Below are 57,671 nucleotides of genomic sequence, written 5' to 3' on the forward strand. Positions count from 1 at the left end.
GCACCCGCTCGAAGGCCTGATTGAGCACCTTGTGCATGATCGCCAGTGTGAGATGCGAAATACCGACGAAAGACGAGCGACGCCCATACAGGCCGATCAGGCCCAGCGCGATCAGACCACCAACCATCAGGAAAGCATCGTTGCGCAGGCTTAGAAGCTCATCGGTTTTTGGAATGGTCGGCCCGGCAGCGTGTTTGGAAATATCCGAGACGAGGCGACCAGCCAGAATCGGGGTGACGACATCCGCCAGTGTGGCAAGGGCCACACCCGACAATGTCCAGGCAAGAAGAGCGGGATGCGCCAGCCAGCGGCGGCAGACAAAGGACAGGACTTCTGTAAAGGAAACGTCGATTTTCCGGCCTTCCTGTTTCTGGCCGGTAAGGTGCGTAGAAATATCGGACACAAAGAGCTCCGCCGTCTTGTCCCTCAAGGACAACGGCCTGATGGCATGAAATTTTCAGATGTTTGGCGTATCTTGCCGGACAGTCCGGATCAGACGCAACAGCCCGCGCGGAGTTTCAGCCATGACAGACGCCCCCAGACCCATGAGCAAGGCCGCGGCCAAGGCTTTCATTACCGCACTGGCCGAAGCCAACCCGGATGCGGAAAGTGAGCTGATCTTCCGTAATACGTTCGAACTTCTGGTGAGTGTGGTTCTCTCGGCTCAGGCGACGGACAAGTCTGTCAACAAGGCGACCAAGGGGCTGTTTGAACACGCGCCCGATCCGAAAAGCATGGCGGAACTCGGGGAAGCCGGGATCGCGCAATACATCAAGACGATCGGCTTATGGCGCGCGAAGGCTCATAACGTGGCTCTGCTGTGCGAGCAGCTTCTGGAACGACATGCCGGGGAAGTGCCTGCTGATCGCAAGTCTCTTGAGGCGCTGGCGGGTGTCGGGCGGAAGACGGCCAACGTGGTGATGAATGTTGCATTTGGCGCCGATACCATGGCGGTTGATACGCATATTTTTCGTATCGGAAACCGGACTGGCCTGGCACCAGGGAAAACAACCCGGCAGGTTGAGGATGGTCTGGTGGCGCGTATTCCCAAGGATATGCTGCGACCAGCCCATCACTGGCTGATCCTGCATGGTCGTTATGTCTGCAAAGCCCGCGCACCTGAATGCTGGCGCTGTCCGGCAACGCAATGGTGCCTGTATCCGGACAAGCGTCTCACGCCACCTCGAACCAAAGAAGCGGCCTGATCCGCGTTTATTCTGCCTGAGCCAACGGTAAGTTGGGCATTCCATGCGAGCCAATGGCTGGCACCCATGGACGGCTTCCCCGCCAGCCTCGATCAGAAATCAGGACAGGTGCGCCGTGACGGAGAGACACGGCATATGCGCCATTCCTCCAGACGGAGAAACGGTCGATAAACGGAATACCCGGGCAGGCATTTCGGGCGGGCGACGCACTGATGAACAGAATCACACCCTGACAGTCCTGCGCAGAAGGCGGAATTGCTCCGTCTGACGTATCCTTGGCCCGCAGAAGAACCGTCTGGCCTTTGACGGTCAGGCGGCAGAGGCCGTTCAGACAGCCTGATGGCAAGATCCCGGTCGGAAGCGCCAATGCCTGCTGCCAGTCCTGAAGGGTCAGACGTTCCAGACTACTGTGAGGGCCGACTTGCAGGATGCCTTCTGCCCGAACAGCAATAAGGCCCCCATCAGGTGAGACCAGAATATCAGGGCGTGGAACCAGCCAGATCGAAAACAGTCCCACCATGATTGGCATAAGCCCGGCAAGGCGCGCGCGTCCTTTCCACAGGCAGAGCAGGCACAGCCCCAAAAGAACGATGAGTAGCGCCCATTCTGGCATGTGAGGCACGGGCTTATGAGCCAGCGGAAACGCTGCGACGGTTCTGGCGATGACCTGAACGATCCGGATGCCCCACCCCATGAAGGGTGCCACTCGCGTGAGAGTGCGCCGCTTTTACCCTGCACGGGGTCTGTCATCGGGAATGTCAGGGATTGGATACGCGCAAACTGCTCCGGTGTGGGCGCGGCGCGCAGGATGTCAAAGTCCTGCTCCGGGGGATACGCACCGATCACGGTGAAATCAGCATCGGAGCCTAGATTGCAGTGACCTGTTCCGGCCGGAAGAAGTGCGATGTCCCCTCCCCGCACCTCCACCGTCCTGCCCGAGGGGCCGCCTAGCATGAGTCGGGCTGACCCATTGGAAAAGCCGAGCACTTCGTGGCCAAGGCTATGATAATGATGAAAGGTATAAACGCCGTTCCGCCAACGGGATGGCCAGCCATTCCGGTTGAACAGATCCTCGTACACGCCCTCTCGCCCCGCCCCGGCTTCCAGAGCGTTACGATACACGATGACAGGCAGACGGGAATTGTTGGGCACCCAGTCATTGCGGTGAAGCGTGAAGGCTTCAACACGCGCTGTGCTGGCGGACGCCTTGCGGATGCGGCCATGTCCCATCGTCAGGCCCATGCCGGCCAGCATCACATTGAAATCGCGCCTGTCCATGCTCAGCCCCCGTGAAAATCCTGCCCTCAGGATAGGGACCCGACGAACGGTGCAGGAAATCACACACGCTTGAAAATCAGGGATTTTTTAAATGTAACAGCCTTGTGACCCTCGATTGCACACCCCAGAAAAACAACGACACAAATCATGCCGGGATGATGCGGATAGCCCCTCCCGCACGAGCATGATATGAGAGCCGCATGACGATCCGTACGCGCTTTGCACCCTCGCCCACGGGCCTGCTGCATGTCGGCAACGCCCGCGCTGCCCTGTTCAATTTCCTCTTCGCCCGCCACCATGGCGGTGAGTTCCTCCTGCGGATCGAGGACACCGACAAGGAACGCTCCACGCAACGCGCGGTGGACGTAATCTTTGATGGTCTCGCCTGGATGGGGATCACAGCGGATGAGGAGCCTGTCTTCCAGTCCGCCCGACAGGATCGCCATACGGAAGTGGCACTGGAACTGCTGGCCAAGGGTCAGGCATACAAGTGCTACTGTACACCGGAAGAACTGACCGCCATGCGCGAGAAGGCCATGGCCGAGAAGCGTCCGCCCCGTTACGACGGCACATGGCGTGACCGCGATCCGTCCGAAGCGCCGGAAGGTGCGCCTTACGTTGTGCGCCTGAAGGCGCCGCGTGAGGGCGAGACCGTCATCAAGGATCTGGTACAGGGCGAAGTTCGTGTCGCCAACGTGGAAATGGATGATCTGATCATCCTGCGCTCCGACGGCACGCCAACCTATCTGCACGCTGTGGTCTGTGACGACCATGACATGAACATCACCCACGTCATGCGCGGTGACGACCATCTGACGAACACCTTCCGTCAGGCCATGATCTATCGCGCGATGGGCTGGGATCTGCCGCAGTTCGCTCATCTGCCGCTGATTCATGGCCCGGATGGCGCGAAGCTTTCCAAGCGTCACGGCGCGCAGTCCGTCGTGGACTTCCGCGAGGAAGGGTATCTGCCAGAAGCCCTGTGCAACTACCTGCTGCGTCTGGGCTGGGGTCATGGGGACGCGGAAATCCTGTCTCGCGAAGAGCAGATCAAGCTGTTCGATCTGGATGGCGTCGGTCGCTCCCCGTCCCGTATGGACTATGTGAAGCTGGCACATCTCAATGGTGTCTGGATGCGTCAGGCGGACGATGAACGCCTGACCAACGATGTCATGGAGCGTCTGCAGGGTCGTGAAGGCGTTGTCGCGGATGACCGCACGCGTGCCCGTGTTCTGGCCATGATGTCCGGCCTCAAGGAACGCGCCAAGACGCTGGTGGAGCTGACGGATAATGCCGCTTTCGCAGGCTTTACCCTGCCCCTGACCTTCACGCCCAAGGCCGAGAAACTGCTGGACGAGAACGGCCGCAAGGTTCTTGAAGGTGTTGGGCATGACTTGGCCGCGCTCCCAGACTTCACGGCGGAAGCGATCGACGGCGCTCTTCGCGCCTACGCCGAGAAGAACGAGCTGAAGCTAGGCTCCGTTGCCCAGCCTCTGCGCGCTGCCATGACAGGATCCACCACGTCTCCAGGCATTGACCTGACACTGGCCGCTCTGGGCCGTGACGAGGTTCTGGCCCGTATTGCGAGTGTGCTCAGTGCCTGAGCGGCCATCCGTCCCCCGGCATCTGCTGGGAATCGAGGGGCTGACCCCGGGGCAAATTACCCCGTTCCTCGATCTGGCGGAGAGCTATGCGCTCCTGAGCCGTTCCCGTTCCGCACCGCGTGAAGCGCTGCGGGGCCGGACGGTCATCAATCTGTTTTTCGAAGACAGCACCCGAACCCGCACCAGTTTTGAACTGGCAGGCAAGCGCCTTGGGGCGGACGTCATCAACATGACGGTCGCCACCAGCTCGGTGAACAAGGGCGAGACGCTGCTGGATACGGCATCCACGCTGAATGCCATGCGCTGTGATCTTCTGGTCGTGCGTCATGGCCAGTCCGGTGCTCCGGCCCTGCTGTCCCAGAAAGTCGAAGCCAGCGTTGTGAATGCCGGAGACGGCACGCATGAACACCCTACGCAGGCGTTGCTGGACGCCCTGACTATCCGCCGCCATTTCGGGCGCTTGGAAGGTCTGACAATTACGATCTGCGGCGACGTTGGTCACAGCCGCGTGGCACGTTCCAACATCCACCTTCTGACCGCGTTGGGAAACTCGGTGCGTCTGGTTGGACCGCCGACGCTATTGCCATCCGCAATGGCAGAACTTGGCAATGTCACACTGTATTCAGACATGGATGAGGCCCTGAAAGGCGCGGATGTCGTAATGTCCCTCCGTCTTCAGAAAGAACGTATGGGCGCTGGCCTTGTCCCGAGTTCCCGCGAATACTTCCGGTTCTTCGGGCTGGATCGACGTCGTCTGGCACTGGCAAACCCCGGTGCCCTGGTCATGCATCCTGGCCCCATGAACCGGGGCGTCGAGATTGCGTCTGATGTTGCCGATTCGGATCAGAGCGTAATCGCCGAACAGGTGGAAATGGGCGTGGCTGTGCGTATGGCCGTTCTGGATCGCCTGTCCCGGGCACGGATGCCACTATGACGATAACTGTTTTTGAGAATGTCCGCCTGATTGACCCCGCCTCCGGTCGGGATGGCGTAGGACGCCTGACGGTTGAAGATGGTCGTATTGCCGCTATCGACAGCCCGGAGACGCCTGAAGGGGCATGCGTGATTGATGGTCAGGGTGCAGTTCTATGCCCTGGACTTGTGGATATGCGTGTGGCTCTGGGCGAGCCAGGCTTCGAATACCGTGAAAGTGTGAAGTCAGGCGCGCGGGCTGCCGTAGCGGGTGGAATCACCACCATCGCCGTTTTGCCCAACACCTCTCCAGCAATCGACAATCCCGCTCTGGTGCACCTTCTGAAGGTGCGCGGCGAAGAGACGGGCATGGTCTCCATCCATCCTTACGGCGCGCTGACGCGTGGCTGCGAGGGCGGAGACATGGCGGAGCTGGGTCTATTGCAGGACGCCGGTGCCGTAGCATTCACGGACGGCACGCGCGCTATCGCGGATGCCAAGCAGATGCGCAATCTGCTGTCCTATTCCCGCTTTCTCGACGCGCTGGTTGTGCAACATCCGGAAGAACCTTCGCTTGCCAAGGGCGCCTGCGCGACCGCAAGTGCGCTGGCAGTTCGTCTGGGTCTGCCGCAGGTTCCGGCTGCCGCTGAGGCGATCATGATTGCCCGTGATCTGCGTCTGGCGGAAATGACGGGTGCCCGTCTGCATTTCGCCCATGTCTCTACGGCGGAAGGGCTGGATCTGATCCGGGGCGCCAAGGCACGAGGCATCAAGGTGACGTGTGACACGGCCCCTCCTTATTTTGCCATGACCGAAGAAGACATCGGGGATTTCCGCACCTATGCGAAATTCTCCCCTCCTCTTCGCTCCGAATCGGATCGGTCTGCCGTCTGTGCGGCGCTGGCTGATGGAACGATTGATGCGGTGGCTTCTGATCACGCCCCTGCGGATGCGGACGACAAACGCCTCCCCTTTGCGCAGGCTCGCGCGGGCGGAACAGGGCTGGTTACGCTTCTTGGCGTCACTCTTGGTGCTGGTCTGCCTTTGATTGAGGCTCTGCGCCTTGTGACCTGTGCTCCGGCCTCCCTGCTGCGGATTTCAGCCGGCACGCTGGCCGTTGGTCAGGATGCGGATCTCTGTCTGTTCGATCCGGAAGCAGTCTGGGAAGTTCGTGCTGGCGAGCTGCCGGGGCGTGCCCAGAATACGCCTTTTGATGGCCAAAAACTGAAAGGCCGCGTGCTGCGCACGTTCCGTCGCGGCACGGAGGTTTTCACGGCTGAGGGGCTGGCATGACGCTGTCTCATCCAAGCCTGCTCCTGATCGCTGCAATTGCCTATGGCCTTGGCAGCATCCCCTTCGGGCTGATCCTCACGGCGGCCACGGGCGGCGGAGACATTCGCCAGATCGGCTCCGGCAATATTGGCGCGACGAACGTGCTGCGCACCGGGCGCAAGGGGTTGGCTGCTGCAACGCTGCTGCTGGATGCGCTCAAAGGTGCACTAGCCGTGTTCCTGGCTCTGCGACTCGGTGGTGACCAGCCCTCGCTGGCGATGGCCGTGGCAGCAGTCGCTGTCGTGGTTGGGCACTGCTTCCCGGTCTGGCTTGGGTTCCGGGGCGGCAAAGGCGTGGCGACTGGTCTTGGGACGATCTGGGTTCTGAGCTGGCCTGTCGGGGTCGCGTGCTGCGTGGTCTGGCTGGCTGTGGCGCGTCTGAGCCGGATTTCCTCAGCCGGAGCGTTGTCCGCCTTTCTTGTGGCTCCCATCCTGATGGTGGTCACGAAGGGTCAGGGCATAAATGCCCCGATCCCGGTTGCAACAGCTCTCATCGCTTTGCTGATCTGGGTTCGGCATTACAGCAATATCGTTCGTTTGCTGTCGGGCAATGAACCGCGCGTAAACGCAAAAACGAAATCTTCCTGACCTTAAGCGGTCGTTAAGGATTATTGGGTAGGAGCGAAAACATGACGACGTTTTCCGCTCCTCCATTCCGGATGTCTGATCAAGGCCGACTCGACGCGATGCGGCTTGCCCGGACGCCCGGCGTTGGTCCGATCAATTTTTCCCGGCTGCTTTGCCAGTATGGAAGTCCGGCAGCAGCGGTCGAGGCCCTTCCAGAGCGGATGCGTCAGGCTGGACGGCTCGATCTTCCTGCTATTCCTTCTGCTGCCCAGATGGCGTCTGAAGTCGAAGCCCTGCATCGCATCGGCGGAGACGTTCTGATTCGGGGCGATGCGGACTACCCATTGATGTTGTCCTTCATCAAGGATGCGCCGCCTGTCCTGTTTGTTCAGGGCGACCCTGCAAAGCTTTCCCTACGTTCAGTTGGGGTTGTGGGCGCAAGGAATGCGTCTGCAGCAGGGATTCGTATGGCGGAAAGCCTTTCTGCCGAACTGGCGGACTCGGGAATCTGTGTTGTGTCAGGTCTGGCACGCGGCATCGATTCGGCGGCTCATGAGGCGGCGCTTTATCCGGGCCTGACGACGGCTGCCGTCGCCGGAGGGTTGGATCACGTCTATCCCCCGGAAAATGCGAAGCTTCAGGCCAGCATTGCGGAACGCGGATGTCTCGTAACGGAAGCGCCGCTGGGAACGATTCCCCAAGCCAGACATTTCCCGCGCCGCAACCGGCTGATTGCTGGGATTTCGCTGGGGTGTGTGGTGGTGGAAGCCGCCCTGCACTCCGGCACGCTGATTACGGCCAGCCTGGCCCTCTCCTATGATCGGGAAGTTTATGCTGTTCCCGGATCACCATTGGATCCACGGTCTCGTGGCGGAAATGACCTTTTACGACACGGAGCGACGCTCACGGAAAATGTGCAGGATATTCTTTCATGTCTGCCTTCACAGCTTCCAGTCCCCCTCCTTCCACCGTGGATAAAAAGCCTTCAGAATACAGGTCTTTTCCAAGGTTTTTCAGAATCTTACACGCCATGGGGCGGAGAGGATCCCAAGGCTTGGGAAGACCCTGATCTGGTCCTTGAAAAAGTGCTCCCGCTGCTTTCCGTGATACCGGTAACAGTTGACGAGGTGGTGCGCCGCTGCCAGTTCTCCGTTTCGGCAGTACTGTCGGTGCTTACCGAGCTTGAGCTTGGAGGCGTCGTTGAGTTCGTGCCCGGCGGGCGCGTGGCGTTACAGCCGAACAGGAAGTGACGCGGAAAACCGGAGTGGCAATGACAGACGTTGTGGTAGTCGAGAGCCCGGCAAAGGCCAAGACGATCAACAAGTATCTGGGAAGCGGGTTTACCGTTCTGGCTTCCTTCGGTCACGTGCGGGATCTGCCGCCCAAGGATGGCAGCGTCCGCCCGGACGAGAACTTTGCCATGAGCTGGCAGACGGACGACCGTGGCTCCAAACAGATCGCGGCGATCGCCAAGGCGCTCAAAGGGGCCAAGAACCTCTATCTGGCCACTGACCCGGATCGCGAAGGTGAAGCCATTTCCTGGCATGTTCGCAGCGTTCTGGAAGAAAAGAAGCTTTTGAAGGGAATCGACGTCCATCGCGTCACCTTCAACGAAATCACGAAAGCCGCTGTCACAGCCGCCATGGCTGGCCCCCGTGAGCTGGACCAGCCGCTGATTGACGCCTACCTGGCTCGTCGTGCGCTGGACTATCTGGTGGGCTTCACGCTGTCGCCGGTTCTTTGGCGCAAGCTGCCGGGCAGCAAGAGCGCTGGCCGTGTGCAGTCCGTGGCGTTGCGGCTGATCTGTGAGCGTGAAGCGGAGATCGAGGTCTTCCGTCCCAAGGAATACTGGACCGTCACAGGTGGCTTCAATACGCCCGCCAAAGCGGCCTTTCAGGCACGCCTGACGCATCTCAAAGGTAACAAGCTTGACCAGTTCGATCTCAATAATGAGACACTGGCGTTTGAAGCCCGCGACATCGTACAGGCCGGTCAGTTCACGGTCCGGTCCGTTGAGCGCAAGCGCACGAAGCGAAACCCACCGCCGCCGTTCACGACGTCCACACTTCAGCAGGAAGCCTCCCGCAAGCTGGGCATGAGTGCCCAGACAACGATGCGCACGGCCCAGCAACTTTACGAAGGTGTGGATCTGGGCGGTGAGACGATCGGTCTCATCACCTATATGCGAACCGATGGTGTCACGATGGCCAAGGAAGCCATCGGGGCAATCCGTGGGCATATCGGTAAGGCTTTCGGGGACGAGTACGTTCCTGACTATCCTCGCGCCTACTCCACCAAGGCCAAGAACGCTCAGGAAGCGCATGAAGCCGTGCGTCCGACAGATGTCTTCCGGACGCCTGCCCAGGTTGCTCATGCTCTCTCTCCTGAGCAGAAGCGGCTTTATGAACTCGTCTGGAAGCGCGCCGTTGCTTCCCAGATGCAGTCTGCGGAACTGGATCAGGTCGCTGTGACGCTGGCAGACGCAAGCGGACAGACGCTGCTGCGCGCGACCGGCTCGACGATCGCATTTGATGGCTTCCTGAAGCTCTACATCGAAGGCCGGGACGATACGAAGTCCGAAGATGAAGACGGCAAGCTTCTCCCGCAGATGAAGGAAGGCGATCGCGTTTCCACCACAGGGGTGGATGCCGAACAGCACTTTACGCAGCCGCCACCACGCTATTCCGAAGCGTCTCTCGTCAAGAAGATGGAAGAGATCGGGATTGGTCGTCCGTCTACCTATGCCTCTGTGCTCAGCGTTCTGCGGGACCGCAATTACGTTCGGATGGAAGCCAAGCGCTTCATGCCAGAAGATCGCGGGCGGCTGGTTACGGCGTTCCTGACGTCGTTTTTCGAGCGCTATGTCGATACGGGTTTCACGGCGTCTCTCGAAGAGCAGCTGGATGATATTTCCGGCGGTCGGGCAGACTGGCATGATGTCATGGCAGCTTTCTGGCATGACTTCTCCGCGGCGGTTGCCCAGACCAAGGATCTGAAAATTTCAGACGTCATTGACGCTCTGGACGAAGATCTGGGCGCACATTTCTTCCCGCCTAAGGAAGACGGGTCCGATCCGCGTGTTTGCACATCGTGTGGTACGGGTCGTCTGGGGCTGCGTCTTGGCAAGTTTGGAGCCTTCATTGGCTGTTCCAACTACCCGACCTGCCAGTTCACACGCCGTCTGATTGCGGACGATGGAGACGCGGAAGGTCTCAGCGAGGGTCCGAAAATTCTGGGGCAGGATCCGGAAAGCGGCGAAGACATCACTGTCCGCCGGGGCCCATGGGGACTTTATATCCAGAAGGGTGAGCCAAACCCGGAGGACAAGAAGGCCAAGCCGAAGCGGACGACAATTCCCAAGGGGCTGGATGGCAATACCATCACCTTGGAACAGGCTCTGGGACTGCTCTCTCTTCCCCGGTTTGTCGGCCTTCATCCGGAAACCGGCGAGAAGATTGAGGCGGGTCTGGGCCGGTTTGGGCCTTATGTGAAGATGGGTGCGATCTACGGCACGCTGGACAAGGATGATGATGTCCTGACCGTTGGCCTGAACCGCGCTGTCGACAGTCTGGCGAAGAAGCTGGCGTCCATTCGCAATCTGGGTGCACATCCGAAGGATGGCGAGCCTGTCATGATCCGGAAGGGACGGTTTGGCCCCTATGCCCAGCATGGGCAACTGATTGCCAACCTGCCCAAGGATCAGGGTATGGACGATATTACCTTGGATGAAGCCGTGGCGCTTCTCGCAGAGAAAGGGAAACCGCTGAAGGGTGGTGCCAAGAAAAGCACTGCAAAGAAAGCGGCGACCAAAACGGTTAAAAGCAAAAAAACTGCATCCACCGATGCAACTTCTGGCGAGGACGCTCCCAAGAAGACAACCAAGCGCGGCACAACAAAAACTTCCAAGACGAGCAAATCAACCGCTTCTGCAACAAAGAAGCGGAAAACGGCAGCAGACCCGTCCTCAGAGGCCTGAGGCAGGGTCAAAAGGGGGGTGTGACCCGGCTGCACTCCCCTCAACAATGTCTTCTGTATGTCTTTACCGGGGCTGAAGTTTGTGGCGTGGTCACAATATGGAAGGGCTGAAAAGCGCTTTTTGCTGACCCGCCTTCGAGGACCCCGTTCTTGCGCCACGCCGCACGCCCTATGTCTCTGTTTCTGTCGCAGTTCTGCACAACGGCGTGCCGTCCAGTCTTTGTCCTAGGTCTGGCAGTACTGGCGGTGGGAATTCCACTTCATGATGTCTTGGCGCAGGACAACGCGGGCCAGCCACAGACCGTAGCGCCTGCTGCTCCAACGTTCTCCGCGGGCATGACCCGGGATGTTCTTTTTGCCGCATTGGGCTTTCTCGGTCCCCGGACTCTTGAAGCTCATTCTCCGCGTGAGTTCTGTATCTGGGGTCTGGATGGTTTAACTGCCATCGACCCGACCATTGCCGTGACAGACAATCCGGCGGAAGATCATGACAAGCAGCACATCCCCGAAACACTGAGCATTACCCAAGGCCAGACGCTGCTTTTCAAGCGCGTTTTCCCCGCTGATGGAAACCGCTCGGCCTGGGCGGATCTTGTAACCGCTGCCATGCAGTCGGCCTGGGAACATTCATCGACAATTCGGGAAGCAGGCGCCGATGCGCTCCTTCAGGGATTTTTCGATGAGCTGTTCAATCACATGGATCCGTATTCTCGGTATCTTGGCCCCACACCGGCCATTGCTGACCGAACCAAACGGACCGGCCAAAGCGGGACCGTTGGCCTGACACTCGGCGCAAAAGGTCATGCGATCATCGTGACTGCTGTCAATGCGAACGGACCCGCATGGGAAGCCGGTGTGGATACAGGGCAGCGGCTGATTGCCGTCAATGGACGCTCCACCCGGGGTCAGGCTCCGGAGATTGTTCAAAGCTGGCTTGACGGCGAGGACCGGACTTCGATTTCGCTGGCACTGGCCTCACGTGGGCAGCGTCCATCCACTCTGAAACTACGCCGTGCACAGGTTCCGCCTGAAACGGTTTTTGCTTCGGCGGACGGTCCTTATACTCTCCTGAGAATCACATCCTTTTCGACCCAGACCGCCGAGGAAATCAGCCAGTATCTCGATCAGGTCGTTGAAGACGAGACTCCTGATGGCCAGCCTGCTTCCGGGGCGAAAGCTTCACCAAAGCGACCTGCTGGAATTATCATTGATCTTCGTGGAGACCGGGGCGGGGTGCTTCAGCAGGCTGTGACTGCGGCAGCCCTCTTCCTTGATCATGGGGTGGCCGTAACCACTCATGGACGAGACCCTCAGGCCAATCATATCTGGGCGGTTCAGGGCGGCGACATGACGAGCGGTGCCCCGATTGTCATCCTGGTCGATGGACGGACCGCCAGCGCAGCTGAAATCCTTGCCGCAGCGCTTTCGGATCACCGGCGGGCCGTTGTGATCGGGAGCGAGACGTTAGGCAAAGGACTGGTCCAGGTGATTGGCCAGATGCCGAACGGTGGCGAGTTGTTCGTCACCTGGAGCCGCAATCAGGCTCCGCTCGGCTGGCCTATCCAGGGACTCGGTATCATGCCTCAGGTCTGCACCTCGCGGGGGGCGGACGATCTGCACGGACAGCTTTCCGAACTTAAGGGTGGAACGGCGCCACAGGCCGCTGCCGTACAACTGGCAAGAGCAGCGCGTTACCCGGTTCCGGTTTCCCGGATTCTAGACATAAGACGTCATTGTCCAGCCGCGATCGGGACGGATGCAGACATGGACACGGCAAGATTCCTGCTGTCTTCTGTAACGGCATACAAAGCAGCCCTTGAGGCTGTTCCTGACGAGAACACCGCACCTCTGCACTAAATTTTTCAGGAATGGACGAGATATTTTCATGGGTGCACGTTTGAAAACAGGGCTTTGGGTCCGTGCCGTCATCCGTCGTATTTCTTCGGATGGGACGTCTGCCATGGTCCTGAAAAAAGGCGACGAAGATGCTGGAGCCGTTCTGATTGTTTTGCGGGACCGGGAAGACAACATTACTGTCCTGCGGGAAAATGGCTCTGACTGGGTTCGAGCCGATGTTCAGAAGTCTGGACTGGATGAATATCTGGAGCGTCAACGCCGGTATGATCCGGATCTCTGGCTGATCGAGCTTGAAGTCAGAAACGTAGAGACTCCGCTGGAGCGTACTCTGGGATCACGTCGTGCAGATCTGGACGTCATGCACTGAACTGTGGGACGGAAGACACAGTGAGCAATGAACCTGCCCACTGTGAAACTTCCGTGTCAGCCATTAAGGAATGGTGCGCGTTGCCATTGCCGGCACTTTCAGCAAGAAGACTTTCAATTGGGTTGGTTGGAGAGAAATGACATGATGCAGCGATCCGTTGTCAGAACCTGGCTTGCCCGGGCCGGGCTCACTGCTGGCGTATCGATGCTGGTCATGGGGGCCGCACAGGCCCAGCCGGTCAAAGGTCTGTATGTTTCAGGCGAAGGTGGCGCGAGCTTCAACCAGGATCAGACCGTGCGTCTTTCTCCTGTCTTTCCGAGCGGCCGTGACCACTATCAGGCTGGCGTTACGGGAATCGGCAGCGTTGGCTGGGGACTGGGTAATGGCTTCCGCGTCGAAGTTGAAGGCAACTACCGCAACAATCGCCTCCAGCAGTTCAGAAGCAGCCTGTTTCCGTCTTCAGTCGGTGGACGTCAGCAGCAGTATGGCGTGATGGCCAACGCCCTGTTCGACATGGATATCGGGCAGTCCTGGGTGTTCCCATATTTCGGCGCTGGCATTGGTTATGGCTGGCAGGCCATGAACACCTACGTCCGGGCACCGAACGGCGCTTTCGATCAGCATACGGGCGGCACGGCGGGCAATTTTGCCTACCAGGGCATTTTTGGTCTGTCTTTCCCGGTTCCGTGGGTTGTTGGCTTGTCCGCCACGACGGAATACCGTTTCTATTCCCTTCTGGGACCGAACGGACACCACGCAACGGCAACGGGCGTATATGGCGGCTGGGATCAGAAACAGGCCTATGGCTATTCTGAGGGCAACCGGAATACCCGCACTGACTTCAACCATTCCCTGATGCTGGGACTGCGTTACGAATTCAATCCCGCTCCGCCGCCAGCCCCTCCGGCCCCTGCCCCGATCGCTGCTCCTGCACCGGCTCCAACGCGCACTTATCTTGTGTTCTTTGACTGGGATTCTGCGGCTCTGAGCGGCCGCGCAAAATCTGTTGTTGCAGAGGCTGCAAAGAACTCCACCTCAACACAGATCACGCATATCGAGGTCAACGGTTATACGGACAGCTCTGCTGCACAGCCGGGCCCACGCGGACAGGCTTACAATCTGGGCCTCTCCAAGCGTCGTGCTGAGAGCGTAAAGGCGGAACTGATCCGTGATGGCGTGGCCGCTGGCCTGATCGTCACACAAGGATATGGCGAAGCGCATCCGCTGGTGGCGACAGGCCCGAATGCTCGTGAGCCACAGAATCGTCGCGTGGAAATCGACTTCAAGTAAGTTTCCCGACCCATTACAGGCATGAAAAAACCGGCTCCTTCATAAGAAGGGCCGGTTTTTTCATGACATGACGGAGAACTCGGCAAAAAAAGCCGGGGACAGAACCCCGGCTTCTATTCCAAGAAGTCTTACTTCTTGCGGCGCGTCGTGGTGTGACGGGCTACAGTCTTCTTCTTCGTTGTCGTCGTAGAAGCCTTTGGCGTCGGGGCTGTGACAGCAGGCTTGGCAACAACCACACCCGTTGCATCGACTGTCGCATGCACCACAAGATGCTCGCGCTTCTTACCACCACCCGGGATCAGTTCCGCTGTAAACGTATCTGTACCAGCGTAAGCCGTGGCCGGGGTATAGTTCACATAGGTGCGGCCATCATAGTTGTAGAGGAAGGCCTTGCCGTGTTCCGGGGCGGGGCTCACGCCGAAGGAGGCATAGCTGCCGGTGCCGGGCTTCTGTACGGAAATGGCGCACAGGCCGTCATCGCTACGGACGGTCATGTTCACGTTCAGCGTGCCGTCTGCGGCGGTGGTCACTGGCGAGACGTGGCAGACTGCGGAGACTTTCTGGTACCCGAAAGGATTCGGAGCCACAGAGCGCTGGACGATCGGCTGCTGGGCGCAGCCGGAAAGAAGCATGGAAATGGCAAAAGCCGATCCCAGGGTAACGACGGAACCTCGCAGGCGCACGGTCAACTCCAACGCTCGTGACAGATTATGCCGCGCTTCCCGCGGCAAGACAGACGTTCGGATGTAGAACAGGACGGAGCGGGGTGAAAGCCTGTCAATCGTCAGGAAAAGCACTTTGACGGGTTTTTCTGTCTTCAGAGCAATAAATTACAGTTGAGTACGGTCACGCCCATTTTCCGCCACGAAATTATGTTGCAGGTAAATGGTTTGCTGCATGTTTCTCACATTGAGTTTCATCTTCCGCGGGCCGCAAGCCCGGATTATGCTGTCTGTCTGTTTCCGGCCAAATGTCCCGGCCTTGTGGAGTCTGTCGATGTCTTCGTTCTTCCGTCGTTCTTTCGTCCGTCTGGCTGGTGCCGGTCTGGCCTGCACCACACTTCTCGCTGCTCATCCGTCTTCAGCTTTCGCTGCGGAATGCGGCAACTCTCCCGCTCATGAGGCTTTCGATGTGGCCGGCCTGAAGTCCGAGCTGATGGTGACGGCCCTCTCCTGCAAGGCTCAGGACCGTTACAATGCGTTCGTCGCCAAGTTCCGCCCGGCCCTGATGGATGCGGAAACCCGTCTGGATGGTTATTTCCGCACGACCTATGGCCGCCGCGCGCAAGCTGAACATGATGACTACATCACACAGCTGGCTGATGTTCAGTCTCTTGGCGGCCTGAAGTCCGGCACCGTCTTCTGCGAACAGCGTGAAGCCATGTTTGATGAGATCGATGCGCTTGAGACAGGCACTGACCTTGCTCATTACGCAGAAGCCAAGGATGTGGCACAGCCCGCTTCCTATGAGAGCTGTGCTGCTCCTGCCACGGTTGATCGCCGGTCACGCCATGGTGCAACAAAGAGCACCACGACGCGTCGTACGCATCGCGCCTGATCTGCAAAATCTTCGTCGTTCTGTCCCATCCGGAAGCGTTCGCTTGACGTTCCGGAGCGGGGCGGCGACAACGCAGACATGAGCGATCTGTTCGAGTCAGGCAAAGCAGGAAACACCAAGGCGTCCAGAAACCGTAAGGACGCTGGTGGCACAGAGTATGGCGCACAGGACATTGAAGTCCTGGAAGGGCTTGAGCCCGTACGCCGTCGTCCTGGAATGTATATCGGTGGTACGGATGATAACGCGTACCATCATCTGGCCTCCGAAATTCTTGACAATGCCATGGATGAAGCCGTGGCAGGTCACGCCAGCAGCATTGAGATGCGACTGGAAGGGCCGCGTACCCTTATGGTGCGTGATAATGGTCGAGGCATCCCCACGGACCCTCACCCCAAATTTCCAAAGAAGTCTGCCCTTGAAGTGATCTTCACGACGCTTCATGCGGGCGGCAAGTTCTCTGGCAAGGCTTATGACACGTCTGGCGGTCTGCACGGCGTTGGCAGCTCAGTCGTTAATGCGCTGTCCGAAAAGCTTGAAGTTGAAGTGGCACGGGACCGCCTGCTGTACAGGCAGGACTTTTCCCGCGGCGTTCCTCTTGGGCCGTTGGCCGAAGTCGGCAATGCGCCGAACCGCCGCGGCACCACGGTCCGCTTTACCCCGGACCCGGAAATTTTCGGCAATATCCACTTTTCTGCAGCACGCTTGTATCGGCTTTGCTGCTCCAAGGCCGCGCTGTTCCGAGGCGTGGCCATTCAGTGGAAATGTGAGCCAGACCTGATCAAGGCCGGGGACGAGACCCCAACGGAAGCCCTGATCCAGTTCCCGAACGGCCTGGAAGATGCGCTGACAGCCGAGCTTGGTTCCGATCCTGCTCTTCTGACCCCGCTCTGGGCTGGTGAGGCCGAACTACCACTCGCTGCGGATGGCCGGACGGGTGGCAAGGTTGAGTGGGCGGTCGCCTTTCTGGAGAGCGGAAATGCTTCGCTCGTATCCTACTGTAATACCATTCCCACCCCTCAGGGTGGCACGCATGAAGCGGGCTTCCGTGCGGCGCTCGTGAAGGGTTTCCGGGCCTGGGGTGACCAGCGCAAGGTCAAGCGGGCGGCTGCCATTACCGCTGAGGACGTTCTTGGAACCGTCGCGGCCAAGCTGTCCGTATTCATTCGCGATCCGCAGTTCCAGGGACAGACCAAGGACAAGCTGACCAATCAGGAAGCTTCCCGTCTGGTTGAAGGGGCTTTGCGTGACCGAATCGACCACTGGCTGGGCGGAAACCCGCAGCAGGCTGACAATCTTTTGGCGTTCATGGTGGAACGGGCGGAAGAGCGTCTGCGTCGCCGTGAGGTCAAGGAAACCGCCCGCAAGAGTGCGACTCGCAAGCTTCGTCTTCCGGGCAAGCTGACGGACTGCACGCGAGAGAATGCCTCCGAGACGGAGCTATTTCTTGTTGAGGGCGAATCCGCAGGTGGTTCGGCACGACAGGCGCGTGACCGTGAGACGCAGGCGGTTCTTCCACTCCGTGGCAAGATTCTTAACGTGGCGTCCGCTACGGCCGATAAGCTGCGGGCGAATCAGGAACTACGCGATCTGACGGAAGCTCTGGGCTGTGGCCTGGGATCTTCGTTTGACATCAGCCGTCTGCGCTACGGCCGGGTCATCATCATGACTGATGCTGATGTGGACGGTGCGCACATTGCCTCCCTGCTCATGACGTTCTTCTATCGCGAAATGCCGGAACTGATCCGTCATGGGCACCTGCATCTGGCACAGCCACCGCTCTATCGCCTGACGCACGGTGCGAAGACGATTTATGCCATGAATGATCTGGACCGGGACCGCCGGATCAAGGCTGATTTCAAAGCCAACGCCAAGGTTGAAGTCTCCCGATTCAAGGGCCTGGGGGAGATGCCTGTGAAGGATCTCAAGCAGACGACCATGGATCCTGCACGCCGTACACTTCTGCGCGTTGTGGCACCCCCGGAAGACCGGGCGCTGACAAGCGAGCGTGTAGAGAGTCTCATGGGTCGCAAGCCAGAGCTTCGCTTCCGCTTTATTCAGGAGCATGCCCGTTCTGTTGAAGACCTTGACGTCTGAACGTGAACACGGGTGTGCAATCTGTTGAAAAATACGGACAACTGAAGGCCGTAGGGCTGCTGATCGGCGGAATTTCATCCTTCCAGATCGGCGCCACACTGGCGAAGGGGCTTTTCCCGCTTTTTGGCCCGACGGGTATGGTCGGTTTGCGCGTCTGTATGGCGGCGCTGATCCTTCTGGCGATCTGGCGACCCACCCGCATGACCCTGACACCAGCAGCCTGGAAGCTGTTGCTGCCCTATGGCGCTTCCGTCGCGGTCATGAATTTCTGCTTTTACGTCGCGCTGGTTCGACTTCCGTTAGGAATCGTAGTCGCACTGGAATTCACGGGCCCGCTGACCCTGGCACTGACGGGTTCACGGCGCTGGCTGGATCTCTGCTGGGCACTCTTCGTGATTGCTGGTCTATATCTGCTCCTAAGGCCAGAAACAGCAGCGGTGGCGGGCACGCTGCATCATCTGGACCTTTTCGGGATCTGTGCAGCGTTGCTGAGTGGATGTGGTTGGATCGTTTACATCCTGACGGGCACCCGGATGGGGAAGATTCTGGATGCGGGGCAGGCCACGACGCTTGGCATGACAACAGCCGGAATCCTGTTGCTTCCCTGCCTCATCCCGACGATTCCGACCGTTATCACACATCCTTGGCAGGGAGGCGCTGCGCTGAGCGTGGCTGTGCTGTCTTCGGCTGTTCCCTATATTCTGGACATGATGGCGATGCGCCGTCTGAAGCCGAGAGATCTGGGTATTCTACTGAGTATGGAGCCTATGCTCGGAGCCATCTCAGGATGGATTTTTCTTGGGGAAGGTCTATCCGTGGCACGCTGGATGGGCGTTCTGTGTATTGTCGTAGCATCCTTGGGGAATGTTCTGACAGCCAAAAAGGTCACTGCCCACTAACGTCCGCGGGCAGTGACACGGTTCCATTCAGGCGTCGAAGTTATGTGGCAGAACGACCAGATCCCGCACCATGACACCCTTTGAACGTGTCAGGATGAAGATCAGGGCTTCGGCGACTTCCTTGGCTTCCATCAGGGCACCCGCTTTGATGTTGGCTTCAAGACGGGCCTGATCCCAGTCTTTCAGCAAAGGCGTGACTACAGGACCAGGCTGGATTGCACCCACACGAATTCCATACTTCGCGACCTGTCGGCGCACCGTATGTACGAATGCCTGCACGGCATGTTTCGAGGCCGTGTAGATCGGCTCGGCCATGATGGGGATCATGCCCGCGATCGAGCTGGTCATGACGATATCGCCACTTTCCTGCTTCATCATCTGCGGCAGCACGGCACGGACCGAGCGGAAAGCTGCATTGATGTTCAGGTGCAGCATCGCATCCCAGCTATCGGGATCCCCTTCCCAGACATTGCCGCCCACATACGCGCCGGCGTTGGCGTGGAAAACATCGATCCGGCCCTGCTCCTCAACGATCTGCGCGACCGCAGCATCTACGGTTTTGTAGTCGAAGAGATCGACGATGATCGCATGGGCCTGGCTGCCGAGTTCTGCCGTTTTGTCTTCGAGAGTTTTGGCGTCACGGTCCAGAAGATAGACCACCGCGCCAGCTTCGATGAGATAGCGGGCGCATTCGAGGCCAATGCCCGAAGCCGCGCCAGTAATGGCGACGATCTTGCCCTGAAGAGACTGTGTCATATGCACTATCCTGTGATGCTGTCTCAGCGTGCGGACGCTGTGCCGCGCTGACGACTGATGAAAATTGCGAGGAGGATGATTGCGCCCTTGATGACGTTCTGAACGTAAGGGGAGACCTCAAGCAGGTTCAGCCCGTTGTTCAGGACGCCCAGCAGCATGGCGCCGATCAGGGTGCCGATGATGGAACCCCGGCCGCCGGAAATTGAGGTGCCACCCAGCACCACGGCTGCGATGGCATCGAGTTCGAAGCCGACGCCCGCGTTCGGCTGACCGCTCATGAGGCGGGAGGACAGGACAACGCCCGCTAGGGCGGCGGTGAACCCACCGATCAGATAAACGATGATCTTGTATTTACGGGAATCGATGCCGGAGAGGCGGACGGCCTCTTCATTGCCACCGATTGCGTAGATGTAGCGGCCAATCGGCATGCGCTGGAGCAGCAGATAGGCCAGCGCATAAACCACCAGCATGATGAGAATTGGCGTCTGGATTCCCAGAACCTTTCCGCGGCCGATAAACGCGAACCAGTCTGGGAGGCCCGAGATGGGATAGCCGTTCGTGTAGATCAGCCCCAATCCACGGGCGATGCTCATGGATGCCAGCGTCACAATGATCGGCGGCATTCCGAGACGGGCGATGCACAACCCGTTTCCGGCTCCGAAGAGCGCCCCGACACCCAGCCCAGCCAGAATGGCCAGCCCGGCATTCAGGCCGGAGACCAGCAGGCCCGCCGTAATGGTTCCGGCCAGCGCCATGACCGCGCCTACGGAGAGATCAATACCGCCCGTGAGAATGGCAAAGGTCATGCCTACAGAGATGATGGCGTTGATCGAGACCTGTCTGGCGACATTTTCGAGGTTGCCAAAGGACAGGAAGCGACTGTTGAGCGCGATCATGCAGGCCACGACCACGAACAGTCCGACCGCCGGGAGAAAGGCCGTTGACCGCGCGAATTTCGATGCTCTGTAACGCTCAAGCAGAGAGCGCATCGACTGCGGACTTTTTAACGCTTGCTGTTGCATGACGCATTACCTCTTCCGAACTGATGGCATCCCCCTCCAGAACCGCCGTGATGACGCCATGGCTGAACACGGCCACGCGGTCACACATTCCGACGACCTCCGGAAGCTCGGATGAGATCATGATGATGGCGTATCCCTCTGCAGTGAGGTTCCGCATGAGTGTGTAGATTTCGGCCTTTGCCCCGACGTCGATGCCACGCGTGGGTTCATCGAAGATCAGGATTTTGCTTCGGCGGTTCAGCCAACGTGCGATCACAACCTTCTGCTGATTTCCGCCACTCAGGCTCACCACAGTCGTTTCGTCCGAAGGGGCTTTGATACGGACGGCGGACATCAGTTCCTGGGTCTTCCGCTTCTCTCGCGCGGTGTCGATCGTGCCGATCGGGCGGGTATATTGCGGCAGGTTGTTGATGGAGATGTTGTCCCGGATGCTGAAGCCGAGAATCAATCCTTCGGTTTTTCGGCTTTCCGGCAGAATCCCGATGCCATGACGCAAAGCCTGTGCCGGATTCCCCATGGACACTTCCCTGCCCTCAATCCGCACCGTTTTTCCGGGGCATGGCAGTGCACCAATCAACGCCAGAGCCGTTTCCGTTCGGCCTGAGCCGACGAGCCCGGCGAAACCGAGGATTTCACCTTTTCGCAGGTAGAAACTGTTGGGGTGCCCGTTACTGGCAAAACGAATGTTTTCGGCTTCCAGAATGCGCTCTGCGGTATGAAGGGCGGGCTTGGGCGGGAACGTATTTTCAATTTTCCGGCCAACCATCCTCTCAACCAGATGATCCATCGTGCACTCGGCGGTTTTCAGGACGCCCACATGAGCGCCATCGCGCAGCACCGTAATGCGGTCGCAAATTTCGAAAATCTCTTCGAGGTGATGCGACACGAAGAAAATGCCGATCCCTTGATCGCGAAGCTGTCGCATGACGTTGAAGAGCAGTTCAGCTTCCGTCGGGGTCAGGGTCGCGGTTGGTTCGTCGAGGATGAGAACCTGCACATCCAGTGACAGAGCTTTCCCGATTTCCACAAACTGCTGTTCCGCGACACTGAGACGCGCGACAGGAACGTCAAACCGCGTTTTTACCCCCAGACGCTCGAAAATCCCCTGCGCGATGCTTGTCATTTCGCTTTTGCGGGAAAAGCCGAGAGCGTTCCGCATCTCGCGCCCGAGGAAAATGTTATCCACGGCGTCGAGTTCAGGAATCAGGCTAAATTCCTGAAAAACAATTCCGATCCCCGCGCTAATGGCGTCCCTATAGCTGGAGAAGTGGCATTCTTTTCCGTTGAGAAAGATCTGCCCTTCATCCTGAGACTGGATACCACCCATGATCTTGATAATCGTGGATTTTCCAGCACCGTTCTCTCCCAGAAGAGCATGGATTTCTCCACGCTCCAGGCTGAGGCTGACATTCCGCAACGCCCGGACTCCCGGAAAGCTCTTGGAGATTCCCTCAAGCGCCAGAAGAGGTTCTGGGGATGTCTGACTGGTTTCTGTCATGATGTTCCCTCCGGAATCCGGGGCCGCATTCGGAATTTACCAGCTGAACGTTTTGGCTTTCGTCGCGTCGATCAGTTCGACATCAACCGGCAGAACCTTCGGCACTTCTGCGCCCCATTTCCTAGCGAGCGCGAGCGCCAATGCCAGACGGATTTCCTGCCGGGGGAACTGCGCAGCCGTGGCGATGAAATGAGAGCCCGGCTTGCTGATGGCCTTCACGGCTTCCGGGTTGCCATCAACGCTGACCAGCTTCACGTCCAAGCCATTGGATTCGATGGCTGACAGCACACCGAGCGATCCATTGTCATTGACGCTGAAGATGCCCTTCAGATCCGGGTTGGCCTGAAGCATGTTCTCCGCCACCGTCAGAGCCTGATCACGCTCCTGCTTGCCGTTCTGAACGCTGACAATCTTGATATCTGAATGCTTGGCGATAGCGTCTTTGCAGCCTTTGACACGCTCAAGAATGGGAACGACCGGGATACCGTCGATGATCCCGATATTGCCGCTCTTGATCGTCGTGGCGAGATACTCGCAGGCCTTGAAGCCGGCATCGTAGTTCTTCGAGCCGACAAACGCGTCCAGCGGGCCGCCAGCCTGAGCATCCACCGAGACGATCGGGATGTTCTTGTCATGAACGGTCTTTACGACGGACGTGACGCCTACGGTATCGGTCGGGTTGATGATGATGATCTGCGCGCCCTGCTGGATCATGTCCTCAATGTCGCTCACCTGCTTGGAAACGTCATGGTGCGCATCACTGATGATGACATTGGCGCCGATCGTGCCAGCGGCCTCCTGCAATGCGTCCTTCATGGTGACGAAATACGGATTGTTCATTTCCTGAAAGGAAACGCCAATTTTCAGCGGTGTTCCGGCTACGACAGCCGGCTGTGACAGGGCCGTCCCGCCAAGAGCGAGAGACAGAAGGGCCAGCGGAAGCGTCTTGATCTTCATGTTACACCTGTTGATCTGCATGCACTGTGCAGGTCATTTCCTGCACATGGCCTTGTCAAAACCGTAAAATTACCTGTCTCTATTTGAAGATGCGGCGGCCTAAAGGGCCGTGTATCCGCCGTCGACAAATATTTCCTGCCCGTTGACCATGCTCGACGCATCGGAGGCGAGATACAGAACTGTATCCGCGACATCTTCCGGTGTTGCGACACGACCAGCGGGGATCTTTTCCAGCAACTTTTCCAGCTTATTGCCGACGCTCCAGACGCGTTCGCCCATGGGCGTCCAGACGACTGTGGGACAAATGGCATTGGCCTGAATGTTGTGAGGCGCCCACTCCGCCGTCATGACCTTGGTGAGACCATTCAGACCGGCTTTGGAAGCGACGTAAGCACCATGGTCAATCAGCGCGACAGAGCTGGCCTGGGAACTGATATTGATGATCTTGCCGCGTTTGCGGTCGATCATGCCCGGCGCAAAGGCACGGGCGAGAAGCCATGGCGCACGCAGGTTGATGGCCTGCACGGTGTCCCACTCCTTGACGGTCTGCTCCACTAGAGGCCGAGGGAAACTGACGCCAGCATTGTTGACGACAATATCCACGCCACCCCACGCAGCCGTCACGGTCTGGGCTACGGCGTCAGGGACAGTCGGATCACTGAGGTCAGCAACAACCGTGAGGCATTGACGCCCATGGCCTTCCACAATCCGGCGTGTTTCAGCCATATCGACTTCAGATCGCGCAACGGCGACAATATCGGCCCCGGCAGCACTCAGAACATCGCAGATCGTGACGCCAAGCCCGCGGGACGCACCCGTGACAAGCGCTTTGCGACCATCGAGGGAAAAGCGTTGTGGAAGTGTTGGCATGGTCTGTTTTTCCCTGTCGATCAGTTCAAAAAATCTGCGGTATCTGCAGGCGAAAGGGCTGTCATTTCGCGGGCATGACGGCGGTAGTCCCGTGGTGTGCATCCACGCAGACGCAGGAAAATGCGATTGAAATTGGAAAGGTTATTAAAGCCGGAAGCCGCCCCGATTTCCGTGATTGAAAGGGGGGAACTGGCCAGCAGATGGCACGCGTGACACACCCGCAGACGATGCAGGAAAGACATGAACGTGTCGCCCGTCGCAGCCCGGAACTGGCGAGAGAACGTTGAGGCGCAAAGCCCCAGATCCTGTGCCAGATGATCATGCCGGATTTCGGACGGGTCCATGGCCATCAGGGATGTGATGACACCGCTCATCCGCTGCATTTCCGGACTGTTGAGCGCTTTGGTCTCACCTTTGAGAGACAGTGTCCTGAACGGGGCAGACGTCAGTGTGGCAAGAAGATCCAGACAGGCGGCCAGCTTCCCTGCGCCCTGAAAAGTCCCGATCGCTTCGAGTTTTTCCCCGAGGCCAAGTGCTTCAGGGGCAGTGAATTCGACACCCAGAGTAGAGGCCTGAAGCAGGTTTCGCAGCCCACCCAATTCAGGGCACAGCGCCATCAGGCCTTCGATCCATTTAGCGCTAAACTGAAGGACAACATCCCGCCCTGTCAGAACTTCACCCGGCTTGAGGGGGCTGAACCAGCCATGCGGCAGATCAGGTCCGACCAGAACAAGCTGGCGTGGCCCAAAACTCCCGATATGGTCCCCAATGATTGCACGACCTTCGCTCTGTGTGATCAGATGCAGTTCGTATTCCGGATGGTGGTTCCAGCGTGCCAGCGGACCGGGATAGTCATGCTGATGCCAGCGGAAACTGGTGTTCGGTTCCGCATGGATCGTCTCGTAAACAGGACGTGTGTTTCCCTCACCGACAGGCGTTTTTGCTTTCAGGGAACTGACCATTCCAAGCGCGGACGCACGACTGGCAATCGGAGAAAACGGCCCCTGTTTAGGCAATTTCTGCGTTACGGACATGATGGCACCGCTTTTCAGAGAACGATCTGGAGTTTGACGTCGCTCGGTCGAGCCTCAGCAGCCCGCTCAAAGGCCGCGATACCCTGATCGAAAGGGAATGTTTCCGACACCAGCGGCTTGAGATCGATCTTTCCCGCACTGATGAGGCGGATGGCACGGTCATAGACGTTGGCGTAGCGGAAGACCGTTTCCATACGAATTTCCTTGGCCTGAGCCGCTACGATGTCGAACGGGACCTTCTGGATAGGCATACCGACGAAAACGATGGTTCCGCCAGGCCGTACACAGGCCAGAGCATCGTCATAAGCGCCGGCAAAACCGCTCGCCTCGAAGACGACATCCACGCCCCAGTCACTCCCGCAGGTCGCATCCACAACGTCACGCGGTTTTTCGTCACGCACGTTGATGGGCCGAATACCATCATACTGCCCGGCAATGGCAAGCTTGGCAGGAGCCAGATCCGTGATGAAAACCTGCCCCGCCCCGGAGGCAAGTGCGGCCAGCGCCGTCATAATTCCGATAGGGCCACAGCCTGTCACAAGACAGATATCACCAGGCTTGATGGCAGCCTTCACAGAGGCATGCACGCCAACAGCCAGTGGCTCGATCATCGCACCTTCTGCAAAGCTCACATTGTCCGGCAGTTTGAACGTGAAGGCGGCAGGATGAACGACGGAGGGCGTCAGACAGCCGTGAATTGGCGGTGTCGCCCAGAAGCGAACAGCCGGATCAACGTTGTACTGACCCATCAACGTTGCACGGGATTGTGGGTCTGGGATACCCGGCTCCATGCACACCCGGTCTCCAACTTTCAGAGACCGGACATTGCTGCCGATTTCCGTAATCGTTCCAGAGGCTTCATGCCCCAGCACCATGGGTTCACGAACAACGAAGGGTCCGATGGCACCATGCGTGTAGTAATGCACATCGCTGCCGCAAATGCCGACCGTGTGGATGGCGATACGGACATCATTCGGCCCAAGCTCCGACGGCAGGGCGATCTCTCTCAGAGAGAGTTCACCTTTCTTTTCAAGCACCAGTGCCTGAGCCATATCCAACCGTCTCCTGTCGCACGTTTTATCATCAAATGTGATCAGAAGTACGGATTATATGTTATATATAACACGTGATAGCTTATTTTTTTCTCAAAAGTGATACTATTTTGCGTTTGATAATTCCGGATCAAGAATTTTTCTCGTTTGTATTTTGATATAAGTATTTGTTTTATATGATATTTTAATCTGACATGACCATTAAAGTAGAAAACACTTTCCTTGCAGGATTTGAAATTTTCTATCCTAAAGATCACATAAATATGAGAAAAATCAGGAAACGACGTATCATTCTGCCGTTATGACGTGTGTGGAATCGTGAGATTACAGGCGCACGCGTCCCGGAAAGGCCTTGAGTCTTTATCGGGTGTCAGAAGATCCACGCCAAAGTTCTGGTGTGGGGCCCCACACCAGAAAACAACTCATCAGACGCTTTCGGCGACCCAATTCCGCTTTTTGGTCGCCTTGCCGATGCCCGGATTGAAGCAGTTGCAGGGATCGAGACTGCGATAGTGCTCCAGCATCTCTTCCGGCGCATCATACAGATGGCCCACATTATGCTCAGCCGGATACCGGGCGCCGCGAGCTTCCAGACCGGGCAGCATGGAATGCTCCACGGCCATGGCGTTGTAGCCCTTCTTCACCACGTAATCCTGATGCATCACATGGCAGAAGAAGTGCCCGTAATAGAGTTTGACGATCAGCTTGTCTTCGATGTCCTTGGGCAGCACTTCGAACCACTCGCGATCATTCCGACGCAAGGCAACGTCAAGTGCCACAATGTCTTCTGCCGTTTTTGAATGAACGGCCCGGTAGCGGATTGCGGCACCAGCTGCGGCAAAACGGTGCAGGAAGGCGAGTTTTCCCTCCTCTGGAGTGCAGGCGAAGAAATCCCCTCCCGTCTTGGACCGCCAGTCTTCCAGATAGGCTTTCACCGGGCTGGCCAGATCAGCAGAGACCTTAAGCATGAGGTGATGCTCAAAACGGTCCCGGAAATCGCACATGCGCGCGGGAAGCTGCTTGGGAATGATCTTGCTGAATGCCTGAAGGAGCAGATCGCTCAGATGGCTGGAAATGCCAGGAATGCGCTGCACGGCAATGTCGAACCGCGACTTCAGGCCGAAGAACGTAGGCAGGAACCGCGTGCCCATGTAGCGGATAATGGCCGTCGTATCCTTGCCGTACACTTCGGCGATGTTGAACGCATCGCGATGGATGTATTCCCCGGCAATGGGAAGTTCATCGAAGCTGGTCAGGATGTGGCGGCGAAGGTCTTCCAGGTCATGCGTGCTGTTGGTTCCGATGTAGAACACAGCCGGGTTCTTGTTCGCCTTGAAGGTATCGAGACGGACCGCAAATACAACCAGCTTGCCCGCACATCCGGCCGCTTCGTGCCAGCGGTTCGGGTCTGCGTTGAAGCGCGCCGGGGTCTCCGCATCCACGTCCCGGACGTGCTGGGCATAACCCGCGTCGTGGCCTCTGCCTGCGTTCCAGTCGATGGCATTATCCGGAAACCTCCCATTCTGCACGGCCGACAGGATCTGCTCCGCATCACCTTCCAGCCGGATACCCAGATGATTGACGAGATGCAGCGTTCCATCCGTGCCCATCTGGCCGAACAGAGCCATTTCCGTGAAGGCTGGTCCGCGCTGAACGAGCGCACCGCCAGAATTGTTGCTGACCCCGCCCAGAACAGAGGCGCCGATGCAGGACGAACCAATGACGGAATGCGGCTCGCGGCCAATCTTGGCGAGTTTTTCTTCCAGATCATGCAGGGTGGAACCAGGCAAGCAAACGACCTGCTTGCCCTCGCCGATCAGATGAATGCCATCCAGTCGGTTTGTGCTGATGATGACGATCTCACGGTCATAATCATTACCATCTGGCGTTGAGCCGCCCGTCAGGCCTGTATTGGCAGCCTGCATGATGATGATCTTGCCGCTTTCCGCGCAGAGCTTGGACGCCTTCCAGAGTTCGACAAGATTGCCCGGCTGAAGAACAGCCAGCACGTCTCCAAGACCGAAGCGATAGCCTTTACGGAAGCGATAGGTCGCATTGGGCTTGGTCAGAACATGGCGTCGGCCAACAATCGAGCGAAGCGTATCAAGAAAAGCCGCGTTACCGCTGGAGATGGCCGACATGTCTGTAGTCTTCCTTTCCCGCATACGGGTCCGCAGGAATGGCCACGGGTCCGTCAGGGTGTGTGTGAGTTCAGAAATAAACGTCTGTCAAAAGACAGGGTTAAAAGAAAGACCCTGAAACGCGCATCGTCCATGCCTCAGGTCAAAGAAGGATGTCACGATTGGGCGAGGATATGGCCGCTATTTGATCCGCCCAAACAGCCGCTCAATCTCGCTTCGGGTTAATTTCAGCCAGGTTGGACGCCCATGCGAGCAGGTATTGGCGCGGGGTGTGCGCTCCATATCCCGCAGAAGAGCGTCCATTTCTTCGGGTTTCAGTCGGCGCCCTGCCCGGATACTGCCGTGGCAAGCCATGCGGGCCAGAATGGCATCCAGCCGATTGGAGAAACTGTCCGTATTGCTAGCGTCCAGATCCGGATCATTGGCCAGTTCATCGGCGACATCTCGCAGGAGACCCTGAACATCCTTCGTGCCCAGAAGGGCTGGTACGGAGCGCAAAAGAACACTGCCCGGCCCGAAGGACTCAAGATCCATTCCCAATCGGGACAGGTCTTCAGCGCGTACCAGAAGAGCTTCCGCCTCGCGCCGTGGAAGATCGATGACTTCCGGCAGAAGCAGCGCCTGAGAGCGGAGCGCACCACTGGCATATTGTTCACGCAGACGCTCATGCGTCAGGCGCTCGTGGGCGGCGTGCTGGTCAACGAGAACGAGGTCACCATCCGGAGCGACAGCAATGATGTAGGTATCGAAAACCTGTGCGACTGAGGCCCCCAAAGGAAATGAAGGGTCCAGTTGCTCTGGAACTGGCTGCGGAGGACGCGCGGCGGGGGTGAAACCGACGTCCTGTTCCGCAAAGCCAGAACGTTCGACATACTGGGAGGACGGCACAGACAGACGGGATGAAGGCGCCGCAGCAGAAAAAGGCAATGTTGCCGGCGCGCTGGCCTGTACAGGCGCATCGACCGGTATATCAGGGCGCGGGGGGTAGGAAATGGATGGCCGCGAAGGACGGATACCAAAGCTGGCATGAACGCCGCCTCCCCCGCTTGAACCATGCCCGAGCGCACGCCCCAGACCGCCAATCACAAGCGCCTTTACCTCGGCCTCGTCTGCAAAGCGCAGTTCCGTTTTGGCAGGGTGGACGTTCACATCCAGCCGTTCCAGCGGCACCTTGAGATGCAGTGCCATCACAGGGAAGCGTCCGCGCTCGATGACCGGACGATAGGCGACACGAATGGCCGTCCGGAGCATCGGGTCTGTTACCGGGCGGTGATTGACGAGAATGAACTGGCCTGACCCTGTCGCACGGGTTTTGGCTGGGCCGCAGGCAAACCCGGACAGGCGGATGTGCCCACGCTCTTCGTCCAGCGGGATCAGTGTGTCGGGCGTTGTGTCCAGAACTGTTGCAGCGCGGGCTATCGGGCTTTGCTCTGGAAGATCGAACAGGAGTTTATCATCCAGCGTGACCCTTATGGCGCAATGAGGTGCGCTCAGAGCCAGACGTCGCATGACGGATTCGGCATGACTGTTCTCGACCCGGGGACTCTTCAGGAATTTGCGTCGGGCGGGCGTGGCGAAAAAGAGATCCGTCACCACAATCCGCGTCCCTACCGGGCCCGACGACGGCTGCGGGGGCGTGATGACACCTCCATCTACACGGATGCACCACGCGGTGTCTGACTCGGATGTACGGGATGTAATGGACAGGCGAGCACTGGCCCCGATGGAGGGAAGTGCCTCCCCGCGAAACCCGAGCGTGCGGATCTGGACGAGGCGTTCGTCCTGCAACTTGGAGGTACAGTGACGCTGAACGGCCATATCCAGCTCTTCAGGCGTCATGCCGCAACCATTATCGGTCACGTCGATGCGGTCTGTGCCTCCTGCGCGCAAGGCGACGACAAGGCGGGTGGCCCCGGCATCAATCGCGTTTTCGACGAGCTCTTTGAGCGCTGCCGCAGGTCGCTCTATGACTTCACCAGCCGCAATCAGGTCAACAACATGACCTGAGAGGCGGCGGATAACAGGGCGAAGAGGTGACGTTTTTTCAGACAGGACTGTGTCTCACGATCCTGGAGAAGTGGAGCGTGCTGTCTTACAGCACGCCCAGAAAATGCGTGGCCTTTTTCTTGACCGTCGGCGTAGCACCTGTGGCCGGATTGCGACCCAGAGCCGAGTTCTCACGGATGCGACGGTTTTCGGCGTCTCCATCCACAACGGAACCTGCCTGACCTCCCTTCCAGAACATCAGGTTATCGACGAAGCCCGCATCCGCCGTACCAAGTTCGGCATTGTTCGGAGCGTTGGACGCCTTGTCCACTTCACCAACCAGCGTGGACTGGCCGCTGCTGTTCTCTCCCGTGATCGGGTGCAGCGCCGTATCGGGCGACAGAGTTTCAAGCGCCTGCATCCGTGGGCTCTCGTCCGGACGGTGAGCATCGTCGGCACCCGGAAGCTGCATCTTCTCTGAAGGTGGCATCGACAGCGGAGCACGCGTCGTGACGGTGTATTCGTCCGGCATGTAGCGTTCCATGCCGAAGGCACGCTCCACATCGCTGCCTGAGCAGCCGGACAGCATCAGGCCGAATGAAGCGATTGCACCCATCTGTACGCTGAGACGGGCAACTGGAAGACGGTTACGGCGCATTGAGGGACCCTGGGACGCGATCATGATGGGATAGTCCTACAGTCCGCGCCGCGTGGGGGCAAGCTCCGCTTGCTCACTGCGGCTGGCTGTTACGTTCGGCAAGAAGAGAGTCGATCAGCCAGACGGCAACGCCGCAGACGATACCGGCATCAGCCACGTTGAAAACATACCAGGACCAGCCGAACGCATGCGCGTGCAGAAAGTCCACGACCGCGCCATAGCGGAGGCGGTCAATGACGTTACCAATAGCACCGCCAGCGATAGCGCCACAGGCCCCGGCAACCAGCGTGCGGCGGGTCTTCGTCATGGTCCAGACCAGCAGGCCGACGGCCAGCAGCGAGACCGTGCAGAACACCAGCGGGCCTCTGCTGCCCAGACCACCGAACATCCCGAACGTCACGGCATGGTTCCAGACCATCGTGAAGTTCAGGAATGGCAGAATCTGGACGGACCCTTTCGCCGGCAGATCATAGCCGTAGAGAATCCAGTCCTTGCTGGCCTGATCCAGAACGAGGACCAGAACCAGCAGGGCGAACCCCAGAACCAGCCGCCCCATACGGCTCATGCCTTCCTGCCAGAGGGACATCAGGCACTCACCACACTGACGCAGCGGCGGCACAGGGCAGGATACTCGGCATTTTCACCCACATCCGGAAGCACTTTCCAGCAACGGGCGCATTTGTGACCGGGCGCACGCTCGACCTGTGGGCCACCATGAGCCGTTTCGCCGGGCAGAAGCTCGATCTCCGCATGGGACGTAATGAGCAGTTCAGCCCAGTCGATACCCGTGAGAGACGCGGCTTCTTCCTGCGAGATCGGCAGGGTGACACTGGCTTCGAGGGAGGCACCGATCGTACCATCACGACGCGCTGTTTCCAGCTCGGTCGTGACGAGGCGACGATACGCACGGATTTCGTCCCAGTTGGCACCGAGCTCCGGATTGTTCCACTCAGCGTCCGGCTCGAAGAACTGCTCCAGGTGGATGCTGTTTTCTTCGCCGAAACGGGCGTTCCAGGCTTCTTCCGCCGTAAAGACCAATACCGGAGCAAGCCACGTGCAAAGCGCGCGGTGCAGGATGTCCAGAACCGTGCGGGCGGCACGGCGCGTTGGGTCAGACGGCGCGTCGCAGTAAATCGCGTCCTTGCGGATGTCGAAATAGAATGCCGACAGATCTGTTGTGCAGAAACCGTGCAGCGCCGGATAGACGCCGACCCATTGGTGCGTTTCGACAGCCTTGCTGATCAGACCGCGCAGTTCAGACAGGCGATGCAGGATATACTGCTCAAGCGGCGGCATTTCGGCATACGGAACAGCTTCTTCTTGTGTGAAACCATCCAGCGCGCCCAGCAGCCAGCGCAGGGTGTTGCGCAGACGGCGATAGAGTTCGCCCTGCTGTTTGAGGATCTCGTTGCCGATCCGCAGATCTTCGTTGGTGTCAGAGTTCAGAACCCACAGGCGCAGGATGTCAGCGCCCAGCGAGTCCGTCACGTCTGCCGGCGCAATGACGTTACCGAGGGACTTGGACATCTTGCGGCCCTGCTCGTCCAGCACAAAGCCGTTCGTCACAAGGGCCTTGTATGGGGCGACACCGCGTGTGCCGACACTTTCCAGCAGAGACGACTGGAACCAGCCGCGATGCTGGTCAGAGCCTTCCAGATACAGGTCTGCGGGGAAGTTCAGGCCTTCCTGCCCCAGAACGAACTGGTGCGTAGAGCCGGATTCAAACCAGACATCCACAATGTCGAAGACCTGTTCATAGTCCGCCGGGTCACGGTTCGGGCCAAGGAAAACAGCCGGATCTGTATCGTACCAGACGTCAGCGCCCTTTTCATTGAAGGCCGTGACGATCCGGTCCATGACTGCTGCATCGCGCAGGACTTCGCCGCTCCGCTTCTCGACGAAGACGGCGATCGGCACACCCCAGGCGCGCTGCCGGGAGATGCACCAGTCCGGACGCTGCTCGACCATGGACGTCAGGCGGCGACGAGCGGATTCCGGGACGAAAGTGACCGGATCAAGCGCCTTGAGGGCCTTCTCACGCAGCTTGGTTTCCCCATCCATCGCAATGAACCACTGGGGCGTGGCGCGGAAGATGATCGGGGCTTTGGAGCGCCAGGAATGCGGATAGGAATGACGGATCTTGCTGCGGGCCATGAGACCGGTCGCAGGCGCGTCATCATGCTCAGCGGACTGACGGGCTTCGGTCAGCAGGTCGCAAACCGGGTCAGCGGCCTTGAAAACATGGATACCTTCGAGATGCGGAACCCATGAAGCGTAGCGACCGTCATCCTGCACCAGTTCCGGCACTTCGATGCCGAACTGGCGGCAGACGATAAAGTCATCCTGACCATGTGACGGCGCCATGTGCACAAGGCCCGTACCGGCGTCTGTCGTGACGAAATCGCCCGGAAGCATCGGGACGTCATATTCGTAGCCACGGCCACGCAGAGGATGGGCCGCAACCGCGCCTTCCAGCGCACTGCCGGGCATCGTGTAGAGGATATGATGGGCGCTGATACCGGTTTCGGCACAGAACGCCTCGACGCGGTCTTCCGCGATCAGAAGGCGTGCGCCCTGCGGCACAACGCTTGCTTCCGTTGTCTCATCAGCACGCAGAACCACGTAGGTGATGTCCGGGCCATAGGCGAGGGCGCGGTTGGCCGGGATGGTCCAGGGCGTCGTGGTCCAGATGACGGCTGAAACACCGTCAAGCGCATCGCCTGGGGTCGGGTCTTTCAGGATCGGGAACGCGACGAAGATCGTGGTGGAATCGACGTCGTGGTATTCGATCTCGGCTTCGGCAAGGGCGGTCTTCTCAACCGGGCTCCACATGACGGGGCGCAAACCACGATACAGACCGCCATTCAGCAGGAACTTGCCGATTTCCGCCACGATCTTGGCTTCGGAACTGAAGTCCATCGTAACGTAACGGTTAGCCCATTCCGCCTGAATACCGATCCGCTTGAAGTCTTCCGCCTGTTTGCTCACCCATTCGGCAGCATACTGGCGGCATTCCGCACGGAACTGAAGCAGAGGAACCTGATCCTTGTCCTTGCCGGCCTTGCGGTACTGTTCCTCGATCCGCCATTCGATCGGCAGACCATGGCAGTCCCAGCCTGGCTGATAGCGGACTTCGAAGCCCGACATGCGATGCGCACGGTTGATGACGTCTTTCATCACCTTGTTGAGCGCGTGACCAATGTGAATGTGCCCGTTGGCGTAGGGCGGTCCGTCATGCAGCGTGAAGACCGGGCGTCCCTTCCCTTCCTCACGGATCTTGCCGTCCAGGTCCATGGCAGCCCAGCGGGCCAGCGTATCAGGCTCGCGCTTCGGCAGCCCGCCCCGCATGGGGAAGCTGGTGCGAGGCAGGAACACAGTATCGCGGTAGCGATCCTGCTGTTCTTTGAAGGTCGTATCGGACTTGTCGGACATGGGACGGGCCAACTTTGGTCATTCACACAAAATAAGGGGGACCATATGGAGATTGGGCGGGGATGCGGTCAAGTCTTCTCAAGGAAAACCATGCCCAAAACGGTGCCGTGTGGAGAGACAGACATATCAGGGACACGAAACATACGTCTTGTGGATTGTTTCCGCATATCAGCCATGATGTGCTGCAAAATCTTATTTTATCCGGACGCATTCTGATGAAAAAACTTTGGCTGGCCGCTCTTCTAACCATGTCTCCGATACTGGCCATGGCTCAGACGCCCCGTTGCCCTCCTCCTGCTTCCGTTCCGCCGAAATCTGAGCTGCTCCACCTGCTGATGACCGCACAGGACCGCGGATTTCTCTGGAAAATCACAAAGGACGGACATTCGTCCTGGCTGTATGGAACCATCCATGCCTCGCGGCAGGAATGGATGCTACCCGGCCCACAGACCCGTACGGCCATGATGAAAAGTGACGTTGTGGCGCTTGAACTGAACCTTCAGGACCCGGCAACACTCGCCACACTTCGCGCGCCTGAAAATCCGGACCGGATGCAACATCTGATCCAATCGGGGCGGAAGAAGAAGCTGGATGATCTTGCAGCAGAGCTTTGCCTGCCGGTTGCGAATTTTTCCAAAACGGCCGTGGGACTGGAAGCTGCGGGCCTGAGCACAGCGGTTGGACGTGTTGATGGATATTACCCCGATTATGCCGCTGATCTGGTCATTCAGGGCATTGCAAGCGGGATGAAAAAGGAGCTGATTCCGCTTGAAGATGCTCAGACCCAGCGCGATCTAATCATTTCCAAAGCTCCGGGAGACGAAGACACCTTCATTGATGGGGTCATCAAGGACGTTTCTTCCGGCGAAGCCAGAATGGATGAAAAGCGGCTTGTCGAGATGTGGGGACGCAGCGATGTATCCCAGCTTCAGCATTATGACGTGTGGTGCAAATGTCTTCGTACCGCGAAGGAACGCGAGCAGACCAAGCGCCTTCTGGATGACCGGAACGTGGAAATGGCGCAGAAAGTCCTGTCATTTCACGAGGCCGGGAAATCCCTGTTCGTTGCGGTTGGCTCTTTGCATATGGCTGGCCCTAAAGGGCTGCCCGCTCTGCTGAAACAGGATGGTTTCGACATCCAGCAGATCGTCCCCGCCACAACCAGCCCCAGCGCCCTCTGAGCGCACTCTCGACTTTGCCAGAGAAGGCGCAGAAGATACACTGAAAACGCAGTATCTTCTGCCCCTGATGGTATGAATGAGTTTGAGATGAAGCGTGTTTTCAGAAAAGTCTTTTCATCCCGGAAAATACCTGCTGCATCCTCATCCCTACCAGCAAATATCGAAGAAGTTCGGCAAAAAGCCCTGAAAGGGCATCATCTGGAAATCGTTCAGTGGGGACAGGTGCTGCTGGACAGCATTTATGTTCCGAAAGATCCGGCCGGAGCGTTGGAATGGTTCACTATCGCTGCGAAAGCGGGCTTTGGGCCCGGCCATAACATGCGAGGCCGGTGCTTCCAGTTCGGATGGGGCTGCGAGAAGGATCTGACCGAAGCTGCGCGCTGTTACGAAGAGGCCGCCAAAGCCGGGGATGAATGGGGCCGATACAATCTGGGCATCCTGACCATGCGCGGGATCGGTCAGCCTCAGAATTTACCCAAAGCACTCGATCTGTTCCAAACAGCCGCGCAGAACGGTCATGCAAAGTCCATGAATCTGTATGCGCGCTTTCTGGAAGAAGGATGGGTGGTTCCGCAGGATCGTGCTGCGGCTCTGGACTGGTACCAAAAATCTGCCGAAGGAGGCGACTACCGGGGGCAACATAATTTCGCGACGGCACTGGCTGATGCCGGTCACGTCGATGAAGCTCTGGAGTGGTGGCGCAAGGCCGTCGTCGATGCGACGTCTGACATCCTGCTGGCGATGAACCAGAAGCTCGCTTTGTTAGGGAAAAACCGCGATACGGCGCTTGAAGATCGCGTTCAGCTGCGCCTCAGGGAACTGGGTATTCCGTTCCACGAAAACGTAGATGTCAGGCCGGTATGATCCGGCCTGACTGACAACTCAGTAATTTGCTGAGATATTTGCAAGGAACGAGCGACCAACGGCTGGGGTGGCGCGGTCCGAGAACAGATTGCTGTAGTTCAGGCGATTGTCGAGATTGTAGCCATTCATGGCGATACGCCAGTGCTTGCCGAAGTTATGGGAAATAACAGCATCCCACTCCATCGTTGCAGGCACCCAAGCCGTGTTGGCAGCATTCAACCACACGCCGTCACGCCATGTCAGACCGCCACCAAATGTGAGGTTCCAGGGCTTATTAGGAGCAATCGTGTAAGTGGACCAGATGGTTGCCGAGTTCTTCGGGGCATACTGGATGCGCTTACCCACATCGGCAGCCGTCAGGGAACTCACGGTTGTTGCATCGTAGTAGGCGTAGGTGCCGATCATGGTCCAGTTTTTGAGGATTTCGCCTGACACACTGAGTTCAACACCCTGGTTCCGCTGGCGGTCACTGGAAGATGTAACGTCTCCGGTGGAGGCATCCGTCATGAGGGCGTTACCCTTTTCAAGACGGAAAACCGAAGCTGTGAAGCCCATGCGACCATGGAAGGCGTTGTATTTGGCGCCCAGTTCGTAAAGGCTGCTGCGTTCCGGACTGAAGCCCTGTGTAGAGGATTTCAGAGGTTCCGAGCTGTTGGTCACATACAGACCCATGGGTGTCGTGGATTGCGCCCAGTTGAAATAGACCATGATGTTACTGGTCGGTGTGTACATGAGGCTGACGGTTGGATTGAAGGTATCCTGCGTCTGCCCATAGGACACGCCTGCCCCCGTCGTTCCGCCATTCGCAGAATAGTGACTGTCCCAGTGATCCCAGCGAAAGCCGCCACGTACGGAGAACCATGAGGTCAGCCAGATCTGATCGGAGAAGAACGCTCCGACATCCGTTGCATCGCCTGTTTTGTACAGCGCATGTCCGACGCCAGAGATATTGACGAGATTTCCGCTGTATTGACCAACGGATCCCAGCAAAAGGCCCGGCTGTGTGGACGATGGGTGCAACAGGCTTGTGCTGTCTGTCTGCGTGCCGTTCTGACCGTTGAAATTATAAGCATAGTTGGTGCGCCGATCATAAACGTGCTCGATATCGACGCCCGCGATGATCTGATGCCGGATACGGCCGGTGGAGAATTTTGCAACGCCTGAGAAGACGTCCTGCACGGACCAGTCATTCTGTTGGTAAGGCTCAGGCCCACCAAGATGGCCTCGACGATCAATCTGTGCGGCAGACGGGTTTGTGAAGAAATCGGTAGCGCAGGTTGTGTCGCACCCAGGCTGAGAAGCGGAGAAGTACCGGCTGTACATTCCGCCCCGCAGGTCATTGTACAGGGTGATATGTTTGTTGAGGTCGAACTTGAGACGGGCCGTCAGCATGTCGACGTTCGAAGCATCCTGATCGTAGCTTGTGCCGTACCAGTTGTTCCGGTTCAGGCCGTATTCCGTGGCAGGTTTGGCGATAGCCGTTCCAGGTTTCGTTATGACTGGAACGCCATAATCAGGGATACGATTGTCAGTCTGGTGGAAGTACTCGAGGGTGAAGGTGGTACGCTTGCCCAAGCCGAATGCAATGGATGGCGCGATACCCCAGCGATGGGAATAAACGTCATTCCGGCCTACGGTGTTGTTTTCGTTCCCCATGCCGGTAATACGGATCGCCGTGGAATCACCAATCTGTTTGTTAAAGTCGAGCGTTCCACGCGCATAGTCACCAGAGCCGCCTGAGAGGCTGGCACCATAGCTGTCTCCGAGATGGGCAACTTTGGTTGTGATGTTGATGGCGCCGCCAGTGGTGCCATTTCCAAAGACTTCCGAAGAGGGGCCTTTGATGACGGAGACATGGTCGTAATCGAAACTGTCGCGTGTGTAGACACCAAAGTCGCGCAGACCGTTTTCATAGATGTCATTCTGAGCCTGAAAACCGCGGATCAGAAACTGATCTCCGGCCATTCCGCCTTCGCCCTCACCCACAGATGCCGTGATGCCCGGGACGTTCCGCAGCGCTTCGTCCAGGGATTTGACGTTCTGCTGCTCCATCAGGACTTTGGGCACCACATTGATGGTTTGGGGTGTGTGCAGGACATCTTCGGGCATCCGGCTCAGTCCCATGGGAGACTGAAGGATGTTCATGGGGGAGCCGACAACGTGCAGGTGTTCGGCTTCCGCCGCACTCGCCTCGACATCGTTATTCTGCTGAGCAGAAACGTTCTGCGAAATCGGCTGAGGGTTCGTCTTCTGCGGTTTGGCAGGTGCAGTCGTCTGATTGCGACGACCCTGCGGATGGCGGGGTTTGTGATGGTGTACAGCAGTCTGGGCATGAGCAGCCGTACAGACCAGCGTCAGACCAGCAGCAAGAGAAACCACCCCCAAGGGCTTCGAAGAGTGTTTTGGATTCATCGCATCACGATCCTCTGAAAGGATAAAAAGCGACCTCCTTAAAGAGCTAATGCGAATTATTCTCAATATGAATACGGGAAGTTTCTGCACAATAAATTATAATTCAGAAACTCGGTGACATATTGGCCACGAGGTTCAGGGTATTAGCAGGAACGAAAAAAGGCCGCCTCTATGACGAGAGACGGCCTTGTCAAGGAACATCGAAGATTAAGAACGTCTTCAGGCTCCGAGTAAATCCCGCGCCTGCTGAGCATCCTCTGCAATCTGGGATTTAAGTGCATCCAGACCAGAGAAGCGTTTCTCTTCCCTAAGGAGAGCAATCAAAGCGACGCTGAGAGTCTTGCCATACAGATTTTCTGAAAAATCAAACAGATGCGCTTCGAGCCGACTTTCCTGTCCGTCATTGATTGTTGGACGACGGCCCAGATTGGCCACGCCTGGAAACACACGCCCATCAGGAAGCGTCACGCGGACAGCATAAACGCCACGCGCGGGTTCAAGATGCTGCCCGAGCGGAATGTTTGCAGTCGGAAAGCCCAGAAGGCGTCCCCGCTGGTCTCCATGAACCACTGGGCCGACAATGGACCATGGACGACCCAGTTCCTCGGCAGCGCGTTCCGGATACCCTTCTTTCAGCAGACGACGGATTCGACTGGAAGAAATCGGTCCGCCTTCGTCAGACAATTGAGACACGACAGTCAGACCCACCCCATGAGGGGCCAGTAGAGCCTCAAGCCTTGCCGTGTCGCCCGTACGCCGATGACCAAAGGCAAAGTCTGCGCCGCACGCAACATGCGCCACACCGAGGCTCCGGATGAGAACATCCTCAACAAATGCTTCAGCACTCAGATGCGAGAAGTCTTCGTCAAACGGGATCTGGAAGACCTGCGAAACTCCCTGTTCTTCCAGAGCCTGTGCCCGGACAGTCGGGAGCATCAAACGACAGGAAGGATCCTGCGGGCGGAACAGTTCCCTTGGGTGCGGATCAAAGGTCACAACCGATAGCGGATGATCCGGTCGCGCTGCCCGGAGAGCATGCAGCAGATGCACATGCCCACGATGGACACCGTCGAAGTTCCCAAGGGCTGCGACGGTTCCGCGAGCACTGTCGGGGATGGATCGCCAGTCTGTGTGCAGGGTCATGCGGGGAGGCTGAACTTCTGGGTGACGTCGTTCAGGTCGGCTGCCTGTGGTGCCCCTTCATGCGGGACAGTTTTGTCCTGCGGACGCACAAGCTGACAGATCTGTAGACCGGCTTTTTTGGCAGCGTCCAGTTCTGCGCCGATATCAGACAGGAAAAGAATTTCTTCCGGCTTCAGAGCGCAGGCTGTAGCGATTTTCGTATAGGACGCAGCGTCTTTCTTGCCACCTGTGGACAGATCGAAAAAACCATCGAACAGAGGTGTCAGATCACCCTGTTCCGTATAGCCGTACAGAAGCTTCTGTGATGGAACGGAGCCTGAGGAATACACCGCCAGACGCAGGCCCCCTTTGGACCACGCCTTCAGGGCCGGTGGCACATCCTTGTAAAGATCAGCTCGGAGCGTGCCGTCTTCAAAGCCCTGACGCCAAGTTATGCCTTGCAGAGTTTTGAGAGGAGCGGCCTTTTCGTCCTTTGCCATCCAATCCTGACAGACCTTCAGCGGGTCTTCGCCGGGATGGGAGATTGCAATGTCTGCCCGCGCGCCTACGACCTGTGGGTTCGTATGGTCTTCCATCAAGGCCGGAAGCGCCTTGGCCGCATAAGGGAACATGACGTCCCGCACGAAAGAGATCGGCAGGGTTGTGCCTTCGATATCAAGCAGGACGAGACGAATCATGTTGGGCTTTCAGGAGGCAGTAGGAACGTCTGCGGGGAAACGTTCGGCAATATCGTCCCCGCTATATTTTGCAATCCAGCCGGTTGTGTCGGTGAAGACACGCAGAGCGACCACATCGGGCGACGGGCCAGCATCGAACCAGTGCGGGATGCCTTCCGGCACGGAGATCAGATCTCCGGCGGTGCACAGAACAGAATAGATTCTGCCGTGGATATGCAGAACGAACGCGCCCTGACCATGCACGAAAAACCGGACTTCATCTTCACTATGCGTATGTTCGGAAAGGAATTTTTTGCGCAGTTCCGGCAGATTAGGCGTTGAGGCGTTAATCCGCACCACATCTGCACTGCCCGCACCCGTCTCGCCCATCAGGGTATCGAGATAAGGGCGGTAGGCGGCCAGCACTTCATCTGTCGTCGCGTCCTTGGCAGGCGTAACAGGCGCTGACCAGCGTTCGAAACGGACGTTGTGCAGACGCAATGTCTCCGCGATTTCACCCGGGGACGTGACATCGAGAAGGATCGTGTCGGGGCTGTCATCCCGATAAACAGTCAGTCTGCTCATGGTTCAGCGTGCCTTCTGAAGACGGGCGAGATGACAGGCGAGCAGGAATTCCAGGCCTTCAAGACGGGCCAGAGCCGTGAACATGTCCTTACCCCAGACGTAAACACCATGCCCGCGGATCAGGTAGCCCAGACGCATATCCGGCAGCTTCGGAGCAACAACTGTCGCAAGCCGGGCAATATCCTGATCGTTGTGAAACAGGGGGAGATCAAGACTGGTGTCGTGAGTCGTCTGGCCTTCAAAGACCTTCAGAACCTCATATCCTGCCAGTGTGATGGCGTCTGTCGGCTCATCCATGGACAGGATGGTGGCCGCGACGGAATGACCATGCAACACAGCACCGATCGACGGATCATGCGCGTAAAGCTGGGTGTGCAGCAGGGTCTCGGCGCTGGCACGATTGGCAGGGTCGAGCGGCACACCTTCAGAGGTGATCTGGATCACATCCTGTTCCGTCAGGAAGCCCTTGTGGCCACCTGACCGGGTAATGGCGATGCGGCCATCGTCCAGACGGACGGACAGGTTGCCAGCCGTAGCCGGAACCCAGCCGCGCTGATCCATCCGCTGACCCGCCCGTACAATCTGCCGGGCGGCGTCGGTCCATGCCGTATCAGACGTCGTGTTCAACATCAGACCTGCGTACGGTGTGTATCGCTGTTGGTGGTCGTCTGGCTGTAGCCTGGCGACTGGTTGTAGCCGGGCGACTGGTTGGGGGGCGAGATATGACCAGGCGGCTGGCTGTTTTCAGCCGGCGTCATGTTTTCGTCTTCACCCATGTTCTTCTTGAAGGATTTGATTCCCTTCGCGAAGTCTCCCATCAGACCGCTGATCTTTCCACCGCCGCCAAACACGACGAGCAGGACGACCGCCAGGATCAGCCAGTGAACGGGGCTCATGCTGCCCATAATGTATTACTCCGAAAAGCCAAGGCTACACCTTCATGTGGCAAGGCTTGGGCGTTTGTGCAAGCGTTCGCTCAGGACGCATCATCCGGACCGGAGGCCGAAACGAAGCCGTAGGCTGGATAGGCCCTGCGTCCGAGGCCGTGGATGGGTGCCCACCAGACGCGGACGAGAGTCCAGTCATGATCGGGCGAGACATCCGTGATGGGGACATTGCGATCAATGCGTCCCGGCTCCCAGTTAGCATGATCTACAAGAATCGTGCGTGAAGAAATCTGTTTCCGAACAATAGACACGTGCCCGCTTGGCACCCGGGAGGTCGCGCGGAACACCAGAACAGAGCCCGGCGTCGGACTATGACTCCGGGCATAATGCCCGGCGGACTGACGCCACCATGAAGCAGCTGCACCACTCAGCTGAAGGCCTGTCCGGGACCGGGCGTAGGGTGCGCACTGAAGCGGGCCATTGAAGCTGGCACGACTGAACTCACGGCTGCCCCCACAGGCTGTAAGAGAAAGAAGAAGGCACAGAGCCAGTTTCTTCATGCCCGGCTCCGGAAGGCAATGATGCGGTCTTCTGCTTCTTCAGGGTCCATGTCGAGCGCAGTTTCCACAACATCTCGGGAAAACCCGTTGCGGGCAAAGATGCCCATGACGCGGATGGGGTCTTCCTGGGGGCGATCAGGACGGCAGAACGGCCCTACACGCCGTTTTCGGGCCAGCACGAGCGCTGCGGCCAGTTCGGCTTCACGGGCGGTGTCGTCTGATCTCTCGCCAAGCGATTCGTTGAGCGCATCCTGCGTTACACTCTGGTCAACGCCCTTCGTTGCCAGATGGGCAGCGACAGCGCGACGGGAGCGGCCTGTCCGCGTCAGGTTTAGGGCGCGGGAGCGGGCAAACCCGGCATCATCGACCGCACCCAGTTCCGTCATGGCAGAGACGACGTCATCCACGGCAGGACGCAAAGACGCTATCGTTGCTTCCACATCTTCTTCCAGCATTCCCGCGCGCACTGCACGGGTGCCCCAACGGCGCAGGCGGCGGTCCAGCATCTGTCGCAGGCCGTGCTCGGTTGTGGCGAAACGGGCCAGATGAGCCAGAGCCGTTTCACGCAACGCCTTGAAATCGGGAGCGGTTGGTATGTCCTCCATAGAGAGGGAGTATGCTGCCAAGTAAGCATTTACGGCAAGATCGGATGAGGCCATCATCGCCCCATGAGCGACTCTTTTTCAGCCCGTCTCGAGGCGGCCGTCTCCGCCATCCCTGCCCGCTATCCCGGCGCCGGCGGGGCTGTTGCCGTTGTAAAGGACGGCGAGGTTCTCATTCGCCACACATGGGGGTACGCCAATGCGGAGCGGCGGCTTCCGTTCACGCCCTCCACGTTGTTCCGCATGTGCTCTATCACCAAGCAGTTCACCTGCGGGGTGCTTCTGGATCTTTTTCAGGATCCGACAGAGCTGGATGGGGACGTGGATGACCGCCTGCCCCAGCTTGATGAGCCTGCTCCCGGGGCGCTGCATCTGGCGCATAACCAGTCCGGCCTGCGGGATTACTGGGCGGTGGCAATGCTGCACGGTGCACCGATCGAAGGAGAATTCGGAGACCGGGAAGCACGCCGCGTCATTGATGGCACACGCACGCTCCAGTTTCAGCCGGGAACATCCTATTCCTATGTGAACCAGAATTTCCGCCTGCTGTCGGACATTCTGGAAGACCGAACCGGGCGGAGTTTTGCGGAACTGCTTCAGACGTCCGTGTTCAATCCAGCCGGTATGGAACGCGCGATTCTGGCGGCCGAAACCCGCGCCATGCCGGATGGGACAGTCGGCTATGAAGGCACTGTTGAAAGCGGCTTTCGACCGGCAATCAATAACGTTCTGTGGACGGGCGATGCCGGGCTGGGCGCCTCACTGGATGACATGATTGCGTGGGAGCGCTTCATCGACGCCACACGCGACGATCCGGACGGGCTTTATAATCGCCTGACGGCGCCCGTGTCCTTTCTGGATGGAACGCCTGCGCCCTATGGCTTTGGGTTACAACGAACCTCGATGTTCGGGCGGGATGTGACGATGCATGGAGGTGCCCTGCGTGGCTGGCGCTCTCACCGGCTGCATGTAGCCTCCGAGCGACTGTCCGTGGTGGTGATGTTCAATCACATGTCGCCTGCTCAGGTGGCTGCGGCGCAGATTTTGGCTGCGGCCCTTGGCGTTCCTTACGAACCCGATCGCACGACCCAGCAGCCCCTGGAACTTTACGGCACATATCTTGAGCAGGAGACGGGACTGTCAGCCCGAATCGAACCGGCACCCGGTGGTGCGCAGCTTCGTTATCTGATGGTTCCGGAGATGCTGGAGGGTGTTTCGCCGTCACGTGCGGAGACACCCAATGTCCGCGTGGTCCGTCAGGGCGATGAGGTTCGCATGGAGCGACCAGGGGAAAACCGGGTTGGTATTCTGACGGCCTGTGATGAGACGCCGGGCGAAGACATTGAAGCTCTTGAAGGGATCTATCGCTGCGAAGAGCTGGACGAAGCTGAAGTCACAGTCGAACTGACCAATGGTGTCGTTTACGGCGGTTTTTCAGGCATTCTCGGAAATGGCCGTATGGAGCCGCTTCAGCGACTGGCGAAGGACGTTTGGGTTCTGCCTTGCCCGCGTGCTCTGGATCATACGGCACCGGGAGACTGGACGCTGGCTTTCGAGCGGGATGCGATGGGTGTGAATGCGGTCCGGGTTGGGTGTTGGCTGGCCCGAGATCTCGTGTACAGGCGCGCCTGAAAACCGTTCTTTCCCCGCAAGGGGTTTGACGGATCGCATTTCTGCCGCACAGTATGTGTCTGCGGAATCTTTGGCCCTGCCCCGGGCGACCGGGGCAGGGTTTTCCGATTCTGCAGCTTTTCATTCACCCTGATTCAGGATCGTCGATCATCATGATCTCCGCCCTCATGCCCAATTACAAACGTGCCGACCTTGCTTTCGAGCAGGGCGAAGGCGTCTGGCTGACGGCATCGGACGGGCGACGATATCTTGATTTCGGGGCCGGCATTGCCGTCTCTTCTCTTGGCCATGGGCATCCTAAGCTGGTGAAGACCATCGCGGATCAGGCTGCGAAGGTCATGCATGTCTCGAATCTCTATCGCATTCCGCAGGCTGAAAAGCTGGCGGACCTGCTGGTAAAGAACTCGTTCGCGGACTCCGTGCTGTTCTGTAACTCGGGCGCTGAAGCCAACGAAGGCATGGTGAAGATGATTCGCCGCGCCCAGTTCGCGAACGGCCATCCGGAACGGACGCGCGTCCTATGCTTTGATGGAGCCTTCCACGGCCGTACGCTGGCCATGATCTCCGCAACGGGCAACCCGGCCTATCAGAAGGGCTTCGGCCCTGTCGTTGAAGGCTTTGACCACGCGCCGTTCAACAACACGAACACGCTGCGGGCAGCCATTACGCCGGAGACGGCTGGTATCATTGTGGAGCCCATTCAAGGCGAAAGCGGCATCAAGCCTGCGACAGAAGTCTTCATGAAGGCACTTCGGGCCGTCTGTGACGAACATGGCATCTATCTGGGCTTCGATGAAGTTCAGACGGGTGTCGGCCGGACTGGCAAGCTGTTCGCGCATGAGTGGTACGGCATCAAGCCGGACGTTATTTCCATTGCCAAAGGTATCGGCGGCGGCTTCCCACTCGGCGCTGTTCTGGCGACGGAAGAACTGGCCAAACATCTGACCCCCGGCTCTCACGGGACGACATTTGGCGGCAACCCGCTGGCTTGCGCTGCGGGGACAACCGTCCTCGAGGAAGTGCTTAGCCCCGGTTTTCTAGAGCATGTCCGTACCGTTGGAGACGCGTTCGACACGATGCTCCAGGACGTTGTGAAGCGCTCTTCCGGAGTATTTGACGATGTGCGCGGCATGGGTCTTATGCGTGGGCTGCACTGTGTGCCGCCGGTCGGTGAAGTTATGCCGTTCGTGACGGGTGCTGGTCTTCTGACGGTTGGAGCTGGTGACAATGTTCTGCGTCTCGTGCCCCCGCTGATCGTGACGGAAGAAGACTGCAAAATCGCATGCAACAAACTGATTGAGGCAGCCGAAGCCTTTGTGGCTGCCGGAAAACTGGAACAGGAGACAGTGTCGTGAGTCTGGCTATCGCCCCCCGGACGATTGGAACGGAACAGCAGATGCCACGGCATTTTCTTGATATTCGCGATTTCAGCGGAGACGTCATCCGACAGATCATTGATCTGTCGGCCCGCGTCAAAGCTCTGCAGAATAATCGTGCACGCCCTTTGCATCCGGAGCGCCCGCTTGAAGGCCGGACCCTCGGGCTGATGCTGGCACAGCCTTCCACGCGGACGCGTGTGTCGTTCGAAGTCGGAATGGGTCAGCTTGGCGGGCAGGTTTCGGTGCTGTCACCGGGGGACATGCAGCTTGGGCGCGGTGAGACCATCGCGGATACAGCACGGGTTCTGTCGCGCTTTCTGGATGTAATTGTTCTGCGGACTGGCAAGGACGAGAACCTGCGCGAACTGGCAAAGTGGAGCACGGTTCCAGTCATCAACGGGCTGACGCCAGTGTCTCACCCGATCCAGATTCTGGCCGATGTTCTGACGTTTGAAGAACATCGCGGCCCGATTGCGGGCAAGACGCTGGCATGGATCGGGGACGGCAACAATGTTGCGACCTCACTGATGGAAGCTGCGGCTCTTCTAAAGTTTAACGTTCGTTTGGCAACGCCTGCCGACTTTGCACCCAGCGAACGTGCAGTGTCGTGGGCGCGTGAGCACGGCGCTTCCATCGAGATCTTCCGTGACCCGGCTGAGGCTGTTTCCGGTGCAGATGCTGTCCTGACGGATACCTGGGTCAGCATGGGCGACAAGGACCGTGAGCAGCGTCTTGCCGCATTCCGACCTTATCAGGTGGATGCCGCTCTTATGGCAAAAGCTGCGCCTGATGCCCTGTTCCTTCACTGCCTCCCTGCCCATATCGGGGAAGAAGTGACGGCGGATGTTTTTGAAAGCCCGGCGTCTGTTGTTTTTGATGAAGCGGAAAACCGGCTTCACACGCAGAAGGGTCTGCTTCTCTGGGCCCTTGGGAGAGAGAACGGGTGATCGATACACCTCCATTTCTTGACAGGGGACGCCCCAACGTCCCGAACATGGTTGTTTCAGGGGGCATTGTTCCGTTTTATCTGGAACGTTCGCCTGTTCGGGGACGCCTTGTCAGACTGGGAAAGCTGGCCGATGCCATCCTGTCCCGCCATGACCTCCCCGATGGCGTTCTGGAGCTGGGTGGTCAGGCTCTAGCCCTTGTGGCGGCCATGGCATCTGCCCTGAAGTTCAAAGGCTCCTTCTCTCTTCAGATCAAGGGGGATGGTCCGGTCACGATGCTGCTGGCGGATGCAACGGATACGGGAGACCTCCGTTTTACGGCGCGCCTCTCTGAAGACGCTGATCCGGCAAATCTGCCAAAAACGGCTCCTGAGCTTCTAGGCAACGGCTACATGGCGTTCACGATTGACCAAGGGGCGGACATGGACCGTCACCAGGGCATTGTGGAACTGACGGGAGAGACACTCTCCGACATGGCCATGCAGTACTTTCAGACCAGTGAGCAGCATGACTGCCTGATCCGGCTGTTCTGCATGAAAACGCTGGATGGTTGGCGCGCCAGTGCGCTGATTCTGGAACGTATTGCTGCGGAAGGTGGAATTGAAGCGACCGCGCAGGATGACGATGCGTGGGAGACAGCCTGCACGTTTGCCGAAACGCTCCAGCCAGTTGAGATCTTTGACGAAGATCTGGGCAGTGGAGATTTGATCTATCGTCTGTTCGCGACGTTGGATGTCCAGATCGCCACGCCGCGCGCATTGGCTTATGGATGCCGCTGCTCCCGGGCCCGTCTTGCCTCTGTGCTCGACAGGTTCAGCACTGACGATCTGGACCATATGGTTGAAGACGGAGCCATCACAATGAACTGCGAGTTCTGTAATGTCGGCTTTCGCTTCACCCGCGATGAACTGGGAGACAAACCTGAATGACGGCTTCGCTGCTTGACGGTATCGAGATTGATGGCGCACCCGCCGGGGCACTTTATCCCGGATGGACGGCAATACATCGTCAGCCGGTCGTCGGGCAGTTTGAAGTTATCGTCTTTCAGGACGAAGCCAGTCAAAGACAGGCCTGTTGGTGGATTGAAAATGGCGTCTATAAGGCCAGTCATGTGCTGGCCCTTCCACCAGAAGCTCAAAACGATCTTCTGACAGCAATGGACCCTCTGTTCTGGCCTTTGGCAGAAGGTGTTCTCGGAGGAGAGATCAGGGATGATGCCCGTACCTTCAGAACGGATCTTCCGGAAATCGTCTTTCGTGAGCTTTCAGGTTGCTGGCTGGGGCGTCATGCGCCTCATGCGATCTTCATTGCGGCAGGCCATGCGGATAGTGGCGAAGCACTGACCTGTCCTGACGGGAAGCCTGTTGCAGAAGGCCGGATGAAAGCCCTGCTTTCTGCGAAGCGTACCGGCAGCACACTGATTGTGTCTTCGCCGTTTTCGGCGCTGCCCGTTCGTGCTCAGATTGAGATGAAACTGGGCTCTTCCGCAACAGCCTACCGCTTTAATGATGAAGCCGAAAACGCTGTTTTCTATCTGGTCTGGGATGAAACAGCGCCGGACCGGCGGCCCTCTTTCTATTATCCCAAAGGGCCTCTGCTGGTCAGCGATGCTCCCTCTGGGCCGCTTTTTCCAGGGTGGATCCTGGAATGGTTTGCACGACATGCAGATCATGCAGACGCTATCCGCTCCGCACGCCCGTTCCTTCCGGAAGACTTTGGTGTGGGTCAGGCATCCTCGCTCCGCTCGCCCAAAACTACACAGGATGATCCAACGGGCTCGCCCTCGCCTTCAGTTCCGCCTCCGTCTCATGAACAGTCCATCAATGCGTCTCCCATTACCGAAGCGGCAGCGATCCAGAAAACAGCTGAGCCGATCAAAGCTCCACAAAGATCCTTTTTGCCAGAGCTTCCACTGGAACCCGCTCCGGTAGTAAAGTCGCCCCCTAAAAAGGGGCTGTTTGGACGGCTGAAAGCACTCTTGGGCCGGGACGGCGAATAAACTTCGGGAGACTGGTTAATGGGTATGCGACACTGGATTGGAGCGAGTGCTCTGGCGTTTTCCCTTGGTCTCGGAGGATGTGCGGACAATGAACCTGCACAAACCTTCCCGCCAGCCGATTACAGCTATCTGTCCCAGCTTCATCTGAATGTCGCAACGATCAATATTCAGGACGAGGCTGCTCCTACGCCGGATTCTTTGAGCGCCAAGGCCCCTACGCCTCCCGATCAGGCGCTCAAACAGATGGCCAATCAGCGACTTGTCGCAAGCGGTCAGACCGGGCAGGCGGATTTCATCATCAAACAGGCTTACATCTCTGCTGCGGAAGATAACGTCATCTCCGGCGCGATGGATGTGCAGTTGAATGTCGCCGATGCCGGCAATCTACATACGGGCTATATTCATGCCAGGATCAGCCGCAAACTCGACACCGGCTCCAAGAGCGCCACATCGCGTGGATCCCTGTATGAACTGACGAACCAGATGATGCAGGACATGAATGTTGAGCTGGAGTTCCAGATCCGCAAAAAACTGATGAGCTGGATGACAGATGCCATCGGTAATCCGCTCGTTAATGGCGGCGTTCAGCAGCAGTCCCTGACAGCACCAGGCACCGTTACGACGCCCACTGTTTCAACACCTGCTACACTTACTCCTGCATCCCCAAGCGTTCAGCCCCAGCCCTCAACCGCAGCAGCCGCTCAGCCCAGCGTACCAGATGCCATTTTCCCGACCGGATCGGGCGATGACAGCGCTCCAGCGGTTTCGGCTCCCAAACAGAAATCTCCTCCCATGGGGACTTTGCAACTGCCATCCACCTCGCAGAACGCCAGTTCAGGCGGCTAAAATCATCATCCTCGTGGCGTTGTGATCGCTCTGGGTCTGGCTTCGGACCTGATGCTTATTCTATGGGGTCTTGTCCTTACTTATTTCGGATATGTTCATTTCCCGAACATGGCCCTACCCTCGTTCTGGAGACCACTGTGCCCCCGAAGGAACCGACACTGACACGCCCCCTTCGCCGTAGTTTCGTCAAAGGCCTTCTCGGCTCCACGTCATTCTGGATGGTCAGTGGACATTCTCACTGGGCCGAAGCACTCGCTCAAGAGGCCCAAAAGCCTTACCAGCCAACGTTCTTCACGCCTGAAGAATACCGTTTCGTGGAAGCCGCGACGGAGCGCCTTTTCCCACAGGATCAGCACGGACCGGGGGCACGGGGTTTAGGTGTGGCAGAGTTCATTGATCGACAGATGGAGTCTCCATACGGGCATGGAGACAACTGGTACATGTCTGCACCATTTGTGCAGGGACCGGCTAATCTTGGCTATCAGCTCCCTTTTGTGCCTCGCGATCTGTATCAAAAAGGGATTGCGGGCCTCGAAGCCTATACCCGCCAACAGCATGGGAAATCCTTTGCCGACCTTCGAGCGCCTGCACAGGAGCAAATTCTAACAGCGCTTGAAGGTGGGTCTGTCTCGCTGGGAGACATTCCTGGACGTGTTTTCTTTGAGCAACTGCGCACGAATACAATGGAGGGTGCTTTTGCCGACCCTCTCTATGGCGGCAACAAAGGGCTTGGAGGATGGCTCATGCTCGGCTTTCCGGGCGCTCGCGCCGACTTCATGGATTGGGTCAATCAGGACGGAGAGGCATATCCCTTTGGCCCGATTTCGATCTCGGGTGAGACGGCCTGAGGAGCACAGATCATGACCAAAAAACATGCAGATGCCATTGTTGTTGGCGCAGGTTGGGCTGGCTCCATTCTTGCCAAGGAACTGACGGAGGCCGGTCTTTCAGTCATCATGCTGGAACGCGGATCGGAACGCGCCACGGCCGTGGAAGGCGCCTACCCGGAATCCATTGACGAACTTCGTGGCGCCATTCGCAAACGTCTGTTCCAGAACCTGTCCCAGACGACGGTGACTGTTCGCAATACGATTGACCAGACAGCCCTGCCTTACCGGCAACTGGCAGCCTTCCTGCCCGGCGAAGGGGTTGGAGGCGCTGGTCTTCACTGGTCGGGTGTTCATTTCCGGGTTTCCCCGGAAGATCTCCGCCTTCGCAGCTCAGTCGTGGAACGCTATGGTGAGAAATTCATCCCTGAAGGTATGAATCTTCAGGATTATGGCGTGACCTATGCCGAACTGGAACCGTTTTTCGACAAGGCCGAAAAAGTCTTCGGTACATCCGGTGAAGCTTACAAGGTGAACGGAAAGATCGTCGGAAACGGCAACATCTTTGATGGAGACCGGTCCGACAATTTTCCGTTGCCGGTCATGAAAGATACGTTCACCGCATCAACGTTCCGGGCTGCTGCGACAGAAGCGGGATACCATCCGTACTCCCTTCCAGCTGCGAACGCATCCCGCCAATATACAAATCCGTATGGCTGCCAGATGGGGCCGTGCAATTTCTGTGGGTATTGCAGCGGATACGACTGCTACCTGTATTCCAAAGCGTCTCCCAATGTGAATGTTCTCCCCGCCCTGCGTCAGGACCCACGGTTTACGCTAATTTCAGATGCACATGTTCTGCGTGTTGATCTGGATGATACGCGCGCCAAGGCAACTGGCGTAGCGTATCTGGAAACCAAAACGCAGAAGGAAATCTCCCTGTCTGCGGATCTCGTTATCCTGAGTGCGTTCCAGTTTCATAACGTTCATCTGATGCTGCTATCGGGCATTGGAAAGCCGTACGACCCTGTCAGCAATACCGGCACAACGGGACGTAATTTCGTTTACCAGACCATCACGTCTTCCCGTATCTGGCTGCCCTCTTCCAAATATACCAATCAGTTCATCGGCGCGGGTGGCGTGGGTGTTGCTATTGATGATTTCAACAGCATGAACTTTGACCACGGACCGCTTGGCTTTGTTGGTGGTTCGCCAGTCTGGGTCAATCAGGCGGGCGTCAAACCCATTGCCGCAGCCATCGGCACGGGCGGCGGCGGCACACCACGCTGGGGGTCAGCCTACAAAGGTGCCCTGATCGACACATACAAACATTCGATCGGTGTGGATGCCCATGGCAGTAACATGGCCTACCGGGACGTTTATCTGGATCTGGACCCCACGTGGAAGGACGCCTATGGCCAGCCTCTCCTCCGGATGACTTTTACCTGGAAAGACAACGATATCCGGATGAACCAATACGTTGTCAGCAAGATTGAACCTATTGCCAGAGCGATGGGAGCCACAAAAGCCAATCTTGTACATCTGAATGCAGGCCAGCCGTTTGATACCCGCCACTATCAGACAACGCATCTTGGTGGAGGTGCCATCATGGGCACTGATCCTAAAACCAGTGCTCTCAATCGCTATCTGCAAAGCTGGGATGTTTCGAACGTCTTTGTAATTGGGTCGAATGCCTTCCCGCAGGGAATGGGTTATAATCCGACAGGCATGGTCGCAGCCCTTGCCTATTGGGCGGCCTATCACATTCGCACAACCTACCTGAAATCTCCCGGACCTCTGGTGCAGGCATGAAGATTTTCCCATTCCTGGCCTTTGCGGGCGGCATATTTGCTCTGAGCCACCAGACAGCATTTGCCAATGACGACAAGACTGCCCTGATCGAGGAAGGCCGGTATCTGGCAGCTGCGTCTGATTGCGCTGCGTGCCATTCGATCAAAAATAAACCGGAATATTCTGGAGGAGTATCTTTCACACTCCCGATTGGTATCATTCATTCCACGAACATCACGCCAGATGTGGAACACGGTATCGGCAAGTATACCGAAGCTGAATTTGGTCGTGCGCTCCGTGAAGGGATTCGTCAGGACGGCTCTACGCTCTATCCCGCAATGCCCTATCCGTCTTACGCGCGCCTGACCGATCATGACGTTCACGCCCTTTACGCGTATTTTCACGAGGGCGTTTCAGCAGCAGCCATCCCTACTCCCGAAAATGGTATCCGCTGGCCTTTCTCGATGCGCTGGCCGCTTATGTTCTGGCGGTGGGCTTTTTCTCCAGCTCCGGCAAAAGCACAGGAAAAGACCCTGCATGAATTTGCCGATGCCCAAATGGCCAGAGGAGCCTACCTTGTAGAAGGTCCCGCACATTGTGGAGCCTGTCATTCTCCTCGCGGCCTTACAATGCAGGAAAAAGCTCTGACCGCGTCAGATGGTACGTCTTACCTTGCGGGGGGCGCCATGATTGACGGGTGGATCCCAACATCCCTGCGTCAGGAAAATCGGACAGGTCTGGGACGGTGGAGCGAGCAGGATATTGTCGATTTCCTGAAAACCGGCCGCAATATGCAGGGCGAGAGTTTTGGTGCGATGACGTCAGCCATTGTGCACGGTACACAGCACCTGACTGAGTCTGACCTGCACGCGATGGCAAAATATCTGCGGGCACTTCAGCCATTCGACCAGACGCAGCCCAACTGGGTCTATGACCCGACTGCAACCAATGCCCTTCACAAAGCAGACGTCTCTGCACGTGGAGCAAAATTGTATGTCGATAACTGTGCTGCGTGCCACCGCACGGATGGCAAGGGTTACCCGCCTGTCTTCCCGCCTCTGGCGGGAAATCCTGTTGTAATGGGAAAAGATCCGGCGTCTCTGGTTCATGTGGTCCAAGCCGGAGCAACATTACCAAAAACCGAGGCAGCCCCGTCTGCCTTTACGATGCCAGATTTCATGCATCGTATGAATGATCAGCAGGTTGCTGATGTGGTGACGTTCATCCGTCACGCCTGGGGCAACAACGCTTCTGCCGTCAGCGCGGAAGACGTTGCGAAACTTCGGAAAGCCATGCCGCCGCGCAATATGGCGGACGGCGACATTTCATTAAACTGACACTCTTTTGGGGACGGGGAAAACCGTCCCCAAAACGCTGCCATTACGGCAAAAATCGATACATCACGCAGCCTGAGAAGCCAGCCCCCCCTGCAGTTGGAGTACCCTCCACAGCAGCAGAATACGAGCCGCCGCCGCCTGCACCAAAGCGGGTTCCATCACGGCCAGCCTGATTCCCGCAGCGGCCACCGCCGCCCCACGGGCCATCTCCACCATAGCCTGCAAAGGTCGAGGCATTACTCTGGCCGTCTCCGCCCCAGCTCCCGGTCTGATTCCAGATCGTCCCTCCGGATGCAGTACCACCGTCCCCTCCGGCTGAACCCGTGTTGTCATAGAAGAAGCCACCATGGCCTCCACTGGCCTGAAGAAGTGTTTGCCCGTTGTAGCTGACCAGGGATGTTCCTCCTGTCTGCTCTGAGGCGCCCCCCCGGCCAATCGTGACTCCCAGAACCCCACCGCTGGTAGGGCTAACACCATAGATGCCCCAGGCATCACCGCCTCCGCCGCCGCCGCCGCCAGAAAAAGATCCGGTCAGCAACGTAGAACTGGACGACGCTCCGCCGCCTCCGCCGCCAATGACACGAAGCTCAACACGCGTTGCCCAGGCAGGTACGGAAAGAGACGTATCATTGGCCACAAGCTGCATTGGTTCTGCGATCGCACGTAGCAATGTCTGCGTCGCCAGTTCGGGAATAGTTGGCCAGAACGCCTGTCCAGGCTGTGGCTGTACACCCGCAAGCGAAGTGACTCCTTGTGGAACCGTCAGCGTATAAAGCGGAACCACTGTGCCCCCTGCGGGAGCCGCAGGCGCATCCGTTGCAATAATGAAAGACATTCCAGCCCAGCGACGGGTTGGAAGTACGTCACCACTATTGTTCAGTCCTGCCTGCGTCTGGGACGGATTAGCCGCATTGAAAAATGCAAGAACCGTCTGATCAACATCCTGTTCGGCACAGATCGCAAAAACCGTGTAGCTCGCACCCGTTCCTGGCACAGTGACTGTCACTGCCGTATCGCTGGAATACTGACATGTGGTTTGCGTCGGATCAGCACGATACCCGCCACCGGCTCCCCCAAAAGCAGTCGCATCCATGATGCCGGGAGCGGTAATGGAACCTGCACCAATCGTCACAGCCAACGAGGAAGAAGAAGGCGTACAGGCAAGCCCCGATGCTGCTACGACCCCTTGACCATACAGCATGTCAGACATATGGCCGATGGCGGCTTTCCCATACTTTCCTACGCGCAGAAGGTCCGTATCCAGCGGGATAGACCCCGCATATACAATCGCCCGATCCATTATTGCTCCACTCGAACCCAGCCCGTCACGCCACCGGCCGCAGTTCGTTCAATCACTTGATAAATAACCTGTGTGTCAGAAGCCTGCCCCAACGCAGTTTCCAGAAAAAACTGGCCGCCTGACTGACTGCCATACCGTAATCCGGCACAACCATATCCCACGCCGCCACCACAGGACGGCGATGCTAAAGACGCCTGTGCATGACAATCTGCCGCATTCAGAGGCTCGATAATGACAGGCTCCACCCCCGTAACAGCAACCAGCGCGTCCCTCACAGCCTGTCGGGTATTCCGCGGTGCCACCAGAGAATTCACGATGCGAGCACGATAATCTCTGTCGCCTTCAGATGCTCTTCGAGGCAGCCCATCCACGCCAAAATAATCGGCCGCCAGCATATCGAGAAAGGCGCCACTCATGGTCGTTAGCCGTATCTGGCTCCGACACTCCTCCATGAGTACCCAGATACCAGTGAGGACCGTCGCGAAACCTGTCAGAATGGCAACAAGAACTGGCGCTTCTTCCTCTTCCAGACCCTGCGGAGGAGATGGAAACCAGCCGACAGGAAGAAGCGCACGAAGCCGAGCAGTGAAATCGTCAACAGATCCCGGTAATGGCCCGGTATCCAGAAGAGCCTTTCCATCCGTAGCCTGCAGAACAAGGCCTTCTTCATCATAAAGAGTAGCCATAATCAGCTTCCAGCCTGAGCGGGACTCATAAGCGGGATACGATAATCGGATCCATTGATATTGATATGCAGAAATCCACCATCAACAGTTGTTGGGAGTGTCGCACCAGCCCCACTAACGGGAGACGACATCTGCAACTCACCACCATCAGCCGGAAAAAGTCCCAGATTGGCTGATCCATTTTCTCCCTGTTGAACATACAGACCAGCCGCCTGGCTTCCTGCACCAGCCTGGACCTGAAGAGCATTATTAGGAGCAGACATGCTCCCAACAGAAAAAAGCGTCTGACCTTCAATATTACTGAAGAGAATTTCGTTATCGATGAAATCCTGACGTACCCCTTTTGCGCGTTCCGTGACCGTGGATCGTACAAAAGCGCCGACATTGTTGCCTGCCACTCCAGAAACAACTTCAGGTGTGTGCCACTCCACAGCATGATTGCGCGCCAGCGAAAGGGCTGAGGCATATCCCGCATCAGTTCCGTCCGTCCCGCGAAGGGATGTCGCACCGAAAACAATTCCGGTCTGCCAGGCATTCGGATTTGAAACAAAGACTACTCCGGCCGCTGCATCCGCCGTACCAGTCGTCTGCCCCCCACCGGCACCAAGCTGGATCCCGTACACGCCCCCGCCTACATTCGGAGCGTAAGGATTGGACTGACCGACAGCCAGTCCACCAAAGTTGACGGCCTCCAGCTCCATAACAAAGGTCGGCTGATAATTCACGCCCGCGAGGCGCCATGCCTCTCCATAATATGCATACGCAGTTGTGGTCGTCGGGGTGGAGGTATCGTCAGCAACGCCCCACGCAGCCACACCGATCGAACTTGGTTGGAAGCCAAGCATCTCAGGTGCGGTTTTTGCATCAGACGTGCGGGATGCCGCGACGAAAGCACTATTTCCATACTGAGCAACGGACGCACACTGCGCATCCTGTAGTGCCCACGGTCCAATGGACGTTTCAGACATCGTCCGGGACAGCCAGTCATTATTCGACGCCGCTTCACGGTCACTCAGTCCAGGGTTGGCAGCCGCGTCCCCAATCAGCACACGGTCTGCAAACCGGCTGATTTTCGCGCCTTTATCCTGGTAAAATTCTCCAGTCGGCTTAGAAACCGCAGGGGCGCCAGCAATCTGGGATGCCGTTGCCGTAACAGTGTGCTGACCGCTGGCATCTGCAAGAACGAGAACTTCGTTTCCGGTCAGCGTTTCAAGTTTTGGATATCTATTAAAAACAGGCATAGTCTTCCCCATCCTCCGCAAATATTCATGCAGGAGGCCTGTCTGTCAGTTTTGAGTGACGCTGATCTGAATACTGCCAACTGCCAGAGCCTGATCGCCGTTTGCCGGAATATCCAACTGACTGCCGTTGAGACGCACATCAAGAACGGATGTGACCGTTAAGCCAGCTCCCACATATGCCAGATAGGACAGCCTGCTATAGGCATACCCACTGCCTACGGTCGTACCTGCAATATCCTGTGCAATTGCATTCTGGATTGCTGTAATGGCCTGCTGTGTTCCCACAGATGCCGGTACAACAACAGTCATGGAAACATTCAGGACTAAAAGAGAGGGCGCTCGCACACCAAATGCAACACCCAGCGCCCTGACCTCATCTACAGCGTCATAAACCTGTGTCAGCAGTTGGTCAGAAGGAACGCCGCTGCCATCATTCAAAACAACAGTAAAATAG

General features: G+C 57.8%; 51 protein-coding genes and 1 pseudogene (2 of these 52 cut by a window edge). 24 read left to right on the forward strand and 28 right to left on the reverse strand.

All coding sequences use genetic code 11. The features are described from left to right. A protein-coding gene (locus GFR01_RS14825; RefSeq protein ID WP_099183126.1) for an ABC transporter ATP-binding protein crosses the window boundary here: on the reverse strand, nt 1-403 show its beginning. 1,436 nt of this gene lie to the left of the window's left edge; only the first 403 of its 1,839 coding nucleotides appear in the window; it begins with the start codon at nt 401-403; the stop codon falls past the left edge of the window. Between the two features lie 121 nt (nt 404-524). Between GFR01_RS14825 and nth the strand changes: the two genes are divergently transcribed. Continuing rightward, nucleotides 525-1,205: an endonuclease III gene (gene nth, locus GFR01_RS14830; RefSeq protein WP_174694730.1), complete on the forward strand. Its 681-nt coding sequence runs from the start codon at nt 525-527 to the stop codon at nt 1,203-1,205. A 7-nt stretch (nt 1,206-1,212) separates the two neighbouring features. On the opposite strand, the gene GFR01_RS14835 is transcribed toward nth, so the two are convergent. Continuing rightward, nucleotides 1,213-1,899, reverse strand: coding sequence for a hypothetical protein (locus GFR01_RS14835; RefSeq protein WP_244902323.1), 687 nt, complete (start codon nt 1,897-1,899; stop codon nt 1,213-1,215). Continuing rightward, nucleotides 1,899-2,483, reverse strand: a pseudogene (locus tag GFR01_RS16080) (cupin); the annotation flags it as partial. The gene GFR01_RS14835 and the pseudogene GFR01_RS16080, both read right to left, overlap by 1 nt. A 200-nt stretch (nt 2,484-2,683) precedes the next feature. Here GFR01_RS16080 and gltX point away from each other — a divergent pair. The 9 genes from gltX to GFR01_RS14890 all read left to right on the forward strand — a co-directional run bounded on the left by gltX (nt 2,684) and on the right by GFR01_RS14890 (nt 14,386). After that, nucleotides 2,684-4,087 carry a glutamate--tRNA ligase gene (gene gltX / locus GFR01_RS14850; RefSeq protein WP_010503645.1) on the forward strand — a complete coding sequence of 468 codons (1,404 nt, stop codon included), beginning with the start codon at nt 2,684-2,686 and terminating at the stop codon, nt 4,085-4,087. Then, nucleotides 4,080-5,021 (forward strand): aspartate carbamoyltransferase catalytic subunit, encoded by a 942-nt coding sequence (locus GFR01_RS14855; RefSeq protein WP_099183063.1) that lies wholly within the window; start codon nt 4,080-4,082, stop codon nt 5,019-5,021. The genes gltX and GFR01_RS14855 overlap by 8 nt, the downstream gene beginning before the upstream one ends. Continuing rightward, the gene (locus GFR01_RS14860; RefSeq protein ID WP_099183064.1) at nt 5,018-6,292 is read left to right on the forward strand and encodes a dihydroorotase; all 1,275 of its coding nucleotides are present in this window, start codon (nt 5,018-5,020) and stop codon (nt 6,290-6,292) included. Before GFR01_RS14855 ends, GFR01_RS14860 begins: the two co-directional genes overlap by 4 nt. After that, nucleotides 6,289-6,918, forward strand: coding sequence for a glycerol-3-phosphate 1-O-acyltransferase PlsY (gene plsY / locus GFR01_RS14865; protein WP_099183065.1), 630 nt, complete (start codon nt 6,289-6,291; stop codon nt 6,916-6,918). Before GFR01_RS14860 ends, plsY begins: the two co-directional genes overlap by 4 nt. Nucleotides 6,919-6,959: 41 nt before the next feature. Further along, nucleotides 6,960-8,147, forward strand: a complete 1,188-nt coding sequence (gene dprA / locus GFR01_RS14870) for a DNA-processing protein DprA (protein ID WP_099183066.1) — start codon at nt 6,960-6,962, stop codon at nt 8,145-8,147. A gap of 20 nt (nt 8,148-8,167) precedes the next feature. Next, nucleotides 8,168-10,873: a type I DNA topoisomerase gene (gene topA, locus GFR01_RS14875; protein WP_099183067.1), complete on the forward strand. Its 2,706-nt coding sequence runs from the start codon at nt 8,168-8,170 to the stop codon at nt 10,871-10,873. Between the two features lie 170 nt (nt 10,874-11,043). Beyond that, the gene (locus GFR01_RS14880; protein WP_373317579.1) at nt 11,044-12,729 is read left to right on the forward strand and encodes a S41 family peptidase; all 1,686 of its coding nucleotides are present in this window, start codon (nt 11,044-11,046) and stop codon (nt 12,727-12,729) included. A 28-nt stretch (nt 12,730-12,757) separates the two neighbouring features. Beyond that, complete coding sequence (locus tag GFR01_RS14885; protein WP_099183069.1) at nt 12,758-13,096, forward strand: DUF1491 family protein; 339 nt, start codon at nt 12,758-12,760, stop codon at nt 13,094-13,096. Between the two features lie 141 nt (nt 13,097-13,237). Beyond that, nucleotides 13,238-14,386 (forward strand): OmpA family protein, encoded by a 1,149-nt coding sequence (locus tag GFR01_RS14890; RefSeq protein WP_099183070.1) that lies wholly within the window; start codon nt 13,238-13,240, stop codon nt 14,384-14,386. Between the two features lie 128 nt (nt 14,387-14,514). On the opposite strand, the gene GFR01_RS14895 is transcribed toward GFR01_RS14890, so the two are convergent. Then, on the reverse strand, nt 14,515-15,183 hold the full coding sequence (locus GFR01_RS14895) for an Ig-like domain-containing protein (protein WP_099183071.1): 669 nt from the start codon (nt 15,181-15,183) through the stop codon (nt 14,515-14,517). 199 nt (nt 15,184-15,382) lie between these two features. Here GFR01_RS14895 and GFR01_RS14900 point away from each other — a divergent pair, with 199 nt between their 5' ends. From GFR01_RS14900 to GFR01_RS14910, 3 genes are all read left to right on the forward strand, one after another. After that, nucleotides 15,383-15,943 (forward strand): hypothetical protein, encoded by a 561-nt coding sequence (locus GFR01_RS14900; protein ID WP_373317578.1) that lies wholly within the window; start codon nt 15,383-15,385, stop codon nt 15,941-15,943. A gap of 78 nt (nt 15,944-16,021) precedes the next feature. Continuing rightward, nucleotides 16,022-18,037 (forward strand): DNA topoisomerase IV subunit B, encoded by a 2,016-nt coding sequence (gene parE / locus GFR01_RS14905; RefSeq protein WP_099183072.1) that lies wholly within the window; start codon nt 16,022-16,024, stop codon nt 18,035-18,037. A 2-nt stretch (nt 18,038-18,039) separates the two neighbouring features. Beyond that, on the forward strand, nt 18,040-18,936 hold the full coding sequence (locus tag GFR01_RS14910; RefSeq protein WP_061511049.1) for an EamA family transporter: 897 nt from the start codon (nt 18,040-18,042) through the stop codon (nt 18,934-18,936). 27 nt (nt 18,937-18,963) lie between these two features. Here GFR01_RS14910 and GFR01_RS14915 read toward each other — a convergent pair whose 3' ends face one another. The 12 genes from GFR01_RS14915 to ileS all read right to left on the reverse strand — a co-directional run bounded on the left by GFR01_RS14915 (nt 18,964) and on the right by ileS (nt 34,342). After that, a complete protein-coding gene (locus tag GFR01_RS14915; protein ID WP_063903495.1) occupies nt 18,964-19,692 on the reverse strand; it encodes an SDR family oxidoreductase in 729 nt (242 codons plus the stop codon). A 23-nt stretch (nt 19,693-19,715) separates the two neighbouring features. Further along, nucleotides 19,716-20,681, reverse strand: a complete 966-nt coding sequence (locus GFR01_RS14920; protein WP_099183073.1) for an ABC transporter permease — start codon at nt 20,679-20,681, stop codon at nt 19,716-19,718. Further along, a complete protein-coding gene (locus tag GFR01_RS14925; protein ID WP_099183074.1) occupies nt 20,665-22,212 on the reverse strand; it encodes a sugar ABC transporter ATP-binding protein in 1,548 nt (515 codons plus the stop codon). Before GFR01_RS14925 ends, GFR01_RS14920 begins: the two co-directional genes overlap by 17 nt. Nucleotides 22,213-22,248: 36 nt before the next feature. Continuing rightward, entirely contained in the window at nt 22,249-23,169 is a 921-nt protein-coding gene (locus tag GFR01_RS14930; RefSeq protein WP_244902320.1) for a substrate-binding domain-containing protein, read from the reverse strand. 99 nt (nt 23,170-23,268) lie between these two features. Then, nucleotides 23,269-24,039, reverse strand: a complete 771-nt coding sequence (locus tag GFR01_RS14935) for an SDR family NAD(P)-dependent oxidoreductase (protein ID WP_099183076.1) — start codon at nt 24,037-24,039, stop codon at nt 23,269-23,271. Nucleotides 24,040-24,059: 20 nt separating this feature from the next. Then, entirely contained in the window at nt 24,060-25,073 is a 1,014-nt protein-coding gene (locus GFR01_RS14940) for an AraC family transcriptional regulator (protein ID WP_099183077.1), read from the reverse strand. Between the two features lie 14 nt (nt 25,074-25,087). After that, a complete protein-coding gene (locus tag GFR01_RS14945; protein ID WP_099183078.1) occupies nt 25,088-26,125 on the reverse strand; it encodes an NAD(P)-dependent alcohol dehydrogenase in 1,038 nt (345 codons plus the stop codon). A 425-nt stretch (nt 26,126-26,550) separates the two neighbouring features. After that, nucleotides 26,551-28,266, reverse strand: coding sequence for a D-lactate dehydrogenase (gene dld, locus GFR01_RS14950; protein WP_099183079.1), 1,716 nt, complete (start codon nt 28,264-28,266; stop codon nt 26,551-26,553). 180 nt (nt 28,267-28,446) lie between these two features. Continuing rightward, nucleotides 28,447-30,318 carry a DNA mismatch repair endonuclease MutL gene (mutL, locus tag GFR01_RS14955; protein ID WP_099183080.1) on the reverse strand — a complete coding sequence of 624 codons (1,872 nt, stop codon included), beginning with the start codon at nt 30,316-30,318 and terminating at the stop codon, nt 28,447-28,449. A 40-nt stretch (nt 30,319-30,358) separates the two neighbouring features. Next, nucleotides 30,359-30,934: a DUF3035 domain-containing protein gene (locus tag GFR01_RS14960; RefSeq protein WP_063903506.1), complete on the reverse strand. Its 576-nt coding sequence runs from the start codon at nt 30,932-30,934 to the stop codon at nt 30,359-30,361. 49 nt (nt 30,935-30,983) lie between these two features. After that, nucleotides 30,984-31,496, reverse strand: coding sequence for a signal peptidase II (lspA, locus tag GFR01_RS14965; RefSeq protein WP_099183081.1), 513 nt, complete (start codon nt 31,494-31,496; stop codon nt 30,984-30,986). Beyond that, entirely contained in the window at nt 31,496-34,342 is a 2,847-nt protein-coding gene (gene ileS, locus GFR01_RS14970) for an isoleucine--tRNA ligase (RefSeq protein WP_099183082.1), read from the reverse strand. Before ileS ends, lspA begins: the two co-directional genes overlap by 1 nt. A gap of 215 nt (nt 34,343-34,557) precedes the next feature. Between ileS and GFR01_RS14975 the strand changes: the two genes are divergently transcribed. Further along, a complete protein-coding gene (locus tag GFR01_RS14975; RefSeq protein WP_099183129.1) occupies nt 34,558-35,523 on the forward strand; it encodes a TraB/GumN family protein in 966 nt (321 codons plus the stop codon). A gap of 87 nt (nt 35,524-35,610) precedes the next feature. After that, a complete protein-coding gene (locus GFR01_RS14980; RefSeq protein WP_099183130.1) occupies nt 35,611-36,387 on the forward strand; it encodes a tetratricopeptide repeat protein in 777 nt (258 codons plus the stop codon). Nucleotides 36,388-36,405: 18 nt separating this feature from the next. Here GFR01_RS14980 and GFR01_RS14985 read toward each other — a convergent pair whose 3' ends face one another. The 8 genes from GFR01_RS14985 to GFR01_RS15020 all read right to left on the reverse strand — a co-directional run bounded on the left by GFR01_RS14985 (nt 36,406) and on the right by GFR01_RS15020 (nt 43,235). Beyond that, nucleotides 36,406-38,799 (reverse strand): TonB-dependent receptor, encoded by a 2,394-nt coding sequence (locus GFR01_RS14985; RefSeq protein WP_099183083.1) that lies wholly within the window; start codon nt 38,797-38,799, stop codon nt 36,406-36,408. A gap of 219 nt (nt 38,800-39,018) precedes the next feature. Next, nucleotides 39,019-39,942: a bifunctional riboflavin kinase/FAD synthetase gene (locus GFR01_RS14990; protein WP_099183084.1), complete on the reverse strand. Its 924-nt coding sequence runs from the start codon at nt 39,940-39,942 to the stop codon at nt 39,019-39,021. Next, nucleotides 39,939-40,619, reverse strand: coding sequence for an acireductone synthase (gene mtnC, locus GFR01_RS14995; RefSeq protein ID WP_099183085.1), 681 nt, complete (start codon nt 40,617-40,619; stop codon nt 39,939-39,941). The genes GFR01_RS14990 and mtnC overlap by 4 nt, the downstream gene beginning before the upstream one ends. Nucleotides 40,620-40,628: 9 nt before the next feature. Then, nucleotides 40,629-41,183 carry a 1,2-dihydroxy-3-keto-5-methylthiopentene dioxygenase gene (locus GFR01_RS15000; RefSeq protein ID WP_099183086.1) on the reverse strand — a complete coding sequence of 185 codons (555 nt, stop codon included), beginning with the start codon at nt 41,181-41,183 and terminating at the stop codon, nt 40,629-40,631. A gap of 3 nt (nt 41,184-41,186) precedes the next feature. Then, nucleotides 41,187-41,813 carry a methylthioribulose 1-phosphate dehydratase gene (locus tag GFR01_RS15005; protein WP_099183087.1) on the reverse strand — a complete coding sequence of 209 codons (627 nt, stop codon included), beginning with the start codon at nt 41,811-41,813 and terminating at the stop codon, nt 41,187-41,189. After that, entirely contained in the window at nt 41,813-42,088 is a 276-nt protein-coding gene (locus tag GFR01_RS15010) for a twin-arginine translocase TatA/TatE family subunit (RefSeq protein WP_099183088.1), read from the reverse strand. The genes GFR01_RS15005 and GFR01_RS15010 overlap by 1 nt, the downstream gene beginning before the upstream one ends. A 71-nt stretch (nt 42,089-42,159) precedes the next feature. After that, nucleotides 42,160-42,630 carry a CHAP domain-containing protein gene (locus GFR01_RS15015; RefSeq protein ID WP_099183089.1) on the reverse strand — a complete coding sequence of 157 codons (471 nt, stop codon included), beginning with the start codon at nt 42,628-42,630 and terminating at the stop codon, nt 42,160-42,162. Continuing rightward, nucleotides 42,627-43,235 carry a regulatory protein RecX gene (locus GFR01_RS15020; protein ID WP_048842796.1) on the reverse strand — a complete coding sequence of 203 codons (609 nt, stop codon included), beginning with the start codon at nt 43,233-43,235 and terminating at the stop codon, nt 42,627-42,629. The genes GFR01_RS15015 and GFR01_RS15020 overlap by 4 nt, the downstream gene beginning before the upstream one ends. Nucleotides 43,236-43,298: 63 nt before the next feature. Between GFR01_RS15020 and GFR01_RS15025 the strand changes: the two genes are divergently transcribed. From GFR01_RS15025 to GFR01_RS15065, 9 genes are all read left to right on the forward strand, one after another. Then, entirely contained in the window at nt 43,299-44,864 is a 1,566-nt protein-coding gene (locus tag GFR01_RS15025; RefSeq protein ID WP_099183090.1) for a D-aminopeptidase, read from the forward strand. A gap of 152 nt (nt 44,865-45,016) precedes the next feature. Further along, on the forward strand, nt 45,017-46,219 hold the full coding sequence (locus GFR01_RS15030) for an aspartate aminotransferase family protein (RefSeq protein ID WP_244902321.1): 1,203 nt from the start codon (nt 45,017-45,019) through the stop codon (nt 46,217-46,219). A gap of 41 nt (nt 46,220-46,260) precedes the next feature. Next, nucleotides 46,261-47,190 (forward strand): ornithine carbamoyltransferase, encoded by a 930-nt coding sequence (gene argF, locus GFR01_RS15035; protein ID WP_167384278.1) that lies wholly within the window; start codon nt 46,261-46,263, stop codon nt 47,188-47,190. Between the two features lie 47 nt (nt 47,191-47,237). Beyond that, a complete protein-coding gene (hslO, locus tag GFR01_RS15040) occupies nt 47,238-48,119 on the forward strand; it encodes an Hsp33 family molecular chaperone HslO (protein ID WP_099183093.1) in 882 nt (293 codons plus the stop codon). Then, nucleotides 48,116-49,189, forward strand: coding sequence for a hypothetical protein (locus GFR01_RS15045; protein ID WP_099183094.1), 1,074 nt, complete (start codon nt 48,116-48,118; stop codon nt 49,187-49,189). Before hslO ends, GFR01_RS15045 begins: the two co-directional genes overlap by 4 nt. A gap of 18 nt (nt 49,190-49,207) precedes the next feature. Then, the gene (locus GFR01_RS15050; RefSeq protein ID WP_099183095.1) at nt 49,208-50,035 is read left to right on the forward strand and encodes a hypothetical protein; all 828 of its coding nucleotides are present in this window, start codon (nt 49,208-49,210) and stop codon (nt 50,033-50,035) included. A 137-nt stretch (nt 50,036-50,172) separates the two neighbouring features. Continuing rightward, complete coding sequence (locus GFR01_RS15055; protein ID WP_099183096.1) at nt 50,173-50,883, forward strand: gluconate 2-dehydrogenase subunit 3 family protein; 711 nt, start codon at nt 50,173-50,175, stop codon at nt 50,881-50,883. Between the two features lie 12 nt (nt 50,884-50,895). Further along, nucleotides 50,896-52,674 carry a GMC family oxidoreductase gene (locus GFR01_RS15060; RefSeq protein WP_099183097.1) on the forward strand — a complete coding sequence of 593 codons (1,779 nt, stop codon included), beginning with the start codon at nt 50,896-50,898 and terminating at the stop codon, nt 52,672-52,674. Continuing rightward, nucleotides 52,671-53,990, forward strand: coding sequence for a cytochrome c (locus GFR01_RS15065; protein WP_099183098.1), 1,320 nt, complete (start codon nt 52,671-52,673; stop codon nt 53,988-53,990). Before GFR01_RS15060 ends, GFR01_RS15065 begins: the two co-directional genes overlap by 4 nt. Nucleotides 53,991-54,033: 43 nt before the next feature. Here the strand turns inward: GFR01_RS15065 and GFR01_RS15070 are convergent, their stop codons facing one another. The 4 genes in view from GFR01_RS15070 to GFR01_RS15085 are tightly spaced (at most 45 nt apart) and all read right to left on the reverse strand, a layout consistent with a single transcriptional unit that may run on beyond the window. Then, entirely contained in the window at nt 54,034-55,290 is a 1,257-nt protein-coding gene (locus tag GFR01_RS15070) for a glycine-rich domain-containing protein (protein WP_099183099.1), read from the reverse strand. Then, entirely contained in the window at nt 55,290-55,976 is a 687-nt protein-coding gene (locus GFR01_RS15075) for a hypothetical protein (protein WP_099183100.1), read from the reverse strand. The genes GFR01_RS15070 and GFR01_RS15075 overlap by 1 nt, the downstream gene beginning before the upstream one ends. Nucleotides 55,977-55,978: 2 nt before the next feature. Beyond that, the gene (locus tag GFR01_RS15080) at nt 55,979-57,217 is read right to left on the reverse strand and encodes a hypothetical protein (protein WP_099183101.1); all 1,239 of its coding nucleotides are present in this window, start codon (nt 57,215-57,217) and stop codon (nt 55,979-55,981) included. 45 nt (nt 57,218-57,262) lie between these two features. Then, nucleotides 57,263-57,671 carry the 3' portion of a baseplate J/gp47 family protein gene (locus GFR01_RS15085; protein WP_063903524.1) on the reverse strand. The gene runs 731 nt beyond the window's last position, so 409 of the gene's 1,140 nt are visible here — the last part of the coding sequence; its start codon lies off the right edge, out of view; the stop codon is at nt 57,263-57,265.

Origin of the sequence: Gluconobacter frateurii, from assembly GCF_002723955.1 — a bacterium.
Lineage (GTDB): Bacteria > Pseudomonadota > Alphaproteobacteria > Acetobacterales > Acetobacteraceae > Gluconobacter > Gluconobacter frateurii.

Excerpts from the sequence above, each read along its gene's own strand:
- nth (WP_174694730.1), top strand. The coding sequence starts at position 525 with ATGACAGACGCCCCCAGACCCATGAGCAAGGCCGCGGCCAAGGCTTTC.
- GFR01_RS14835 (WP_244902323.1), bottom strand. The coding sequence starts at position 1,899 with ATGGGGTGGGGCATCCGGATCGTTCAGGTCATCGCCAGAACCGTCGCA.
- gltX (WP_010503645.1), top strand. The coding sequence starts at position 2,684 with ATGACGATCCGTACGCGCTTTGCACCCTCGCCCACGGGCCTGCTGCAT.
- GFR01_RS14860 (WP_099183064.1), top strand. The coding sequence starts at position 5,018 with ATGACGATAACTGTTTTTGAGAATGTCCGCCTGATTGACCCCGCCTCC.
- plsY (WP_099183065.1), top strand. The coding sequence starts at position 6,289 with ATGACGCTGTCTCATCCAAGCCTGCTCCTGATCGCTGCAATTGCCTAT.
- dprA (WP_099183066.1), top strand. The coding sequence starts at position 6,960 with ATGACGACGTTTTCCGCTCCTCCATTCCGGATGTCTGATCAAGGCCGA.
- topA (WP_099183067.1), top strand. The coding sequence starts at position 8,168 with ATGACAGACGTTGTGGTAGTCGAGAGCCCGGCAAAGGCCAAGACGATC.
- GFR01_RS14880 (WP_373317579.1), top strand. The coding sequence starts at position 11,044 with ATGTCTCTGTTTCTGTCGCAGTTCTGCACAACGGCGTGCCGTCCAGTC.
- GFR01_RS14885 (WP_099183069.1), top strand. The coding sequence starts at position 12,758 with ATGGGTGCACGTTTGAAAACAGGGCTTTGGGTCCGTGCCGTCATCCGT.
- GFR01_RS14890 (WP_099183070.1), top strand. The coding sequence starts at position 13,238 with ATGATGCAGCGATCCGTTGTCAGAACCTGGCTTGCCCGGGCCGGGCTC.
- GFR01_RS14900 (WP_373317578.1), top strand. The coding sequence starts at position 15,383 with ATGTCTTCGTTCTTCCGTCGTTCTTTCGTCCGTCTGGCTGGTGCCGGT.
- parE (WP_099183072.1), top strand. The coding sequence starts at position 16,022 with ATGAGCGATCTGTTCGAGTCAGGCAAAGCAGGAAACACCAAGGCGTCC.
- GFR01_RS14915 (WP_063903495.1), bottom strand. The coding sequence starts at position 19,692 with ATGACACAGTCTCTTCAGGGCAAGATCGTCGCCATTACTGGCGCGGCT.
- GFR01_RS14920 (WP_099183073.1), bottom strand. The coding sequence starts at position 20,681 with ATGCGCTCTCTGCTTGAGCGTTACAGAGCATCGAAATTCGCGCGGTCA.
- GFR01_RS14925 (WP_099183074.1), bottom strand. The coding sequence starts at position 22,212 with ATGACAGAAACCAGTCAGACATCCCCAGAACCTCTTCTGGCGCTTGAG.
- GFR01_RS14930 (WP_244902320.1), bottom strand. The coding sequence starts at position 23,169 with ATGAAGATCAAGACGCTTCCGCTGGCCCTTCTGTCTCTCGCTCTTGGC.
- GFR01_RS14935 (WP_099183076.1), bottom strand. The coding sequence starts at position 24,039 with ATGCCAACACTTCCACAACGCTTTTCCCTCGATGGTCGCAAAGCGCTT.
- GFR01_RS14940 (WP_099183077.1), bottom strand. The coding sequence starts at position 25,073 with ATGTCCGTAACGCAGAAATTGCCTAAACAGGGGCCGTTTTCTCCGATT.
- GFR01_RS14945 (WP_099183078.1), bottom strand. The coding sequence starts at position 26,125 with ATGGCTCAGGCACTGGTGCTTGAAAAGAAAGGTGAACTCTCTCTGAGA.
- dld (WP_099183079.1), bottom strand. The coding sequence starts at position 28,266 with ATGTCGGCCATCTCCAGCGGTAACGCGGCTTTTCTTGATACGCTTCGC.
- GFR01_RS14960 (WP_063903506.1), bottom strand. The coding sequence starts at position 30,934 with ATGATCGCGTCCCAGGGTCCCTCAATGCGCCGTAACCGTCTTCCAGTT.
- lspA (WP_099183081.1), bottom strand. The coding sequence starts at position 31,496 with ATGTCCCTCTGGCAGGAAGGCATGAGCCGTATGGGGCGGCTGGTTCTG.
- ileS (WP_099183082.1), bottom strand. The coding sequence starts at position 34,342 with ATGTCCGACAAGTCCGATACGACCTTCAAAGAACAGCAGGATCGCTAC.
- GFR01_RS14975 (WP_099183129.1), top strand. The coding sequence starts at position 34,558 with ATGAAAAAACTTTGGCTGGCCGCTCTTCTAACCATGTCTCCGATACTG.
- GFR01_RS14980 (WP_099183130.1), top strand. The coding sequence starts at position 35,611 with ATGAAGCGTGTTTTCAGAAAAGTCTTTTCATCCCGGAAAATACCTGCT.
- GFR01_RS14985 (WP_099183083.1), bottom strand. The coding sequence starts at position 38,799 with ATGAATCCAAAACACTCTTCGAAGCCCTTGGGGGTGGTTTCTCTTGCT.
- GFR01_RS14990 (WP_099183084.1), bottom strand. The coding sequence starts at position 39,942 with ATGACCCTGCACACAGACTGGCGATCCATCCCCGACAGTGCTCGCGGA.
- mtnC (WP_099183085.1), bottom strand. The coding sequence starts at position 40,619 with ATGATTCGTCTCGTCCTGCTTGATATCGAAGGCACAACCCTGCCGATC.
- GFR01_RS15000 (WP_099183086.1), bottom strand. The coding sequence starts at position 41,183 with ATGAGCAGACTGACTGTTTATCGGGATGACAGCCCCGACACGATCCTT.
- GFR01_RS15005 (WP_099183087.1), bottom strand. The coding sequence starts at position 41,813 with ATGTTGAACACGACGTCTGATACGGCATGGACCGACGCCGCCCGGCAG.
- GFR01_RS15010 (WP_099183088.1), bottom strand. The coding sequence starts at position 42,088 with ATGGGCAGCATGAGCCCCGTTCACTGGCTGATCCTGGCGGTCGTCCTG.
- GFR01_RS15015 (WP_099183089.1), bottom strand. The coding sequence starts at position 42,630 with ATGAAGAAACTGGCTCTGTGCCTTCTTCTTTCTCTTACAGCCTGTGGG.
- GFR01_RS15020 (WP_048842796.1), bottom strand. The coding sequence starts at position 43,235 with ATGGAGGACATACCAACCGCTCCCGATTTCAAGGCGTTGCGTGAAACG.
- GFR01_RS15025 (WP_099183090.1), top strand. The coding sequence starts at position 43,299 with ATGAGCGACTCTTTTTCAGCCCGTCTCGAGGCGGCCGTCTCCGCCATC.
- GFR01_RS15030 (WP_244902321.1), top strand. The coding sequence starts at position 45,017 with ATGATCTCCGCCCTCATGCCCAATTACAAACGTGCCGACCTTGCTTTC.
- argF (WP_167384278.1), top strand. The coding sequence starts at position 46,261 with ATGCCACGGCATTTTCTTGATATTCGCGATTTCAGCGGAGACGTCATC.
- hslO (WP_099183093.1), top strand. The coding sequence starts at position 47,238 with ATGGTTGTTTCAGGGGGCATTGTTCCGTTTTATCTGGAACGTTCGCCT.
- GFR01_RS15045 (WP_099183094.1), top strand. The coding sequence starts at position 48,116 with ATGACGGCTTCGCTGCTTGACGGTATCGAGATTGATGGCGCACCCGCC.
- GFR01_RS15050 (WP_099183095.1), top strand. The coding sequence starts at position 49,208 with ATGGGTATGCGACACTGGATTGGAGCGAGTGCTCTGGCGTTTTCCCTT.
- GFR01_RS15060 (WP_099183097.1), top strand. The coding sequence starts at position 50,896 with ATGACCAAAAAACATGCAGATGCCATTGTTGTTGGCGCAGGTTGGGCT.
- GFR01_RS15065 (WP_099183098.1), top strand. The coding sequence starts at position 52,671 with ATGAAGATTTTCCCATTCCTGGCCTTTGCGGGCGGCATATTTGCTCTG.
- GFR01_RS15070 (WP_099183099.1), bottom strand. The coding sequence starts at position 55,290 with ATGGATCGGGCGATTGTATATGCGGGGTCTATCCCGCTGGATACGGAC.
- GFR01_RS15075 (WP_099183100.1), bottom strand. The coding sequence starts at position 55,976 with ATGGCTACTCTTTATGATGAAGAAGGCCTTGTTCTGCAGGCTACGGAT.
- GFR01_RS15080 (WP_099183101.1), bottom strand. The coding sequence starts at position 57,217 with ATGCCTGTTTTTAATAGATATCCAAAACTTGAAACGCTGACCGGAAAC.